The sequence below is a fragment of the Mycobacterium sp. NGS59 genome (assembly GCF_059812345.1).
This window is the reverse complement of the sequence record NZ_JCALCN010000015.1, coordinates 1-57671: the sequence shown is the minus strand read 5'-3', so window position 1 is coordinate 57671 and position 57671 is coordinate 1. Positions and strand designations below refer to the sequence as shown.

General features: G+C 67.1%; 46 protein-coding genes and 2 tRNA genes (1 of these 48 running past the window's edge). 29 read left to right on the top strand and 19 right to left on the bottom strand.

All coding sequences use genetic code 11. The features are described 5' to 3' along the window. Window positions 1–170: the 3' portion of an SACE_7040 family transcriptional regulator gene (locus tag AC5Y46_RS17065; protein WP_499992335.1), read on the top strand. The gene continues 472 nt to the left of window position 1, outside the view; 170 of the gene's 642 nt are visible here — the last part of the coding sequence; its start codon lies beyond the left edge, outside the window; it ends in the stop codon at window positions 168–170. A gap of 64 nt (window positions 171–234) precedes the next feature. After that, a complete protein-coding gene (locus AC5Y46_RS17060; protein WP_499992334.1) occupies window positions 235–1011 on the top strand; it encodes an MmpS family transport accessory protein in 777 nt (258 codons plus the stop codon). Here AC5Y46_RS17060 and AC5Y46_RS17055 read toward each other — a convergent pair. Beyond that, on the bottom strand, window positions 985–2262 hold the full coding sequence (locus tag AC5Y46_RS17055; RefSeq protein WP_499992367.1) for an MFS transporter: 1278 nt from the start codon (window positions 2260–2262) through the stop codon (window positions 985–987). The two genes, AC5Y46_RS17060 and AC5Y46_RS17055, sit on opposite strands and share 27 nt — an antisense overlap. Before the next feature lie 208 nt (window positions 2263–2470). Here AC5Y46_RS17055 and cmrA point away from each other — a divergent pair, with 208 nt between their 5' ends. Next, window positions 2471–3277 carry a mycolate reductase gene (gene cmrA, locus AC5Y46_RS17050; protein ID WP_499945627.1) on the top strand — a complete coding sequence of 269 codons (807 nt, stop codon included), beginning with the start codon at window positions 2471–2473 and terminating at the stop codon, window positions 3275–3277. A gap of 2 nt (window positions 3278–3279) precedes the next feature. Here the strand turns inward: cmrA and AC5Y46_RS17045 are convergent, their stop codons facing one another. Further along, window positions 3280–4827 carry a helicase HerA-like domain-containing protein gene (locus AC5Y46_RS17045; protein ID WP_499945628.1) on the bottom strand — a complete coding sequence of 516 codons (1548 nt, stop codon included), beginning with the start codon at window positions 4825–4827 and terminating at the stop codon, window positions 3280–3282. A gap of 101 nt (window positions 4828–4928) precedes the next feature. On the opposite strand from AC5Y46_RS17045, the gene orn reads away from it, so the two are divergent. Both orn and AC5Y46_RS17035 read left to right on the top strand, forming a co-directional pair. Beyond that, a complete protein-coding gene (gene orn, locus AC5Y46_RS17040) occupies window positions 4929–5576 on the top strand; it encodes an oligoribonuclease (RefSeq protein WP_499945673.1) in 648 nt (215 codons plus the stop codon). 32 nt (window positions 5577–5608) lie between these two features. Beyond that, window positions 5609–5684, top strand: a tRNA-His gene (locus AC5Y46_RS17035). 105 nt (window positions 5685–5789) lie between these two features. Here AC5Y46_RS17035 and AC5Y46_RS17030 read toward each other — a convergent pair. Beyond that, window positions 5790–6389: a TetR/AcrR family transcriptional regulator gene (locus AC5Y46_RS17030; protein ID WP_499945629.1), complete on the bottom strand. Its 600-nt coding sequence runs from the start codon at window positions 6387–6389 to the stop codon at window positions 5790–5792. Between the two features lie 305 nt (window positions 6390–6694). On the opposite strand from AC5Y46_RS17030, the gene AC5Y46_RS17025 reads away from it, so the two are divergent. Genes AC5Y46_RS17025 through AC5Y46_RS16980 form a run of 10 tightly spaced genes read left to right on the top strand, consistent with a single transcriptional unit; the run spans window position 6695 to window position 17165 of the window. Continuing rightward, a complete protein-coding gene (locus AC5Y46_RS17025) occupies window positions 6695–7552 on the top strand; it encodes an MlaE family ABC transporter permease (RefSeq protein WP_499945630.1) in 858 nt (285 codons plus the stop codon). Window position 7553: 1 nt separating this feature from the next. After that, window positions 7554–8417 carry an MlaE family ABC transporter permease gene (locus AC5Y46_RS17020; protein ID WP_499945632.1) on the top strand — a complete coding sequence of 288 codons (864 nt, stop codon included), beginning with the start codon at window positions 7554–7556 and terminating at the stop codon, window positions 8415–8417. After that, window positions 8410–9987: an MlaD family protein gene (locus AC5Y46_RS17015; RefSeq protein WP_499945633.1), complete on the top strand. Its 1578-nt coding sequence runs from the start codon at window positions 8410–8412 to the stop codon at window positions 9985–9987. Before AC5Y46_RS17020 ends, AC5Y46_RS17015 begins: the two co-directional genes overlap by 8 nt. Then, window positions 9984–11042 carry an MlaD family protein gene (locus tag AC5Y46_RS17010; RefSeq protein WP_499992332.1) on the top strand — a complete coding sequence of 353 codons (1059 nt, stop codon included), beginning with the start codon at window positions 9984–9986 and terminating at the stop codon, window positions 11040–11042. The genes AC5Y46_RS17015 and AC5Y46_RS17010 overlap by 4 nt, the downstream gene beginning before the upstream one ends. Further along, a complete protein-coding gene (locus AC5Y46_RS17005) occupies window positions 11035–12090 on the top strand; it encodes an MCE family protein (RefSeq protein WP_499992331.1) in 1056 nt (351 codons plus the stop codon). The genes AC5Y46_RS17010 and AC5Y46_RS17005 overlap by 8 nt, the downstream gene beginning before the upstream one ends. Further along, on the top strand, window positions 12087–13190 hold the full coding sequence (locus AC5Y46_RS17000; RefSeq protein WP_499992330.1) for an MCE family protein: 1104 nt from the start codon (window positions 12087–12089) through the stop codon (window positions 13188–13190). The genes AC5Y46_RS17005 and AC5Y46_RS17000 overlap by 4 nt, the downstream gene beginning before the upstream one ends. Beyond that, window positions 13187–14392: an MlaD family protein gene (locus tag AC5Y46_RS16995; protein WP_499945637.1), complete on the top strand. Its 1206-nt coding sequence runs from the start codon at window positions 13187–13189 to the stop codon at window positions 14390–14392. Before AC5Y46_RS17000 ends, AC5Y46_RS16995 begins: the two co-directional genes overlap by 4 nt. Next, the gene (locus AC5Y46_RS16990; protein ID WP_499945638.1) at window positions 14389–15639 is read left to right on the top strand and encodes an MlaD family protein; all 1251 of its coding nucleotides are present in this window, start codon (window positions 14389–14391) and stop codon (window positions 15637–15639) included. Before AC5Y46_RS16995 ends, AC5Y46_RS16990 begins: the two co-directional genes overlap by 4 nt. A gap of 30 nt (window positions 15640–15669) precedes the next feature. Then, window positions 15670–16380 (top strand): Rv1363c family protein, encoded by a 711-nt coding sequence (locus tag AC5Y46_RS16985; protein WP_499945639.1) that lies wholly within the window; start codon window positions 15670–15672, stop codon window positions 16378–16380. Between the two features lie 59 nt (window positions 16381–16439). Then, a complete protein-coding gene (locus AC5Y46_RS16980) occupies window positions 16440–17165 on the top strand; it encodes a mannan-binding family protein (protein ID WP_499945640.1) in 726 nt (241 codons plus the stop codon). A 17-nt stretch (window positions 17166–17182) separates the two neighbouring features. On the opposite strand, the gene AC5Y46_RS16975 is transcribed toward AC5Y46_RS16980, so the two are convergent. Further along, a complete protein-coding gene (locus tag AC5Y46_RS16975) occupies window positions 17183–18385 on the bottom strand; it encodes a L,D-transpeptidase (protein WP_499945641.1) in 1203 nt (400 codons plus the stop codon). A 195-nt stretch (window positions 18386–18580) separates the two neighbouring features. Here AC5Y46_RS16975 and AC5Y46_RS16970 point away from each other — a divergent pair. The 3 genes from AC5Y46_RS16970 (at window position 18581) to AC5Y46_RS16960 (ending at window position 20491) form a co-directional block, all read left to right on the top strand. Further along, window positions 18581–18653: transfer RNA gene (locus AC5Y46_RS16970), tRNA-Lys, on the top strand. A 429-nt stretch (window positions 18654–19082) separates the two neighbouring features. Continuing rightward, window positions 19083–19580 carry a DUF2243 domain-containing protein gene (locus tag AC5Y46_RS16965; protein WP_499945642.1) on the top strand — a complete coding sequence of 166 codons (498 nt, stop codon included), beginning with the start codon at window positions 19083–19085 and terminating at the stop codon, window positions 19578–19580. Further along, complete coding sequence (locus AC5Y46_RS16960) at window positions 19577–20491, top strand: cytochrome c oxidase assembly protein (protein ID WP_499945643.1); 915 nt, start codon at window positions 19577–19579, stop codon at window positions 20489–20491. The genes AC5Y46_RS16965 and AC5Y46_RS16960 overlap by 4 nt, the downstream gene beginning before the upstream one ends. 38 nt (window positions 20492–20529) lie before the next feature. On the opposite strand, the gene AC5Y46_RS16955 is transcribed toward AC5Y46_RS16960, so the two are convergent. Both AC5Y46_RS16955 and AC5Y46_RS16950 read right to left on the bottom strand, forming a co-directional pair. Then, window positions 20530–20739, bottom strand: coding sequence for an excalibur calcium-binding domain-containing protein (locus AC5Y46_RS16955; protein ID WP_499945644.1), 210 nt, complete (start codon window positions 20737–20739; stop codon window positions 20530–20532). A gap of 98 nt (window positions 20740–20837) precedes the next feature. After that, window positions 20838–21407, bottom strand: a complete 570-nt coding sequence (locus AC5Y46_RS16950) for a TetR/AcrR family transcriptional regulator (RefSeq protein ID WP_499945645.1) — start codon at window positions 21405–21407, stop codon at window positions 20838–20840. A gap of 49 nt (window positions 21408–21456) precedes the next feature. Between AC5Y46_RS16950 and AC5Y46_RS16945 the strand changes: the two genes are divergently transcribed. Continuing rightward, window positions 21457–22344 carry a lysophospholipid acyltransferase family protein gene (locus AC5Y46_RS16945; RefSeq protein WP_499945646.1) on the top strand — a complete coding sequence of 296 codons (888 nt, stop codon included), beginning with the start codon at window positions 21457–21459 and terminating at the stop codon, window positions 22342–22344. A gap of 5 nt (window positions 22345–22349) precedes the next feature. Here AC5Y46_RS16945 and AC5Y46_RS16940 read toward each other — a convergent pair whose 3' ends face one another. The 3 genes from AC5Y46_RS16940 to AC5Y46_RS16930 are packed head-to-tail and all read right to left on the bottom strand — an operon-like array spanning window position 22350 to window position 25020. Next, window positions 22350–23147: an ABC transporter permease gene (locus tag AC5Y46_RS16940; RefSeq protein WP_499945647.1), complete on the bottom strand. Its 798-nt coding sequence runs from the start codon at window positions 23145–23147 to the stop codon at window positions 22350–22352. After that, window positions 23144–24316 (bottom strand): ABC transporter substrate-binding protein, encoded by a 1173-nt coding sequence (locus AC5Y46_RS16935; protein WP_499945648.1) that lies wholly within the window; start codon window positions 24314–24316, stop codon window positions 23144–23146. Before AC5Y46_RS16935 ends, AC5Y46_RS16940 begins: the two co-directional genes overlap by 4 nt. Next, window positions 24313–25020, bottom strand: coding sequence for an ABC transporter ATP-binding protein (locus tag AC5Y46_RS16930; protein WP_499945649.1), 708 nt, complete (start codon window positions 25018–25020; stop codon window positions 24313–24315). Before AC5Y46_RS16930 ends, AC5Y46_RS16935 begins: the two co-directional genes overlap by 4 nt. A 381-nt stretch (window positions 25021–25401) precedes the next feature. Between AC5Y46_RS16930 and AC5Y46_RS16925 the strand changes: the two genes are divergently transcribed. Next, entirely contained in the window at window positions 25402–27141 is a 1740-nt protein-coding gene (locus AC5Y46_RS16925; RefSeq protein WP_499945650.1) for a DUF3556 domain-containing protein, read from the top strand. Then, window positions 27138–27926, top strand: coding sequence for an SDR family NAD(P)-dependent oxidoreductase (locus AC5Y46_RS16920; RefSeq protein ID WP_499945651.1), 789 nt, complete (start codon window positions 27138–27140; stop codon window positions 27924–27926). The genes AC5Y46_RS16925 and AC5Y46_RS16920 overlap by 4 nt, the downstream gene beginning before the upstream one ends. A 54-nt stretch (window positions 27927–27980) precedes the next feature. On the opposite strand, the gene AC5Y46_RS16915 is transcribed toward AC5Y46_RS16920, so the two are convergent. Continuing rightward, the gene (locus tag AC5Y46_RS16915; RefSeq protein ID WP_499945652.1) at window positions 27981–28208 is read right to left on the bottom strand and encodes a DUF3618 domain-containing protein; all 228 of its coding nucleotides are present in this window, start codon (window positions 28206–28208) and stop codon (window positions 27981–27983) included. A 96-nt stretch (window positions 28209–28304) separates the two neighbouring features. Between AC5Y46_RS16915 and bcp the strand changes: the two genes are divergently transcribed. Beyond that, on the top strand, window positions 28305–28778 hold the full coding sequence (gene bcp / locus AC5Y46_RS16910; protein ID WP_499945653.1) for a thioredoxin-dependent thiol peroxidase: 474 nt from the start codon (window positions 28305–28307) through the stop codon (window positions 28776–28778). Between the two features lie 13 nt (window positions 28779–28791). Then, window positions 28792–29178 carry a hypothetical protein gene (locus tag AC5Y46_RS16905; protein WP_499945654.1) on the top strand — a complete coding sequence of 129 codons (387 nt, stop codon included), beginning with the start codon at window positions 28792–28794 and terminating at the stop codon, window positions 29176–29178. Here AC5Y46_RS16905 and AC5Y46_RS16900 read toward each other — a convergent pair. Next, window positions 29148–30515: a dipeptidase gene (locus AC5Y46_RS16900; RefSeq protein WP_499945655.1), complete on the bottom strand. Its 1368-nt coding sequence runs from the start codon at window positions 30513–30515 to the stop codon at window positions 29148–29150. The two genes, AC5Y46_RS16905 and AC5Y46_RS16900, sit on opposite strands and share 31 nt — an antisense overlap. 63 nt (window positions 30516–30578) lie before the next feature. On the opposite strand from AC5Y46_RS16900, the gene AC5Y46_RS16895 reads away from it, so the two are divergent. Genes AC5Y46_RS16895 through AC5Y46_RS16880 form a run of 4 tightly spaced genes read left to right on the top strand, consistent with a single transcriptional unit; the run spans window position 30579 to window position 34639 of the window. Next, window positions 30579–30941, top strand: coding sequence for a hypothetical protein (locus AC5Y46_RS16895; protein ID WP_499992326.1), 363 nt, complete (start codon window positions 30579–30581; stop codon window positions 30939–30941). Between the two features lie 28 nt (window positions 30942–30969). After that, on the top strand, window positions 30970–32112 hold the full coding sequence (gene macS, locus AC5Y46_RS16890) for a MacS family sensor histidine kinase (protein ID WP_499992325.1): 1143 nt from the start codon (window positions 30970–30972) through the stop codon (window positions 32110–32112). Continuing rightward, on the top strand, window positions 32105–32761 hold the full coding sequence (locus tag AC5Y46_RS16885) for a response regulator (RefSeq protein WP_499945658.1): 657 nt from the start codon (window positions 32105–32107) through the stop codon (window positions 32759–32761). The genes macS and AC5Y46_RS16885 overlap by 8 nt, the downstream gene beginning before the upstream one ends. Window positions 32762–32821: 60 nt before the next feature. After that, the gene (locus tag AC5Y46_RS16880) at window positions 32822–34639 is read left to right on the top strand and encodes a DUF2339 domain-containing protein (protein ID WP_499945659.1); all 1818 of its coding nucleotides are present in this window, start codon (window positions 32822–32824) and stop codon (window positions 34637–34639) included. A gap of 74 nt (window positions 34640–34713) precedes the next feature. Here the strand turns inward: AC5Y46_RS16880 and qcrB are convergent, their stop codons facing one another. From qcrB to AC5Y46_RS16860, 4 genes are all read right to left on the bottom strand, one after another. Continuing rightward, the gene (gene qcrB / locus AC5Y46_RS16875) at window positions 34714–36279 is read right to left on the bottom strand and encodes a cytochrome bc1 complex cytochrome b subunit (RefSeq protein ID WP_499945660.1); all 1566 of its coding nucleotides are present in this window, start codon (window positions 36277–36279) and stop codon (window positions 34714–34716) included. Between the two features lie 145 nt (window positions 36280–36424). Next, entirely contained in the window at window positions 36425–36820 is a 396-nt protein-coding gene (gene acpS, locus AC5Y46_RS16870; protein WP_499945661.1) for a holo-ACP synthase AcpS, read from the bottom strand. Window positions 36821–36848: 28 nt separating this feature from the next. Beyond that, on the bottom strand, window positions 36849–46067 hold the full coding sequence (locus AC5Y46_RS16865) for a fatty acid synthase subunit beta domain-containing protein (RefSeq protein ID WP_499945662.1): 9219 nt from the start codon (window positions 46065–46067) through the stop codon (window positions 36849–36851). A 525-nt stretch (window positions 46068–46592) separates the two neighbouring features. Then, window positions 46593–47309 carry a DUF1906 domain-containing protein gene (locus AC5Y46_RS16860; protein ID WP_499945663.1) on the bottom strand — a complete coding sequence of 239 codons (717 nt, stop codon included), beginning with the start codon at window positions 47307–47309 and terminating at the stop codon, window positions 46593–46595. Window positions 47310–47720: 411 nt separating this feature from the next. On the opposite strand from AC5Y46_RS16860, the gene AC5Y46_RS16855 reads away from it, so the two are divergent. Beyond that, window positions 47721–48860 (top strand): aromatic ring-hydroxylating oxygenase subunit alpha, encoded by a 1140-nt coding sequence (locus AC5Y46_RS16855; RefSeq protein ID WP_499992323.1) that lies wholly within the window; start codon window positions 47721–47723, stop codon window positions 48858–48860. Here the strand turns inward: AC5Y46_RS16855 and AC5Y46_RS16850 are convergent. Beyond that, window positions 48849–50168 (bottom strand): lipocalin-like domain-containing protein, encoded by a 1320-nt coding sequence (locus AC5Y46_RS16850; protein ID WP_499992322.1) that lies wholly within the window; start codon window positions 50166–50168, stop codon window positions 48849–48851. The two genes, AC5Y46_RS16855 and AC5Y46_RS16850, sit on opposite strands and share 12 nt — an antisense overlap. An 84-nt stretch (window positions 50169–50252) precedes the next feature. Here AC5Y46_RS16850 and AC5Y46_RS16845 point away from each other — a divergent pair, with 84 nt between their 5' ends. Further along, window positions 50253–51719 (top strand): aldehyde dehydrogenase, encoded by a 1467-nt coding sequence (locus AC5Y46_RS16845; RefSeq protein ID WP_499992321.1) that lies wholly within the window; start codon window positions 50253–50255, stop codon window positions 51717–51719. A gap of 1 nt (window position 51720) precedes the next feature. On the opposite strand, the gene AC5Y46_RS16840 is transcribed toward AC5Y46_RS16845, so the two are convergent. The 3 genes from AC5Y46_RS16840 to AC5Y46_RS16830 are packed head-to-tail and all read right to left on the bottom strand — an operon-like array spanning window position 51721 to window position 57409. Then, a complete protein-coding gene (locus tag AC5Y46_RS16840; RefSeq protein WP_499992320.1) occupies window positions 51721–52176 on the bottom strand; it encodes a MaoC/PaaZ C-terminal domain-containing protein in 456 nt (151 codons plus the stop codon). After that, window positions 52169–52705 carry an FAS1-like dehydratase domain-containing protein gene (locus tag AC5Y46_RS16835; protein WP_499992318.1) on the bottom strand — a complete coding sequence of 179 codons (537 nt, stop codon included), beginning with the start codon at window positions 52703–52705 and terminating at the stop codon, window positions 52169–52171. Before AC5Y46_RS16835 ends, AC5Y46_RS16840 begins: the two co-directional genes overlap by 8 nt. An 18-nt stretch (window positions 52706–52723) precedes the next feature. Next, window positions 52724–57409 carry a PE family protein gene (locus AC5Y46_RS16830; RefSeq protein WP_499992366.1) on the bottom strand — a complete coding sequence of 1562 codons (4686 nt, stop codon included), beginning with the start codon at window positions 57407–57409 and terminating at the stop codon, window positions 52724–52726. Window positions 57410–57671 lie beyond the last annotated feature (262 nt).

Below are 57671 nucleotides of genomic sequence, written 5' to 3'. Positions count from 1 at the left end.
CCGAACTCGCCGAGGCCGATGCCCGGTTGATGGCGCACGCCGTTTTCGGGCTGTTGAACTCGACGCCGCACAGCATGAAGTCGGCCGATACCAAGGCGTCGCGGGTGCTTCGGTCCCGCGCCGTCATGCGGGCGATGACGCTCGCGGCGCTGACGGCAGGGGACCTGTAGTGCGCATTCGCTGAAGCGCGGTCAAAGCCCCCCTCGCCCTCCCCAGGTACCCTGCGAAGTGGACATGAACGAGCCACGCCGCACCCAGAATTTCGGTCCCCCTGAGCCGGGGTGGTATTCGGCGTCTCCGCAGGATGCCGCCGATTCGGTGATCGATTACCCGGCCTACGCCGACGAGATGCCGTACGCCTACGGCGGCAGAGGCTCGCCGTGGGCACCGGGCGGCTATCCACCGAACCCGACCCAACAGTTGCCGTCACAGTATTGGCAACAAGACCAGCCGCCGTCCGACGAGCCGCCGGGAAGCACCCCGCCGGGATCGCCGCGCTGGCTGTGGTTTGTGGCCGGCGCCGCGGTGCTGCTCGTCATCGGCCTGGTCATCGCGCTGGTCGTCACGAACAGTTCGGACACCCAGCAGACCGCCATCGAACCGCTGCCCCCGATGCCTGGGCCCAGCACCACCTTCGCGCCGCCGACCACCAGGACGGCGCCCCCGTCGACCACTCGCAGGCCGCCGCGGACCACCACGACCGAGCCAGGCACGACGGTCCCGCCCACGGCCACCGTGCCGGGCACGATGCAGTCCGTGGTCTACAGCGTCACCGGGGAGGGCCGGGCGATCAGCGTGATGTACATGGACACCGGCGATCTCATCCAGACCGAGTTCAACGTCACGCTGCCGTGGACCAAACAGGTGAGCCTGTCCACGTCGGCGACTCATCCGGCCAGCGTCACCATCGTCAACATCGGCCACAACGTCACCTGTTCGGTGACCGTGGCCGGAGTGCAGGTTCGTCAGCGCACCGGCCAGGGTTTAACCATCTGCGACGCCCCGCTCTGACTGCGGTCGCGGCACCCGCACGAAGAACATCGCCACCAGTCCGGCGAGCAGCACCACGACGATGCCGCCCAAACCGGCCCGATCCGCGGCGAACACGTCGACGAAGACGGAGAACAACCACGGGGCGATGAATGACATTGCTCGGCCAGTCATTGTGTAAAGACCAAAGGCGACACCCTCTTTGCCGTGTTGCGCCAACCGAAGCAACAGGGCACGCGCAGAGGATTGCGAAGGCCCGATGAACAGACACAGGGACAACCCGCACACCCAGAACGCGAGTGGGCCGGACACGGCCAGCATGGCCATCCCAGCGGTGAGGATGGCGATCAGAGAAGCGATGATGACCGGTTTCGATCCGATTCGGTGATCGACAAACCCTCCCACCGCCGCACCAATCGCGGCCACGACGCACGCGGCCACGCCGAAGATCAGCACGTCACCTTTAGGCACGCCGTAGACCTTGACGCCCAGCACCGGACCGAACGTGAATACCGCCGCCAGTCCGTCCCGCAACAGCGCGCTTGCCACCAGGAAGTAGACGAGGTTGCGGTCGCGGTGCCACTCGGAGGTGATGTCGGTCCACAGCTTGCGGTAACTACCCAGCAGGGTGGTGGACGGGTGGGGGTTCGCGCCCGCGTCCGGGAGGCGGTGGGCGACGAGAAGCAGCGGCAGGGCCAGGATCGCCAGCCAGGCGGCTGCCAGCAGCATCGCTGCCCGGACGTTGACTCCGTCGGCGGTGGGCAGGTGCAGCAAACCGCGACGGTCACCGTCGCCGGACACGAAGCCCAGATAGACCACGATCAGCAACACGACGGTGCCGATATACCCCGCCGCATAGCCCAAGCCCGAGATGCGGCCGGCCGTCTGCGGCGTCGAGAGCTGACGCAGCATGGCGTTGTAAGGGACGCTGGCCAGGTCACCGCATGCGGCGGTCGCCGTCAACAGCGCCAACCCGGCGAAAAAGTAGCCCGGCTCATCCCGGATCAACGCCATCGAGCAGGTCAACACCACCGCCATGCCGGTCAGCACGGCCAGGGCCAATCGCCGTCGACGCGGTGACTCGACCCACGCTCCGATCAGGGGCGCCAATGTCGCGATCAGCACGCCGGCGGCGGCTCCGGCGCGCGCCAGCCAACTCACCGGCGAGGCCCCCAACGGTGTGGTGCCTTCTGCCACGCTGGCCGTCAAGTACACCGAAAACACGAACGTCGGTGTGATAGCGCTCAGGCCGGTTTGACCGCAGTCCCACATGGCCCAAGCGACCACCCGCGAGCGCGGGACGGTGACTTGGCTGGTTTGCCGAGATTGAGTCTCTGCGGGCCCGCCCTCGAACTTCTTCTGCAAATTTTCAGTGTCGGTGACGGGCTGGTGACGTGCGGCCGAACCGCGCTCCGAGTCACCCATGACCGCACTCTATGCGTGTTGCATCCGGTCGTTGCGCGCTGGCTACGATCAACCCATGCCGATACCCGCTCCCAGTCCCGACGCGCGCGCCGTTGTCACCGGAGCGTCACAGAACATCGGCGAGGCGCTGGCCACCGAACTGGCCGCGCGCGGCCACAGTCTGATCGTCACCGCCCGACGAGAGGAACTGCTCACCGCGCTGGCCGCCCGTCTGGTGGACAAATACCGCGTCGCCGTCGAGGTGCGACCCGCCGACCTCGCCGACCCGGCCGACCGCGCGGCGCTGTGCGAGGAACTGGCCGCGCGGCCGATCTCGATCCTGTGCGCCAATGCCGGCACCGCCACCTTTGGTCCGGTCGCATCGCTGGACCCCGCCGGCGAGAAAGCACAGGTGCAGCTCAATGCCGTTGCGGTGCATGACCTTACATTGGCGGTGCTGCCGGGCATGATTGAACGACGGGCCGGCGGCATCTTGATTTCCGGCTCGGCAGCGGGGAATTCGCCTATTCCCTACAACGCCACCTACGCCGCCACCAAGGCTTTTGCCAATACGTTCAGCGAATCGCTGCGGGGTGAACTGCGTAATTCCGGGGTGCACGTGACACTGCTGGCCCCGGGCCCGGTGCGCACCGATCTGCCCGCGGAGGAGGAGGCGTCGCTGGTGGAGAAGTTGGTGCCGGACTTTCTGTGGATCTCCACCGAGCACACCGCTCAACTGTCGCTGGATGCGTTGGAGCGCAACAAGATGCGTGTGGTTCCCGGCTTGACGTCCAAGGCGATGTCGGTGGCGAGCGGATATGCTCCACGCGCGATCGTGGCGCCGATCGTCGGGGCGTTCTACAAGAAGCTCGGCGGCGGATAGGCCTACTTCCGGCGCCGCCGACCGGTGCCGAAGATGCCTTTGACGGCTTCGCGGATCGCCGTGTTGATCCCGCTCTTCACGGTGGGGTTCTTCAACACTTCCTCCCACATCGAGGGACCTTTGGGCTCGACCGGAGCCGGCATGGGTGGCAGCTCGTAATCCGTTGGTACCGGCGGATAGTCAGGCACGCGAGCTTGCTCAGCCGAGGGGCCCGGGGAAGGCGGCGGTGCCGCCTCGATCGTCTGACCGTACTTGCTTTGCAACGAACTCGACTTGGCCGCCTCGTGGACCGCGTCCGGACCGATCGCCGCCATCAGCGAGCGGGGCACCCGCATCCGCGTCCAGGCGACGGGAGTAGGCGCACCCTTTTCAGAAAGCACGGTGACGACGGCCTCGCCGATCCCCAATGACGTCAACGCCGACTCGAGGTCGTAGACATCGGTTTTCGGGTAGGTGCGCACGGTCTTGCTCAGCGCCTTCTGGTCGTCGGGGGTGAATGCGCGCAGCGCGTGCTGGACGCGGGCGCCCAACTGAGACAGCACGTCGTTGGGCAGGTCCGTCGGCAACTGGGTACAGAAGAACACCCCGACCCCCTTGGAGCGGATCAGCTTGACCGTCTGCTCGACCTGTTCCAGGAAAGCCTTCGACGCGTCGGCGAACAACAGGTGTGCCTCGTCGAAGAAGAAGACCAACTTGGGTTTGTCTACGTCGCCGATTTCGGGCAACTGCGCGAAAAGGTCGGCCAGCAGCCACATCAGGAAAGTCGAGAAGATGACCGGACGCAGCGACTGACCGCTGAACTCGAGCAGACTGATTACGCCCTGACCGTTTTCGACGCGCAACAGGTCGTCCGGATCGAGTTTGGGCTCGCCGAAGAAGGTGTCTCCGCCCTCGCCGGCGAGGTTGACCAGCGCGCGCAGGATGACGCCTGCCGTGGTGGACGACACTCCCCCAAGGGATTTCAGGTCGGCCTTGCCGCCCTCACTGGTCAGGTGGCTGATGACCTCGCGCAGTTGCTTCAGGGTGACGAGGGGCCAGTTGTTCTCCTTGGCCCAGTGGAAGATCAGTCCCAGCGTCGATTCTTGAGTCACGTTGAGCCCCAACACTTTCGACAGCAGGACGGGCCCGAAGCTGGCCACGGTTGCGCGCACCGGCACGCCGATCCCGCCGGTCCCGAGCGACAGAAACTCGACCGGGAAACCCGTCGGCTCCCAGGTGTCGCCGGTGTCCTTGGCGCGCGCCGCGGTCTTTTCGTTGCTCTCCCCCGGACGGGACAGACCCGACAGATCGCCCTTCACGTCGGCCATGAACACCGGGACCCCGGCCGCACTGAGCTGCTCGGCGATCAACTGCAGCGTCTTGGTCTTTCCGGTGCCGGTGGCCCCGGCCACCAGGCCGTGGCGGTTGATCGTGGCCAGCGGGATGCGGATCTGTGCGGCCGGGTCCGCCGTGCCGTCGACGACGACGGTGCCCAGCTCGAGTGCCTGACCTTGTACGGCGTAGCCAGCGGAAATGCGCTGCGCGGGTCCTGCCTCTGATTCGGTGCTCATCGGTGCCGCGCCCCTTTTCCCCGGTAGTTGCCCGTGCAGGATCACCCTACTTGCCGGGGGCCGACGAGGTCAGAGCCCCGATGCGCCTAATGTTGGGCGTTGTGCGCGACGAATTGGTGTGGATCGATTGCGAGATGACCGGGCTCGACCTCGGCTCGGACAAGCTGATCGAGATCGCCGCACTGGTCACCGACGCCGAACTGAACATCCTGGGCGACGGAATAGACGTGGTGATTCACGCCGAGGAGGCCGCGCTGTCGTCGATGATCGACGTCGTCGCGCAGATGCACGCGCGCTCGGGGCTGACAAACGAGGTCAAGGCGTCCACCGTCGACGTCGCCACTGCCGAAGCGATGGTGCTCGATTACATCGGTGAGCACGTCAAACAGCCCAAGACCGCGCCGCTGGCCGGTAACTCCATCGCCACCGACCGATCCTTCATCGCGCGTGACATGCCCGCTCTCGACGCGTTTCTGCACTACCGGATGATCGACGTCAGCTCCATCAAAGAACTCTGCCGGCGGTGGTACCCGCGGATCTATTTCGGGCAGCCGCCCAAAGGGCTGGCGCACCGCGCGCTGGCCGACATCCACGAGTCCATCCGGGAACTGCAGTACTACCGGCGAACCGCGTTCGTACCCCTCCCCGGGCCTTCTACCAGCGAGATCGCCGCGGCGGTCGCCGGACTCGACGGCCAACCGGACGCGTTGGAGACCATCGATTCGGCCGACGAGCATTCCAGCGGTTAACATCGACGTCGCCGCGTTAGTCCGCGGCCACGGTGGCTGTAGTTCAGTTGGTAGAGCACCAGGTTGTGATCCTGGATGTCGCGGGTTCGAGCCCCGTCAGCCACCCCAAGAGGTCAGAGGGCGTTTTCGCCCTCCGACCTCATGCACCAGACCGGTCGGACCTCCGGTGCCCGCCGACTTCTTAGATCTCTCCGACAGGCGTGAGGTCAACCGCTATTCGAAACCGGCCAACGTAATCCGCAACGCGTTCTCCATCTCGACGTGCATCGGCGACGTCGGCGTGTTGTCCGCGGTGAGCCACCGGTCGATGACGAATCGGACCGTCGCCAAACTCGTGTGGACCAGCAGCGCGGGCCGGATGTCGACCGACGCGTCAACGCCCATCCGGGCCGCGACGTGCTCGACGAACTTCTGTTGATCCTCGTCGCTCACCAGGGATGTCTTCCGGAGCAGATGGGGGGCGGTCGCGACGGCTCGCTGCCAGGTATCCAGGTTGAGATCGCTGGCGTTTTCGGCATGGGTGACAAACAGGTCGATCAACGCCTTCACCGCCGATTCATCGGCCGGCTTGGCGCTGTAGGACACAACGATCTCCCGGACCGCCTCCCGGACCGGGTCGACGAGAAGCCCTTCCTTGGTCGGCGCATGCCGGAAATAGGTGCTGATCGAGATTCCGGCGGCGGCCGCGATGTCCTCGGTCGTCACGACGTCGAACCCACGCTCGGCGAACAAGTCGTGCGCGGTGTGCCGAATTTGCGAGAGCAGCTCTGCGCGGCGTCGGTCCCGTAGCGAATCGGTGTTTGCTGTGGACATGCGATCACCTTCGCGATTCGGGCATTTCCAACACGATCGTGCGATCCAACGCTGGAGTCAAGTGACTGACACTACACTATTGAAAGTGCCTATCAACTAGGCTAGCGTGTTACCGCGAACCCGACTGAGCTGCAGAGTTGCGGGACCGCGGGCACCCCTACCACAGCAGGGCTCGCTTGACGCCGCTCGATCCCTTCTGCTCGGCACTCGCAACGCAACTGGTGGAAAGAGCGCAAATGAATGCGGATTTGTACCCGCGATGACAATGCTGTGGGTTTGCTCAGAGTCTTGCCGGGCACGTTGAGATGACTCTCCAACACGATCCCCCGGTGCGCGACGACGGCGTCGGCGCCATCAAAGAGTGGGGAGTCGGGTACGTCGACCGCCACCCGGTGGCGTCGCTGCGGACGGTCGGAGAACAGTTCGTCCTCGGTGTGCGGACAATCCAATACTTCTTCATCGATCTGTTCACCGGCCGCTTCCAGTGGCAGGAATTCGTCCGGCAGGGCGCATTCATGGCCGGCACCGCCGTGCTGCCGACCGTCCTGGTGTCGCTGCCGATCAGCGTCACCCTGTCCATTCAGTTCGCGCTGCTCGCGGGTCAAGTGGGCGCCACCTCGCTGGCCGGGGCGGCCAGCGGCCTCGCGGTCATCCGGCAGGGCGCTTCCCTGGTGGCCGCCGTGCTGATGGCGGCGGCCGTCGGCTCTGCCATCACCGCCGACCTGGGTTCTCGAACCATGCGCGAAGAGACCGACGCGATGGAGGTGATGGGGGTCTCGGTGATCCGGCGCCTGGTGGTACCGCGACTTGCCGCCGCGATCATGATCGGTGTCGCGCTGACCGGCGTGGTGTGCTTCGTCGGGTTCTTCGCCAGCTACATGTTCAACGTGTACTTCCAGGACGGCGCCCCGGGCAGCTTCGTGTCGACCTTCGCCTCCTTCGCCACCACCGGCGACATGATCCTCGCGCTGCTCAAAGCAGTCATCTTCGGCGCCATCGTCGCCATCGTGTCGAGCCAGAAAGGGCTGTCCACCAAGGGCGGACCAACCGGTGTGGCCAACTCGGTCAATGCCGCGGTGGTCGAATCGATCCTGCTGCTGATGATCGTCAACGTCGCAATCAGCCAGCTCTACATCATGTTGTCGCCCAGGACGGGGCTGTGACATGACCGCCTCTCCGTACCTGCCGCTGGCGCCGATCAGCACCCGGCTACTTCGCGCCTACCGCAGGACGACGAAACCGATCAGCCGGCTGGGCCACATGCTCGTCTTCTTCTTCCGCGCCCTGGCCGCCATCCCGCTCACCCTGCGCCACTACAACGGCGAGTTCCTGCGCTTGCTGTCCAACATCACCTGGGGCAACGGCTCGATCGTGGTGGGCGGCGGGACCGCCGGTGTCGCAGTCGTTTTGGGCGTCACGGTGGGTGCGCTGGTGGGCATCGAGGGGTACAACTTTCTCGACCTGCTCGGGCTGGGACCCGCAACCGGGTTCGTGTCGTCACTGGTCAACACCCGGGAGCTGGCACCGCTGATGGCCGCGATGGCGTTCGCGATGCAAGGCGGTTGCCGGTTCACCGCGCAGCTGGGATCGATGCGCATCGCCGAAGAGATCGACGCGATGGAATCGATTGCGATACGGCCCATTCCGTATCTGGTGACGACCCGGTTGATCGCCTCGGTGATCGCGATGGTCCCGCTTTACGCCGCGTGTCTGGCCATCGGCTATCTCACCACTCAGGTGGTGGTGCAGATCAGCAGCGGCGGCTCCACCGGGTCCTATCTGCACTACTTCTCGCTGATGCTGGCCGGCCAGGACATCTTGTACTCGCTGTTCAAGGCGATCATCTTCGTCTGGATTTCCGCGACCATCCAGTGTTACTACGGTTTCTACGCCAGCGGCGGCCCCGAGGGCGTCGGTGTCGCGGCGGGCCACGGTATGCGGGCCAGCATCACCGTGATGATCATGGTCAACATGCTCCTCACGATGGCGCTGTGGGGAGTCGACTCCGGCGCAAGGTTCGGTGGCTAGGTTGAAGAACCAGCCCAATTCCTTTGACGTCGACGGACGTGGCCCGACTGATCGGCAGCTGCTCGGCTGCGGGGTGGCCGTGGTTCTGGTGGCAGCCCTGCTCACCACGGGACTGTTGTTCAAGTCCACCGGCCGCCTCGATGACTACATCCGGGTGATCGCCGATCTGGTCAACGTGGGCGACGGTCTGCCGCAGAAGTCGGACGTCAAATATCACGGCGTGCTCGTCGGCATGGTCGACGACGTGGTGCCGGCCGCGCACGGTAAGCCGAACTTCGTCCAGATCAACCTGAAACCCGAATACGCCAAGTCGATTCCGGCCGCGGTGACCGCTCGCGTGGTTCCCAGCAACGTCTTTGCGGTGTCCTCCGTCCAATTGGTCGGAACCGGCCCGGGAGCCATTATCCGGCCGGGCGCGCACATTCCGGAAGACAAGAACCTGCCGACGGTGTTGTTCCAGACCACCGTCAGCAAGTTGCGCGACCTGCTGGCCGCGGCTGGGCGCGGCCGCGACGACAGATCTGTGGGCATCCTCGCGGCGCTGGGGGCCGCGACCGATAACCGCAGAGTCGCCCTGCTCAACAGCGGAACACAGTTGAATCGCGCTCTCGACCAACTCAATTCGATCGTCAGCACCGACGCCGGCCCCTCGACGGTGTCGGCGCTTCTGGACGCGGCGCGGGGACTTGGGGAAACCGCCCCCGACCTGCTCGACGCGCTGCACGAGGCTGTCGAACCGATGCGGACCTTCGCCGAAACACGCGCGCAATTGACCAATTTGCTCACCGGCGCCGACTCCACGATGGGCACCGTGCACCAGTCCTTCGACCATCACATGGACCAGCTCATCAGGATTTCTTCCGACCTGACGCCGGTGCTGGGCATCCTGGCGCTGAAGTCGGACAACTTCGTGCCCGCGGTGATCAAGCTGGACAACCTGGCCACAAAATTCCTGCAGGAAGTCTGGGACCCGGTGCTGGGCGTCGGCAACATGAGGGCCAGGCTGTCGTTCACCCAGACTTTCGCCTACACCCGTGCCGACTGTCCGCGCTACGGAGAACTGAAGGGACCCAGCTGTTTCACCGCGCCGTTGGTTCCCAACAAGCCTGATCTGCCCGAAGTGCTGCTCCCGCAGAACTACCATCCGCCCCAGAGTCTGGCGCCACCCCCCGGAACCGTCATCGGACCGGACGGCAACCTGGTGGCTGTGGGGCCGCCGTATATCAACCCGAATCCGAGCCTGGCCGACCCCAATCCCGCTCTGCCGCCTTTCATTTCCCCGTCACCACCGGTTCGCACCGATGCCAATCCGGACGATCCGGACCCGTCACCGCCGGCGCATGGCCCGGTTGCGCCGCCACCCCTGCTCGGGCCGCCGGCGCCGGGGTCGGTGACGCCGTCATCTTTCGGTGGCAACGTCGGGCCGGTCGGCAGTGACTACGAGCGAACGATGTTGGGCGTGATCACCGGTCGGCCCGCCACCGCCGCCACCGAACTGTTGTTGGGACCCGTTGCTCGCGGAACCACGGTGTCCGTGGTTCGTCAACCGCCGACCGGGGAGGCCAAGTGAAGTTTCGTGGCCCCCTGATCGGCCTCACCCTGTTCATGGTCGTCGCGCTGGCCCTCACCTGGATGGTGTATGTGAGCCTGCGCCGCGACGTCGGCGGCACGACGGCGCAGTATTCGGCGATGTTCACCGACGTGTACGGGCTTCGTGACGGTGACGACGTGCGGATGGCCGGGGTGCGGGTGGGCCGGGTCGAAAAGGTCGAGTTGAGCGGAAAACTCGCGAAGGTTTCCTTCGTGGTGCAAACCGATCAGCACCTGTTCGGCAACACCGTGGCCTCGGTGACGTACCAGAACATCGTCGGGCAGCGCTATCTCGGTCTGTCCCTGGGCACCGAGGGCAACAGCCGCGTACAACTCGCGCCGGGCAGCACCATCCCCCTCGAACGCACCGAACCGTCGTTCGACGTCACCGCGCTGCTCAACGGCTACGAGCCGTTCTTCAGTCTGCTGAACCCGCGCGACGCCGACAACCTCACCAAGGGCGTCCTGGAGTCGCTGCAGGGCGACACCTCCTCGATCGCCACCCTGATCAGTCAAACATCAACGCTCACCGAGACTTTCGCCGGGCGAGACCAGGCACTCGGTGACGTCATCACCAATCTCAACAAGGTGGTGGTCAACCTCGCCGCGCAGAATGCCAGCTTGGACGGTGTCCTCACCCAGACCCGCGACGTGGTGAACGCCCTCGACCGGCGACGCCCGGAGCTGGTGGCTTCGATGGGCTCCATGTCGCGCATGTTGCAGAACCTGTCCACGATCGCCGACGAGGACTACCCGGCGCTGCGCGAGTTCATCCACCGTCGGCCCGGTGCCACCCGACACATGCTCGACATCGAACCGCAACTGGCCTTCTTGGGTGACAACGTTCCGTTGTTGCTCAAAGGCCTGGTCCGCGTCGGCAACCAGGGCGCGTTCGGGAATGCCTACCTGTGCGACGTGAACGCGTTCGGTTTCTTCCCGGGCCTCAACGACGTCATGCCGATCATCGTCAACGCGGCAACGCCGGGAAACAAAGCCAAGCACACACCCAAGTGCCGGAACGTCGGCGATGAGTGACCCAACCGCGCGGCGGCGACTCGGTCCGCCCAGGAGGCGCCCACTGGAGACCTACAGCAAGACGTGGCTGGGGTCCATCGCTGTCGCGGTGGTCGCGGTGCTGATCGGCGCACTGCTACTGGTGCACGCGCTCGGCGCCGGCTACCGGCACTACACCGCGGAATTTCTGCAGGCGGCCTCGCTGCGGCCGGGAAACCCGATCACGGTGGCGGGCATACCGGTTGGCGAGGTCACCAGCATGAAGCTGGTCGGCGACCATGTCGAAGCGGGCTTGAAGATCAAAGACGATGTGGCGCTGGGCAAGGACTCGAAGGCTTCCATCCGGGTCACCACCATTCTGGGTTCGCGCTACCTTGCGCTGGAACCCAACGGCTCAGGTTCTCTGGCCCACAACACCTTCGATCTGGCGCACACCGACGTTCCCTACGATCTGCAGGCCGCACTGCACGACGCGACAACCACTTTCGAGCAGGTCGACTCGGATCGGTTCGCGCAGTCGTTGGCGGTGCTCGGCAAGCAACTCGAGGGACTGCCCCCGGTGGTACCACAGGCGATGGCCAACATCGATTCGCTCTCGACGATCATCGGCCAGCGGCGCGACCAACTCGGCCAACTACTCAGAAGCACCGAGCAGGTCACCAATACCTTGCGCCGGCAACAAGGCAGCCTCGGCACTGTGGTCAATCAAGCACAGGATCTGTTGGGGCAGTTCGTGGCCCGTCGCGCGGTCTTTCACGCCATGATGCGATCCCTGACCAATGTCGTCGACTTGATGAACCAGATAGTGGTCGGCGATCGGGCGGGGGTGGACACCCTGCTCAACGACACGCGTGACTTCACCGCGCTGGTCGCACAACATGACGACTTGCTGCGCAACATCTTGCAGGTCACCCCGATCTTCGTGCGCGAGGCTGCCAACCTCAGCGGTGATGCCAATGCCGTCAGCTTCAACGCGCCCAACGCCTTACTCATCGACTCGTGGATGTGCGCGATCAGCGGCCGCGCCCAGCAATTCGGGATGATCCCCTACTTCAAGGACTGCAAATGACCGGCCGGGTCATCGCTCTCGTTGCCGTCGTGACATCGGTGATCGCGGCCGTCGGCGTCGGATGGTGGTACCTCACCAAGCCGGAGCCGATCACGGTAACAGCTCAATTCGACAGCGCCACTGGACTATACGAGGGCAATGTGGTCGCCGTGCTGGGCATGCCGGTCGGTAAGGTCACCAAGATCGTCCCGAAGGGCGGCTACGTCGAAGTCCAGTTCACCGTCGACCGGAACGTCACTGTCCCGGCGGACGTCCAGGCGGTGACGGTGTCGACGTCCATCCTGACCGACCGGCAGATCGAGCTCACCCCGCCCTACCGCGGCGGTCCGGTGCTGGCCAACCACGACACCATCGGCTTGACCCGCACTAAGACGCCCGTCGAGTTCAGCCGCGTGCTCGCCGTCCTGAACAAGGTGACCAAGTCACTGGAAGGCGACGGCCACGGCGGCGGGCCGATCGCCGACGTGATCAACGGCGGCGCCGAAGTCGTCAACGGCAACGGCACCAAAATCAAAGGGGCACTCGAGGAGCTGTCCAAGGCTCTAAGGTTGAGCAGCGATGACGGCGCTCAGACCCGCGCCCAGATCACCACGATCGTCAAGAACCTGGCGTCGCTGTTCAACGCGGCCGCCACCAACGACGGCAAGCTGCGCGAATTCGCCTCGACCATCCATCAACTCAGCCAGATCCTGGCCGACGAGGACATCGGCGGGGGCAGCACCGGCCGGAAGCTCGACCAACTGATGCAGCGGGCCAACGACCTGCTGAACGCCCATCGCGCCACCCTCCGTCAAGCCCTGCTCAACGGCAACGTGCTGGCCAAAACGCTGGTCGACGAGCGGCGTGGCCTGGCCGAAACGCTGGATGTGGCTCCGTTGCTGGCCGACAACGCCTACAACATGATCGACCGCGAGAACGGGGCCGTGCGTGCGCATTTCCTGACCGACCGGATGATCTTCGACAGCCAGATGACCAAAGAGATTTGCAACCTGATGGGTCTGCGACAACTCGGCTGCAGCACCGGGACCATACAGGACTTCGGACCCGATTTCGGTCTGACCTATGTGCTCGACGGCCTGGCCGCGATGGGGCAGAAGTGACCGGCGCACGCGGGAAGACCGCCGCCGCGCTGGCCGCCGTGGCGATCGCCGCTTCCGGATGTGCCACCAACGGCCTTGCCAGCCTTCCGCTTCCGGCCCCGGGAATGGGGTCGGGCGGATACCTGCTCACCGCGGTGTTCTCCAATGCGCTGAACCTGCCGATGAACGCCAAGGTCAAACTCGCCGGCGCCGACGTGGGACAGGTCGAATCGATGGTCGCGCGCAACTACAGCGCGGTCACGACGCTGCGCATCCGTGAGGGTGTCCTGCTGCCGACGGGCAGCACCGCGGAGTTGCGCACCGCGACCCCACTCGGCGATGTATTCGTCTCCGTCCGGCCGCCGGCCGAGATCCGCCCGGCCACAGCGATGTTGAAGGACGGCGACACGATCGGCCTGGAGTCGACGGCGGCCGCGGCGACCGTCGAGTCGGTACTGAGTTCGGCGGCAATCCTGGTGAACGGCGGCGCGGTGCGCAACTTCACCAACATCATCAACGGATTCGGCAGAGCCACCGGCGATCAGGGACACGCGTTCGGGGACCTGATCCGCAAATCCAACCAGTTGCTCGGCACCATGGATTCACGCTCCGCGCAGATCTCCGACGCGTTGACCGAATTGTCCAGCCTCAGTGAGCAACTCGACGCCAAGAATCAGAAGCTGACCGAGCTGATGACGGCTGCCAACCCGGCGATGAACGCGTTGTCCGCCAACACCACGGAACTCTCCAACATGATGGTGCAACTCGGCGACACCAGCCGGCTGTTGTCCAGGTTCCCGTCTCTGGGGGGCACCGACACCAGCGGGCGCAGTGTGATCCGCGACCTGAACACGGTCGCCGGGGCCGCCAACGACGTTGCGGTAAGCCCCGACACCAGCCTGCTGGCGCTGAACCGGCTGCTGCCGGTATTGATCAAATCCACTGCCGGGAACTCGATTTCCGTTCACATCAGCCTCGACCAACTGGTCCTGGGGTCGATACCCGACATCGGATTCCCCGGCGATCGCGGACTGCACGGACCCAACAGGTTCACCTGGAATCAGTTCATCGGGACGCTGAAGTACACGTTGTGGCGGTTGCAGGAACGCGTTGTCGGGCGAGGACCCGACGCGCCCCAGCTGCCGGTGATACCGGACCCGAACATCCCGGCTGGAATCCTGCCCGCCCCGCCCGGTCCGCTCTCTCCGGGACCACCGCCGTGATCTCCTCGGCCTCGAGCACCGTGGTCCGCGCGGTACGGGCCGCACACCGCCGACAGGTTTGGTTGTCGGTGGCGGGTCTGGCGCTCATCCTGGTCGTCGCGACCACCTATCTGCTGATCGGCGCGCTGCGGGTGAAGCCTTTCGCGTCGTCCTACCGAATTACGTTGCAGCTGACCGAATCCGGTGGACTGCTGCCCAATCAGGACGTGTCGATGCGTGGGGTGCGGATCGGTCGGGTCGATTCCCTGCAACTCACCGACCGCGGCGTCAACGCCATCGCCAGCATCGACGGCACGGTGAAGGTGCCCGCGTCGGCCGTGGCGCACGTGTCGGCGCTGTCCCCCGCCGGAGAGCAATTCATCGACTTCCAAGCCGAATCCGACGCCGGCCCGTACCTGCACGACGGCAGCATGATCGGGCTCGACCACACGACCGTTCCGGTCAGCCTGGCGCAGTTGCTCGGCGACGCCGACGGCCTGCTGGCCCAGGCCGACCCGCACAAGATCGAACTGATCAAGCGCGAACTCAGCATGAGCAAGGAGGGCCCCGGCAAGCTGGCTGCCATCGTGGACGGCGGGACGTTCCTGCTGTCCACACTCGATTCGGTGCTGCCCGAAACGGTCAGCGTCCTCAAGAACAGCCGGGTGGTGCTGACGCTGGCAGCCGACAAGAACGCCGGATTGGCCGCAGCCACCGTCGACCTCAATCGGACGCTGGCAGGCGTGGCCAGAATGCAGGCGGGGTATCGGCGCCTGGTTGATCGGTCACCGCAGACGTTGGCGGCGATCGACAACTTGTTCACCGACAACTCCGAGACCATGGTGCAGTTGCTGGGTAGCCTGGCCACCGCCTCCCAACTGCTGTATCTGCGAGTGCCCGCACTCAATGCGCTGTTCCCCGACTACCGGGGGTCGGTGCTGGACGCGGTGGCGAGCGCCTTCCACGATCACGGCGTGTTCGCGACGGCCGAGCTGTACCCCCGTTACGCGTGCAATTACGGCACGCCGGCCTATCCGCCTTCTGCCGCAGACTATTACGAACCGTTCATGTACACCTACTGCCGGGACGACGATCCGGGCGTCGGGATCCGGGCCGCGAAGAACGCACCGCGTCCGGCCGGCGACGACACCGCCGGCCCGCCCCCGGGCGCGGATCTGGGCCGAAGGACCGACCCGACCCCGCGGGGCCGCTACACGATTCCCACCCCCTACGGTGGCCCGACCCTGCCGATCGAACCGCCGCACTAGGCCCGACACACACAACCCGAGGAGAACATCATGACCGCGACAACCGAGGAAGGCGTCGACCTCAAGAAACCTGTCGGCGCAACGGAAGAACTCGACGACGTCGAAGACACCCCCGACGCGGGTGAGGACCTCGCCGATCCGGACGCCCGGGACACCGACGAGACCGACGTCGAGGACGAGGACACCGACGCAGAAGACTCCGACGAAGACGACGGGCCGCTGCTGAAAGGGAAGGGCGAGAAGGCCAAACGCACCAAGCGACCATGGCGCGCCTACCTGCGTCGCAGCATCATGCCGCTGTTATTGGCTATCTCCCTTGCGGTTTCAGGCTTCCTGGGCTGGCAGCTCTGGCAACAACATCAGGTGCAGGTGGCCGCTCAGGAGGCCCGGGAAGCCGCGATCAAGTACGCCGGGGTACTGACCAGCATCGACTCCAACAACGTGGACGAAAACTTCCGGCAAGTGCTCGACGGCGCGACCGGTGAGTTCAAGGACATGTACACCCAGTCCAGCGTGCAGCTCCGACAGTTGCTGATCGACAACAAGGCCACTGCGCACGGTGTGGTGGTGGACTCCGCGATCGCCTCCCAATCGGCCGAGAGGGTTGTGGTGCTGGTCTTCATCGATCAAACCGTGGCCAACATGGCCGTGCCCGACCCGCGCATCGACCGGAGCCGGATCAAGATGACGATGGAAAAGGTGGACGGTCGCTGGCGGGCCGCCAAAGTCCAGTTGCTCTAACCGAATCGGAGCCACCTGTGTTCAGAAGGACAGTAGCGATATCGATACTGCTGGTGGCCATGTCCGCTGTCCCGCGCCCCGCGACCGCGGGGGCGTCGGCCGAGTCGTTCTGCGGCGAGCTCGGTGGCGGCTGGGACGGCCAGTACTGCCACACCGCGGTAACATCCGAACGAAACGCCGTGCGCGACATCAAAGTTGCGGTACCGGCCGAACTCGTCGACAACCCCACGACCGGCCCGGTGATCCGCGACTATTTACGCACCCTGGTCGCCAATTGGCGAAAAGCCAACACGCTGATGGCGGCGGACAGCTACGGCGAGGAGAACTACCAGGTCTTCCAACACAGCGACCTGCTCAGCGCGGTCTTCCACGAGGATTATCACGCCGACGGGCCCAAACCCAACAACGCCTACCGCACCTTCACCTTCGACATGGCGCGCGGCCAACGGGTGCAGTTGTCGGACCTGGCCGGCGGTTCACTGGGCGCGATTGCGGGTCCGGCCCAGCCGTTCATCGAAGCTGCGCTGAATCAGGCTGCGCCACCGCATGATCCGGGGACTTACCCGTTCACCGTCGACCGGTGGACGCCCGACAAGGTCTACTCCGGCGCCTACCGCGCGTGGGCGCTGACCCCCGACGAACTGATCCTGTACATGCCCGACTACCCGGTCGGGCACGACGAACCCGTGAATTACTCGCCGGGGATGCCGCAGTGGTTTATGGACGGCGGCACAGTCGAGGCGCACATCCCGCTGTCAGCACTGGGCGGCGTGCTGCACGTCTGAGTCGGGCCCGCGATCACCTAGCTGGCGTTGGCGTTGCCGGCCCGCCACTGCTCCCACGGAATGTTCCAGTCGCCGAGGCCGTCGGTACCGGGCAGGATGCTGCCGACGGTGTTGACGATCTCGACGATGTCGCCGCGCTTGCTGTGGTCGTAGAACCACACCGCGTTGCTCGGGCTCACGTTCAGACAACCGTGGCTGGTGTTCGAGTGACCCTGGGCGCCCACCGACCACGGCGCGGAGTGCACGAAGATTCCGCTGTAGGAAATCTGTGTGGCCCAGTCGACGTCGGTGCGATACCCGTTGGGCGAGTTGACCGGAACGCCGTACGTCGACGAATCCATGATGATGTGCTTGAACCGGGCGCCGACGGTGTAGATGCCGTTGTTCGTCGGCGTGCTGTCCTTGCCCATGGACGTAGGCATGGTCTTGACGACCTCACCATTGATCCGCACCGTGATGATCTTGGTGTTGTCGTCGACCGTGGCGATGAACTCGTCCCCGATGGTGAAGTGCATCTTGACGTTGTCCTCGCCGAACATGCCTTCGCCGAGGTCGACGCCGTAGGTGTTGACCGCCACGTCGACGGTGGTGCCGGGCTTCCAGTAATGCTCTGGACGCCAACGGACTTCGCGCCGGTTCAGCCAATAGAACGCACCCTCGACCGGCGGATTGGTGGTGATCTTGATGGCCTTTTCGGCGGCGGCACGGTCGGCGATGTTCTCGTCGAACCGGATGGCCACCGGCTGCCCGACGCCGACGGTCTCGCCGTCGCTCGGCACGACGTAGGGCATGGTCAGGTGCGCCGGTGAACTGGTCTGGAAGGTCATCTGCCGGTTCGCGGCGCCGCCGAGTCCCAGCGCCTTCGCGTTCAGTGTGTAGCGGCGGTTGTAACCGAGTTGTTCGGTGGACTGCCAGTGCAGCCCGTCGGGGCTGAGCTGACCGGCGATCTGCCGACCGCTGTCGTTGGACAGGGTCACCGACCCCAGCACGCCGTCGGCGACGCTCACCGTCACCGGCGCGTCCACGGTCACCCCGACGGCGCCGTCGGTGACCGAGGCGGTCAATTTCGGGACCAACAGGTCGGCAAACGGCGTGCCCTTGTTTTCGATGACCTTGGGGGCTGCCGGCGCCTTGCCGCCACTGCTACAGGCGACACCGAACACAGCAACTAGGACCATGGCCACAGCCAGCCACGATCGACGTCTGCGCAAAGGCGTCATCAAGTGACCTTCCCCATTTTGTTCACCTACAACGGTCACCGCTGACCAGGATTGTTTCTAGTATTGTAGTGCCTTCTCCCCACCCACCGAGTCAGTCCGGCCGATTGCGGCTTTCCGTGCTGCAGCTCACTGTGAGGGATTTCCCTCCGCGACGCAATGCCTGTTATTGTCGATAGCCGGTCTCTGGCCGTGCACGCGCCGTTAGCTCAGTTGGTAGAGCAGCTGACTCTTAATCAGCGGGTCCGGGGTTCGAAACCCTGACGGCGCACTTCAAGTCGTTTTGCCCTTCCCCTTCATCCGAGTGAAGGGGGAGGTGTATCCGACGGAGGCAGCAACGTGAGTTGCCGGATGCGCCTGGACCGGGCGCGAGCATCAGCGGCTCGTCCGCACGTGTCTCTTGCCTCCCGACAAAGGCGCTCGGAGGTGTCCTGATAAACCCCTTGCCGCAACTGGCGGTAAATCCGTTCGAGTTCGAGGTCGATGACTTGCCGGTCCGAGCTTTCACCGGGGACAACTGGCGGACTGGCGTCGTTGCGACTCATACGCACCGAATACCAGGGCCGGAGCACTTTAAACCGCCGAAAATTCGTTCGAAAGTTTCGGATTAACAGTTGCACATACAAAGTATTCGCCCTGCGGATTCGGTGCAGAGCCGGATCTCGGTGTATGCCGTAGGCAAACGGGTACCTCCCGCGGTATGGACAGCGCCACGCTGAGGCTGCCGGGCATCGTTCTCGGTGTCGGCTTGGGCGGGTTCGTCGACGGCATCCTGCTCCACCAACTGCTGCAGTGGCACCACATGCTCACCAGCGCTGACACCGCGCGCATCAACATCGCTTCCTATCCCGCCGACACCGTGCACGGCCTGAAGGTAAACACCTTGTGGGACGGCCTCTTTCACACCTTCACCTGGCTCGCAGTGCTCATCGGGCTGGCGCTGCTGTACTCACGGTTGACCCGAACCAGGCAGCGGGTGTGGACGGCTCGCCCCCTGTGGGGTTGGGTGCTGGTCGGCTGGGGGCTGTTCAACCTGGTCGAGGGGACGATAGACCATCAAATCCTGGCCATCCACCACGTCCGCAGCGGTGCCCATCAAGCGTTGTGGGACATCGGGTTTCTGGTGTTGGGTGCGCTGCTCGTGCTCGGCGGTTGGCTGCTCCAACGCAGCACTCCGACGGCCTCGGACACGACGTGACGCTCCTCGCCCACGGACCTGTCAGCCACGAAGGCGGCACCGCTCTAGCGGCTGGCATCGCCTTCGCGGTAGCCGTCGGCTATGTCGCGCTTGCACTGGCACGAAGCCGGGAGCCGCGCGGCCGGAACCCGTGGCGGACGTGCAGTTTTCTCCTCGGCACGGGCCTGCTGATTCTCGGCGTCGAGTCCGCGGCCACCACCGGATTCGGTCACCACATGCTCGGACACTTGCTGATCGGTATGTTCGCGCCGACGGCGCTGGTGCTGGCGGCACCCGTCACGCTCATCCTTCGATCGGTCACCCCGCGCTACGGCCGACTCCTCGTCCATGCGCTGCGCTCCGCACCCGCGCGGACCGTCTCCCACCCCGCTGTGGTGCTGACTGCAAACCTCGGCGGCCTCGTCCTGTTGTACTTCACTCCGCTGTTCACCGTGGCGAGCTCCAATACCCTTGTGCACCAGTTGGTTCACCTGCATTTCTTCCTCGGCGGGTATCTGTTCGCGTGGCTGATCGTCGGTCCCGATCCGGGGCCGGACCGCCCGTCGGTACGCAGTCGCATCGTCATCCTCGGGGTCGCGGTGGCAGGGCATTCGGTGATCTCCCAGCTGCTGTACGGCGGGTTCTTCGTTTCCGCGCCTATCCCGCCCGACGAGCTGCGCGACGCCGGGACGCTGATGTACTACTGGGGTGATATCGCCGAGATGCTGCTGGCGGTGGCGCTGCTGTCGTCGTGGCGAAGGGCCTCGGGGGTCCCCGGCGTCAAAGCCCAGCGGATGGGCTCTCCGGTCCGGTCACCATGGCGAACAGCCTGCTGCCCAACAGCCGAACCGCGCTCACGGCTGACGACACAATCACAGCTTTACGGTACGAGCCGTGCCGCAGATTACTCGAAGTCGACGTTGCGAAACTAACTACCGGCTATGCGAAGACAGCCGGCGCATGCCACGAACTAGGACTCGCAGGCGATACCGTCTCCGTCGCGGTCCAGCTTCGAACTGTACGCGGGGTCATCCTTCGTTATGTTGTACCGGCCGTCTTTGGCAGCGGCCTTGCAGTTGGCGTACGGCGGATCAGCCTGTGCGACAGGCGCAATGGTCACCCCGACGCTCAGTCCCGTAGCAATGGCGACCACTACGGCCGCGAGAATGCGTATCTTCATCTCGAAACACCCTCCCTGTGTCGGTTGGCGAGATTACGACACGCGGGGGCCGCCCGCGCCGAAATCGGCAAAAAACAGGGAATTTGCTGATGACCGCGTCAGACAGGCGCCACGATGCGCCGGGCCGCCTCGATCAAACCGGCACGCCGAGCGGCGACGACTTCGGGATCGTCGGACCGCGCGTCCGGGTGCGGCGACTGCGCCCACGCCAATCCCACGCCGAACAACAGCACGAGCAACTCCATCGGCTGCCAGGACGGGTCGACGTGGCCGGCCGCCTGCGCGGCCTCGATAGCGCGGATGTCGCGGGCGGGGACTGAATCCCATTCCTCGGCCGGGGGCGGGTTCAGAGCAAGTCCTTCCAACTGTGCCCAGGTGAGCATGCGCAGATGCTCGGGACGCCGCCGGGCGAGGTCGTAGATGTCCCCCACGAACTCCGGCACCGCGTCCGGGCGCAGGGCGACCGAGGCGAAGAACTCGGCCCCGTCAGCGGCGACCACGCTGCGAAACAGCGTCTCTTTGTCCTTGAAGTGGGCGTAGAGCCGTTCTTTGCTGGCCTCGGCGACGCGGGCGATGCGGTCGATGCGGGCGCCGGCCAGACCGTAGTTGGCGAACTCGGACCGCGCGGCGCTCAGGATCGAGTCGCGAAGCTCGTCGGTGGTCCGCACGGTCAGATCATACCCCATACGAACTAGTTCGTTTGTTATGCTGCCATGCATGGCCCCTCCTTTCCCTTCTCGGATCGACCAGCTCGCGAAGCAGCCGATCGACCTCGACGCCGTGATGACCCACCCGCCCCGCGTGCAGACGCTGCGCAACGCGCTCGACAAACTGCAAGACGGCATTGCCCCGTTGATCGACCTGTGGCGTCCTTTCGTGGACGGTTTGGACACCCTCCCCGCCGACGGCCGATTTCTGTTGGTAGGCAATCACACTCAGTTCATCGGCGGCGAAGTGCTGCTCATCCCGCACTTCGTGCGGCGGGCCGTCGGCACCCGGGTCCGCCCGCTGGCCGATCGACGCTTCGCTCAGCAGCCCGGTTTCGGCCACGACGTGATGACCGCCTACGGCGGGGTCATCGGTGCACCCGAGACGGCGCGGGAACTGATGCGCCACAACGAGACCGTCCTGGTCTTCCCGGGCGGCGGGCGCGAAATCGCAAAGTTCAAAGGCGAGGAATACCAGCTGAGCTGGCACGGTCGTTCCGGGTTCGCCCGGGTCGCCGTGGAGAACGACTATCCGATCGTCCCCGTCGGCTTGGTCGGGGGTGACGACGTCTACAAGAGCCTGATCACCCGCGACAGCACGCTCGGTCGACTCAGTAGCACCCTCAGCGCCCGGTTCGGCGGCGGAAGCGACATGGCCGTGCCGCTGATGCGAGGCATCGGGCCCACCTTCATTCCCCGCCCGCAGCGGATGTATCTGCGCTTCGGCGAACCGATCGTCACCACGAAACCCGAGGGCGAATCGCCGGAGAGCTGGGTGGCCACGGTCCGAGAGCAAACCAGGCACGCGTTGGAGAAAATCCTGGCCGACCTGCTGGCCATCCGCGCGGACGACCCGTTCCGCGAACTGAATCCGCTGGCGTGGTCGCGCGCGGCCTAGCCGTCCTAACCTGACCGCGATCCCGAAAGCAGCCGGCGCGCAACCAGATCCAGCACGTAACCGATCAATCCGATCACCACGATCACCGCGACCACCTGCCCGTACGCCAGCTGGTCGCGTGCGTTGAGGATCTGATAGCCCAAACCCGAACGCACCCCGAGCATCTCGGCGGGCACCAGCACCACCCAGGCGATGCCCAGTGCGACGCGCAGACCGGTCTGCAGGTGACCGCGGATCGCGGGCAGCACCACCACGGTGAGTTGTTCGACCCGGGTGGCCCCGAACGACTTTGCCACCTGTAGGTAACCGGGGTCGATGGCATGCACGCCGGCGGCGGTGTTGATCAGGATCGGCCACACCGACGCCGCGGCGATCAGAAAGATCACCGGTTCGTTGCCGATGCCGAAGAGTGCCACCGAGATCGGTGCCCACGACAGCGGCGAGATCATGCGCAGGAACTGCACCACCGGGCGGGTGGCCCGATCGGCGGTGTCATTCAACCCGATCAGCAACCCGGCGGGGATGCCGATGACCGCACCGACCAGCAGCCCAACCAGCAAGCGCCACAGGCTGACACCGGTGTCGGGCAGCAGGACTCCGCGGTGGTGCAGGTCGGCCAGCGACTTGACCACACGCAGCGGCGTCGTCTCCCGCAACAGTGACTGGGCCGGGGCCAGGACCCCGGTCGCCAACCACCACACCGCGACAGCCGTGCCGATGGCCAGCACCGGTGGCCACCAACGCTGAGCCAGCGCGCCGGCCGTGGAATCTTCGGGCTTAATGGTCGTGGTGTCCGAAGTCATCGCGGCTGTACCTGTTCCGTTCGGGTCAAATCAGTAGGGATACCGAAACTTTCGGGACCTCCGTGTGCGCTCAACGCGGAGCGTACGAAGGTGTCGTCCACCAGATCGGCGTGCACGGCCCCGGGATCCAGCCGCTCTAGAAACCGCCGGTCACCGTCCACGACGGTGTCGTGCATGGCCTCCACGAGGCGGCGAGTGAAGCTGGGAAACGGAAAAGGCTGATAGCCCAACCGCTGCGGCTGCCAGTCAGGATGAGCGATCCGATAATCCTGCGGGCGATAGCTGAGCGCGGTCTTGATCGCCGGGAGCGGCTGCGGCAGATACGCGCCCTTGGACAAGGCGGCGGCCGCCGCGGCTCGGTCGGCATTGATGTGTTGCTGCGCAACCACAATCGAGTCGACCAGCGACGCGGCTGCCTGCGGCCGGTGCTCGATCAGGTCCTCGTGGGCCAGCACCACGCAGCAGGCATGGTCACGCCACACGTCGCCGAGGAAGGTATGGATGCGACCGATCTTGCGCACCTGGGCCATAGCGTTGAACGGGTCGGCCACCACGTAGCCACTGATCGACCGGTTGGCCAAGGCCGGCACCATGTCCGACGGGCTCATCACGATCAGTTCAACGGTCCGCGCGCTGCGCGAGGCGCTGCGGCGCACCACCGGCACCAGGTCGTGGGCGCGCAGCAACTGCTGCAGGATGATGTTGTGGATTGACCACCAAAACGGTATCGCCACTTGCGTTCCCGCCAACTGGCCCAGGTCGGTGATGTCGGGCGCCACGGTGAGGGCCGAACCGTTGGTGTGGTTCCAGCTCAGTATCCGCACCGGACTGCGCAGCAGGAAGCGCAGCTGAATCGCGGTCGGCATCAGCATGTGCACCGCGTCGACCTGGCGAGTGACGAAGGCCTCGGCAAGCGATGCCCAGCTGCGGAACAGCACCGGCTTGGCCGCGCTCACCACACCCGGCTGATAGAGGCCGGCCGCGTGCGCGATCAGCAGCGGCGCCGCGTCGGTGATGGGCAGATATCCGATCCGTAGTTGCCCACTGGTGTTGGTGCGGTCGATGCTGGCGGCGTGCGCCAGATCAGCCACCCCTGCCACGCCTCCCACTGCGGCCAGGGCCGCCGCGCCGGTCAGCAGGGACCGCCGCGAGATCAGGCCGTCCGTCACCGCTCGACCAGGCGATAGTGGTCGAGGATCTCCTCGCGGAGCGGCTGGCTGCCGGGCTGCCATTCCCGCCGGATCCGCCCGTCGGGACCAAGCAGCACCACGCGGCTGGCCAGCAGCAGGGCCTCGTCGACGTCGTGGGTGACCAGGACGACGGTGACGCCGAGTTCAGCGGCGAGATTGCTCAGCCAGCGCTGCAGATCGGCGCGGATGGCGGGGTCGAGCGCGCTGAACGGTTCGTCCAGCAGCAGTAGCCGTGGCCGGGTAGCGACCGCGCGGATGATGGCGACGCGCTGCGCCTGCCCACCGGAAAGCTGGTCGGGGTAGCGGTCGGCGACCCGGTCCAGATCGAATCGGCGCAGCAGCTCTTGCGCGTAGTCCCGTTGGAACGTCGCTTTCTGCGCGGCGAACCGCCCGGCCAGCAGTACGTTCTCCCCGGCGGTCAGCCACGGTAGCAGCAGCGGCTGCTGGAACACCACGCCGCTGTGCGGTCGCGCCGAACCGCCGTCAGCCCATTGGACCGTTCCCGACGTGAGTTGCTCCAGGCCGGCGATCACCCGCAGCAGGGTGGATTTCCCACTGCCACTGCGTCCCAGGATGGCCAGGAAGTCGCCGTCGTCGATGGTCAGGTCGACGTCGGCCAGCGCGTGGCTGTCGGCGTCAAAGTGCTTGTGGCCACCGACTATTCGCACAGCGGCAGTTCCCACGTTCGTTCCTTTCGACGGTGGCGCCGTCCCGAGGGACACGGCACAGGCAGCACGCTGCCACTGGATCCTGCGACTTGTCCACGCGTTGCGGTGTGCGCGTAACCCGAAGCGACTCCCAGGCTCCGTCGCGGTTGTGCCGCCGCCGCACTCGGCGACACTTGTCGAACGGTGCGAACTGTGTTGACCTACAACATGTTTGGCTTGCTCCGGACCGCACGCTGACGCAATTGCCCGTACCGTCGGCCGCCTGGAGCCGCAAGATGGGATCGCGCTGATCGCAACGAAGCGTGAACCGACCCCGTCGAGTCCGACGCGGGTCTGTCGCGCCGCGCCGGCCGCAGGTACTTTTTCATCACACAGCATGCCGTCGAAGGAGCCGCAATGGGGTTCATCCAGCCGAACCTGCCCGTCGTCGACGTTCCGGAGTGGAGCCGGCGGACGCGATCGGAGCGGGTCGTGCCGATGATGCGGCACATCGCGGAGAACGGCTTCGGCACTCCGCTGGTGATGCACGTGATGTACGGAGTGAAGATCGTGCTGTACATCCTGGGCATCTGGGTGTTCGCCTGGACCACCGATGGCATCGGTGGCTTCACCGATCTCACCGCGTGGTGGACCGAGCCGATCGTGTTCCAGAAAGCCGTGCTGTTCACGATGCTCTTCGAAGTCGTCGGACTGGGTTGCTGTTTCGGCCCGCTGGCCGGGCGGTATTTCCCGCCGATCGGTTCGATCCTGTACTGGCTACGGCCCGGCACGATCCGGCTACCACCCTGGCCCGGCCGGGTTCCACTGACCAAGGGCCACAATCGAAGCCCGCTCGACGCGCTGCTTTACGGCGCGCTGATCACGTTGCTCCTCCTCGCACTGGTGTCCGACGGGGCCGGGCCTATTCCGGCGTTGGGCACGCAGATCGGCGTGCTGTCACCGTGGCAGACGGTCGCGATCCTGTCCGTGCTGGCTGCGCTCAGCGTGCGGGACAAAGTGATCTTCTTGGCCGCCCGCGCCGAGGTGTATGCACCACTGGCGCTGGCCTTTCTGTTCACCGGTGCCGACATCGTGGTCGCAGCCAAGCTGGTCTTCGTCGTGATCTGGATGGGTGCGGCGACGTCGAAGATCACCCGGCACTTTCCGTTCGTGATCTCGACGATGCTGGCCAACAACCCGTTCATCCCGTCTGGGATTCTCAAGACGTCGTTGTTCAAGCGCTACCCGGATGATCTGCGCCCGGGTGCGGTCTCGGGCTTCATCGCTCATTTCTCCACTGCCATCGAAGGACTGGTGCCGCTGGTGCTGTTCTTCTCGCACGGCGGGTGGCCGACGACCATCGCCGCGCTCGTGATGATCGTGTTCCACTTGAACATCCTGCTGGCGTTCCCGATGGGGGTGCCGTTGGAATGGAACGTCTTCATGATCGTCGGGGTGCTGTGGCTGTTCGTCGCGCACGCGCCGCTCGGGCTGTCCAGTGTCGGTAACCCGCTGCCGGTGGCCGCGTTGTTCGCCGTCATGGTCGCCACCGTCATCCTCGGAAACCTGTTCCCGCGCAAGATTTCTTTTCTGCCCGGGATGCGGTACTACGCCGGCAACTGGGACACCACGCTGTGGTGCGCGAAGCCGTCCGCCGACGAGAAGATCCGCCTCGGCGCCCGCGCGCTCGGGCCGATGCAGCACTTGCAGCTCGAGCGGCTGTACAAGAGCAAAGACGCCACCCTGGTCCCCCTGCACCTGGCATACGCGTTCCGTGGCATGAACACGCACGGGCGTGCGTTGTTCACGCTGGTGCACCGCGCGCTGGCCGGGTACGACGAGGACGACTACAACCTGTGCGAAGGCGAGACGCTGTGTGCGGTGGCGGTCGGCTGGAACTTCGGCGACGGGCACATGCACAACGAATGCCTCATCGAGGCGCTCCAGGAGCGTTGCGGATTCGAGCCCGGCGAGGTTCGGGTGGTGATCATCGACGCCCAGCCCATCCACATCCAGCGTCAGGAGTACCGCCTCGTTGACGCCGCGACGGGCGAATTCGAGCGCGGCTACATCGAGGTCGACGACATGGTCACCACCCAGCCGTGGGTCGATGATCTCCCGGTGCACGTCACCAGTGGCACGGGCCTGAAGGCATGACGACGGCTCTGGTCACCGGCGCCTCGACGGGTTTGGGCCGCGAATTCGCGGGTTTGTTCGCGGCTGACGGGATCGACGTGGTCGTGGTGTCCAGCGAGCGCAGCGCGGCACAACTGGCTGAATTGGCCGACGAACTGCGGTCCCGCCATGGTGTCCGCGTCGACGAGATATCGATGGACTTGTCCCGGGCGGGTGCCGGGGCAGAGCTCGTCGCGCGCGTCGACGAACTCGGTGTCGACGTCGAGTACCTGGTCAACAATGCCGGTGTCGGGATCTTGGGTCTGAAGATCCAGGAGTGCGATCCGGCGGCGATATCGAAGATGATTCGGCTGGACGTGGTGACGTTGACCGACCTGACCACGTTGTATGCCGCGCGGATGGTGAAAGCGGGGCGCGGAGCCATCCTCAACGTCAGCTCGATCGCCGCCTACGTCATTCCGCATGGGCTCGAGGCGGGCTATGCCGCCAGCAAGGCCTATGTGCGCAGCTTCTCCGAGGCGGTGGCTGCCGACCTGCACGGCACCGGCGTCACCTGCACGCACCTGGCGGCGGGTCCGACCCGCACCGAGTTCGGGCGCACCGCCGGTGTCGGGGACTGGTCGCGCCTGGATCGGTTCATCATGGACGCCGCGCCGACGGCCCGGGCCGGGTACGACGCGATGCGGGCCGGTCGGGTCATGGTGATGCCGGGAGTGGGCAACAAGATCATGCGCGCGGCCGCGCCGCTGTCGCCGTCACGTCGGCTGAAGGCGCGGATTTCGGGTTACTTCGTAGCGCGTCGGTGAAGTTCCGGCGTCGAGTGCGCGGCTGGCGTCCCACTTGGCGGGAGGCGCGCGGGGTCAGCGGTTCCTGATCTTGTGGATCACCACGATGACGGCGACGACACCTGCCCCGGTCAGCGACACCGTCACGATCGGCTTGTTCAGGAACTCAATCACCTTGGCCTTGACGTCGTCGGCCAGACGGCGGGGATTGGCACGCTCGGCAAGCGAGTCGACGGTCGCCGCGAGCTGCTCGCGGGCCACATCGATCTCCTGCTTGATGGTGTCGGGATCGCGGTCCGCCACGTGTCTGTCCTCCAAGTCAGGCTGGTGCACTGACGAACTACCCTAGAGCAGCTGAGGCAAACCCCGACGCACCGGTGAACCGAAAGGACTCCGCACGTGACTGAGACCGCCCGCCTGGCTCCCGGTGACAAAGCGCCCGCGTTCAGCCTGCCCGACGCTGACGGCAACAAGGTGTCCTTGGCGGACTTCAAGGGTCGTCGCGTCGTCGTGTACTTCTACCCGGCCGCGTCCACGCCCGGCTGCACCAAACAGGCCTGCGACTTCCGCGACAGTCTGTCTGAATTGGACGGGGCCGGGATCGACGTCGTCGGCATCTCCCCCGACAAACCGGAGAAGCTGGCGAAGTTCCGCGACGCCGAGAAGTTGACGTTCCCGTTGCTGTCCGACCCCGATCGCAAGGTGCTGACCGCCTACGGCGCGTTCGGTGAGAAGAAGATGTACGGCAAGACGGTCACCGGCGTGATCCGGTCCACCTTCGTCGTCGACGAGAAGGGCAAGATCGAGGTCGCGCAGTACAACGTGAAAGCGACCGGACACGTCGCGAAGCTACGGCGCGATCTGTCGGTTTAATACACTCGACCCCGTGGGGGAAATAGCCGGCTATCACAGCGTCGGACCGGAGCCGTGGCTCACGACGATCGGTGACATCTCAGTCTCCGAGCACTGGGTGTCGACGCCGAGTGGGCCGCACCCGATCCGCGGCTCGGTGTGGACAGTGACAGACATGTCGCGCTACGAGGAGAGCATCTCAACCGTTGGTGTCGTTCTCGCGGTGGTGTTCGTGTGGTTTTGCCTGCTGGGCTTGCTCTTTCTGCTGATGAAGGAACGCAGGCTCGGCGGATTCGTTCAGGTCACCGTGCAAGGCAACGGCTTCTACCACTCCACGTTGATTCCGGTGACGGGCCCGCACTCGGTGATGAACGCTCACCAGGCGGTGAACTACGCGCGATCGTTGGCCGCTGCCGCCTGAGTGTGCGCAAGATTCGCCAGCAACAGCGCCTCGGCGATCGCCGCACGCTCCAGCACCCCCAGGTGCAGGCTTTCGTTGATGCTGTGCGCCTGGGTGCCGGGATCCTCCACCCCGGTGACCAGGATCTTGGCCTGCGGGAACGCCTCGGCGAACTCGGCGATGAAGGGGATCGACCCGCCCATGCCCATGTCGACGGCGTCGACACCCCACGCTTGCCGGAATGCCGCTCGCGCGGCGTCGTAGACCGGACCGTCGGCGTCGATCGCGTAGGGCTGGCCGATCTCGCCGCGCACGACGTCGACCTGGGCACCCCACGGCGTGTGCGCGCGCAGGTGGGCTTCCACGGCGTCCAGGTGCTGCACCGCGTCGCCGCCGGGTGCCACCCGAATGCTGATCTTGGCGCGGGCCCGCGGAATCAGCGTATTCGACGCTGCCGCAACGGATGTGGTGTCGATGCCGATCACGGTGATCGCCGGCTTGGCCCACAGTCGTTGCGGCACCGAACCCGAACCGATCTCGCTCACCCCGTCCAGCAGACCGGAGTCCCTGCGTGCGCGTCCGGGCGGATAGTCCGGGTAATTCAACCCTTCGGTGTCCAGTTCATGCAGACCCTTTACCGCCACGTTGCCGTCGTCGTCGTGCAGGCTGGCCAGCAGTCGCACCAGTACGCTCAGCGCGTCGGGGATCACGCCGCCCCACAGCCCGGAGTGCAGCCCGTGATCCAACGTGGCGACCTCCACCACGCAGTCGGCCATGCCCCGCAGCGAAATCGTCAGCGCCGGCACCTCAGTGCTCCAGTTGTCCGAGTCGGCGATCACGATCACGTCGGCGGCCAGGGCGTCGCGGTGGGCGGCCAGCAACCTGCCCAGGGACGGAGATCCGGACTCCTCCTCGCCCTCCACGAAGACCGTCACACCCACCGGCGGCTGACCGCCGTGCGCCCGAAAGGCCGCCAAATGTGTTGCTATTCCGGCCTTGTCGTCGGCGGTGCCACGGCCGTACAGTCGCCCGTCCCGCTCGGTCGGCTCGAACGGCTGCGACAGCCATTGCCCGCGGTCGCCTTCGGGTTGCACGTCGTGATGGGCGTACAGCAGCACGGTCGGCGCCCCCGGCGGCGCCGGATGGTGCGCGATGACGGCTGGGGCGCCACCCTCGCTGACGATGCGCACATCGTCGAAACCGGCCTGCGACAACAGGTCTGCTGTTACCTGCGCGCTCCGGCGGACTTCGTCGCGGCGCGCCGGGTCGGCCCACACCGACTCGATCCGCACCAGATCCTCCAGGTCGCGCCGCACCGACGGCAGCACCTCACGCACCCGCTCCACCAGATCAGTCATGGTTCCGAGGCTAGCCACCGCCGTGAGTTGTGGGCCTTCTGATCACCGATAGACTCAGCTGCCATGGAGGCCGAAGGCATCGAGCCGCGTGTCGCCGCTCTGGAAGGCGAGGTGCGCGAGCTGAAACGCCGGGTCCAGGGATCCGAGCGGGACGCCGCGGCCGCTCGCATACTCGCCGGTGCCGCCGATCGCGACGTCAGCGAGTTTCGGGACGAAATCCGGGAGTTCCGGCATGCGGTGGCGGGCAGTTTCAACGCAATGCGGCAGGACTGCGTCGATCTCCGGCAGGAGTTCAACACGCTGCGCGACCACGTCGACCGCGGGTTCACCGAGATGCGCGGCAAGTTCGACGCCGCGGCCGCCGGCCAACAGCAGATCGTGGGACTACTTGACGTAATCGTCGCCGAGCGCCGACGCGAGCAGTGACTTACCCAGACTCACTCAGGTCAAGTCGGTGACCGCCCCCGGTCCCGACCCGACGGCTCCGCTCTGGCGGGCAGCTCAGCTGTTCCGGCTCCTGAGTTGCCTGTATGCGCTGGGCTTCCAGATCGCGGTCAACTCCGATCTGCGCCACCCGGGGTGGGGTTGGACCCTGTTCGCGGTGCTGATCGGCTGGAGTGTCGCCTGCGCGGTCGCCTACCTGCACGGGTTCGGCCGGCGCCCGGCGTGGGTGGTCGCCGAACTCGTCGTCGTCGTGCTGCTCATGCTGTCCACCGAGGTGGTAGCGACCGGGCAGTGGGCGCACGACAATCAGACGTGGCCGACGACGTTGTGGGCCAGCAACGCCACCATTTCCGCGGCGTTGCAGTTCGGTCCGAACGGGGGGATGTTGACCGGGGTTGCGGTGACCGCCACCAGTGAATTCGTCAAGGGCTATGTCAGCGTCAACCTGGGCCGCAACGCCACCGTCATTGTCGAGTTGGCGGTCGGTCTGGCCGTCGGACTGGCCGCCCGGACCGCGCGTCGCGCCCACGACGAATTACAGCGCGCGGCCCGCCTCTCGGCGGCGGTGGAAGAACGCGAACGGTTGTCCCGCCAAGTCCATGACGGTGTCATCCAGGTGCTCGCGCTGGTCGCCAAGCGCGGCCACGAAATCGGCGGCGCCGCATCCGAACTCGCAACACTGGCCGGCGAACAGGAACGCGCGCTGCGCAAATGGGTCACCTCGACCGACATGGAAAGCGACTCGGACACCGTAATCGACCTGCGCGGGCTGCTGCGCCGGCGGGAGTCCGACCGCGTGTCGGTGAGCCTCCCGGGAACTCCGGTACCGCTGGCGAACGTAGCGGCGCAGGAACTCGATGCCGCGGTGGGCAATGCCCTGGACAATGTGCGGCTGCATGCCGGTCCGCAGGCACGCGCCTTCGTTCTGCTCGAAGATCTGGGCGATTGGGTCGCAGTCAGCATCCGCGACGACGGGACAGGCATCCCGCCCGGCCGACTGGAGGAAGCGGTCGGCGAAGGACACGTCGGCATCGCGAAATCGATTGTAGGTCGGTTGAATTCGCTTGGCGGCAGTGCGGATCTGAGTACCGATGTCGGTGACGGCACCGAGTGGGAACTGAAGGTGCCGCGCGGAAAGGGACGGTATGGCTGAACAGAACGACCCTACGGTGATGGTGGTCGACGACCACCCCATCTGGCGCGACGCGGTCGCGCGCGACCTTGCCGACGACGGCTTCGATGTGGTCGCCACGGCCGAGGGTGTGGCCGCCGCGCGCCGTCGCGCAGCGGTGGTGAAGCCGGACGTGGTGGTGATGGATATGCGCCTGGCTGACGGCGACGGTGTACAGGCCACGATGGAGGTGCTCGAGGTGTCGCCGTCGACGCGGGTGCTGGTGCTGTCAGCCTCCGACGAACGCGACGACGTCCTGGAGGCCGTCAAAGCCGGCGCGACCGGTTACCTGGTCAAGAGCGCTTCCAAGGCCGAGCTGGCCGACGCCGTGCGCGCCACCGCGGCCGGACGGGCCGTGTTCACCCCGAGCCTGGCCGGCTTGGTATTGGGTGAGTATCGGCGCATCGCACAGAGCCCGGACTCCGGGCCCGCCACCCCCAGCCTCACCGACCGGGAGACCGAGGTGTTGCGCTATGTCGCAAAAGGGTTGTCGGCGAAGCAGATTGCCGAGAAGCTGACCTTGAGCCACCGCACCGTGGAGAACCATGTGCAGGCCACGTTCCGCAAGCTGCAGGTCGCCAACCGGGTGGAGCTGACGCGCTACGCCATCGAGCACGGTCTCGACCAGTGACAGGTTTTGGGTAGTCCTACTCATCCGAACACCCGAGGCGCCGCGGCAGGGTGGGTACCCATGACCCAATCGACTCAGGCTGTTATCAGCCGGCTTTCCCAGGAATTCGACGTCCTGTCGCGTCAGATGTCGCGAGTCTCCGGTGAGCTGGGCCAGCTCAATCGGCTGATCTCCGATCCCGCGGCCACACCCCCGCCGCCGCCGGCACCGGTATTCGTCCCGCCGCCAACGCCCGCCCAGGCCGTCCCCTACTGGCAGAACTACTGGCACGGTTGGGCACCAGCGGCAACCGCCCCGCGCCCCCCGCTACCACCGCGCCCATCCGCTCCCCCGCCCGCGCCCCCGCCGCCCGTCCCGTCGGACAACGCCGAATCCAATTGGATCGGCAAGCTGCTGGCCGTTGCCGGTGTGGCCGTCACGCTGATCGGCGTGGTCCTGCTGCTCGTCCTGGCGGCGCAGGCCGGCCTGCTGCGACCGGAAATCCGGGTCGCCGGCGGCTGCGCGTTGGCGACGGCACTCGTCGCTGTGGGCGCCCGGTTGCGTGGTCGTCCCGGCGGACGGGTCGGTGCGATCGCGTTGGCGGCCACCGGCATTGCCGCGGCCTACCTGGACGTGATCGCGGTCGTGACGATCTACAAATGGGTGCCCGCATCGATGGGGCTGGTGCTGGCCGCCGTCGTCGGCGGAGCGGGCCTGATCCTGGCCCGGCGGTGGAACTCCGAACATCTGGCGCTGCTCGTGCTGGTCCCGTTGATGGGCCTGGCGCCCGTGCTCACCCGCGGTGTCGACCTGCTTCTCGTCAGCTTCATGCTGGCACTGTCGGCCGCCGCGCTGCCGGTGCAGGTGGGCAAGGACTGGATCTGGATGCACGCTGCCCGGATGGCGGCGACGACGTTGCCGCTGTTGCTGGCGTTGGTAGCGGTCAGCAGGCACGACAACGCCTGGCTGGTCGGTGGCGCCTGCGGCGTCGCGGCCCTGCTCGCCATCGTCAGCGGCCTGGTCCTATTGCCCGGCACCACCCACGCGACGGCACTGGCGCTGGCGACCGCGGCGGGCACGCTGCCCGTACTGGCCAGCGCAGTCGGAGTCAATCACGTTCTGGCAGCTGTCCTTTCCGCGGCGCTGGCCGCCGGGATGCTCAGCGTCACCCTGCTCGGCAACCCGCCGCGTGTGGTCGGCCAGATTTGGTCGGCGTGGTCGGCGATCGCAGCGTTGATCGCTGTCACCGTCGCGTTCGACGGTTACGTGGCCGGCCCGTTGCTGCTTGCGCTGGCAGTCGCGGTCGGCATCGCCGGGCGCCGAGACGTCGTAGCACGCTGGGCTGCAGCGGGATTCGGCCTCATCGGTACCGGCCTGTTCTACAGTCACGCACCCCTGCGCGCGCTGGTGCGGGCCACCGCGATGCCGACTGCGGTGGCGGTGTCAACCCTGGCGGCCAGTCTGCTCGTCATCGCCGCGGCGGTCGTGTTGACCCGCGCCTTCCTAACTTCCGATGCCGCGGGTCTGCTCGTCGCGGGGGCGGGGTCGCTGATCGTCTATGCCGTCACCGCGTTCACGGTGACCGCCGGTGTGCTGATCGGCGGCACGGGCGGCGGCTTCCTCGCCGGACACATGGCGGCCACCATCTGCTGGATCGCCATGGCCGCAGCGCTTTTCGTCTACGCGCTGCGACGGGGACAGGACCACCGTCATGAGGCGGTCACCGCCGGACTGGCACTCACCGGGGCGGCCACCGCCAAGTTGTTCTTGTTCGACTTGGCCACGCTGGACGGCATATTCCGGGTGGCGGCGTTTATCGTCGTGGGCCTGGTGCTGCTGGGCATGGGTTCGGGTTACGCTCGCAGCCTCGCCTCGGCCCGCACTGAGATAGCCAGTTAACTGCCTTGCTCACCCAGATTGAGAATCTGCAGCCTGCGTGCGAGTGCAGCGCTGCAGATTTTCAATCTCGGGCGCTATCTAAGTGGCCGGGCTGAGCGTTCGCGCAGTGCGGTGAGCGTGCGGCGCTCCGCGACGTGCTCGGCCTCAGCGAGCGCCGCCGCCTCGTCCGCCGGATCGGCGCGCAGGAAGCTGCCACTACCGGGCCTGCCGCCAGCGCCCAGCTTGTTCATCTTCTTGGGCACCGGTGCCCGCTGATACTCGAGGGGCCTCGCGCCCAGTGGCTGATGCAGTTCGATGTAGGCGCCGTGCGGCAGCCGCTTGATGATGCCGGTCTCCACACCGTGTTCGAGCACCTCGCGGTCGCTGCGCTGCAACCCGACGCACCACCGGTAGGTGATGAAGTAGACCAACGGCGGCAGGATCACCATGCCGATCCGCCCGATCCAGGTGGTTGCGTTGAGCGAGATGTGGAACGTCAACGCGATGATGTCGTTCATCGCCGCCAGGGTCAGCACCAGGTAGAAGCTGATGGCCATCGCCCCAATCGCGGTGCGCACCGGCACATCTCGCGGCCGCTGCAGCAGATTATGGTGCGCAGTATCACCGGTGAAGCGCTTCTCGAGGAAGGGATAGCTGGTCAGCAGGACGAAGACCAACCCCATGATCAGCGCGACCCCGACGGTGGCCGGCACCGTGTAATGGCCGATGTAGATCTCCCAGGCCGGCCACAATCGCTGCAGGCCGTCCGGCCACATCATGTAGAAATCCGGCTGCGAACCGGCCGACACCTGAGAAGCCTTGTAGGGTCCCAGGTTCCAGATCGGATTGATCTGCAGCAGCCCGCCCATCAGGCCCAGCACGCCGACGATGCAGGTTAAGTAGGCGCCGGACTTGACCGCGAACGTCGGCATCACCCGCACGCCGACCACGTTGTGCTCGGTGCGCCGCGGTCCGGGGAACTGGGTGTGCTTCTGGAACCACACCAGCGCCACGTGCACCCCGATCAGCGCCAGGATGATCCCGGGCAGCAACAGCACGTGCAACGCGTACAACCGTGGGATCAGGATGGTGCCCGGGAAGTCACCGCCGAACAGTGCCCAGTGCAGCCACGTCCCAATCACCGGCAATCCCAACGTGATCGATGACAATGCAGCGCGCAGGCCGATGCCGGACAGCAGGTCGTCGGGCAGCGAATAGCCGAAGTATCCCTCGAACATGGCCAGGATCAGCAGCAGCGACCCGATCACCCAGTTGGCCTCGCGCGGTCGGCGGAACGCGCCGGTGAAGAACACCCGGGCCAGGTGCACCATGATCGACGCGGCGAAGAGCAGCGCGGCCCAGTGATGGACCTGACGCACGAACAGCCCGCCGCGCACTTCGAACGAGATGTTCAGCGTCGACTCGTAGGCTCGGGACATTTCCACGCCCCGCAGCGGCTGGTACACGCCGTCGTAGGTGACTTCGGTCATCGACGGGTCGAAGAACAGCGTCAGATAGATGCCCGTGATCAACAGGACGATGAAGCTGTACAAGGCGATTTCACCCAGCAGGAACGACCAGTGCGTGGGAAACACCTTGTTGAGCTGACGGCGCAGTGCGGCAGACGGGTGATACCGGGTGTCGATTTCTTCGAGGTCCACGGCGACCATCCCCTCATTACTACAATGTGTAGTACCACAAACTGTAGTACTTGAGGCCGCGGGAGTAAATAGGTGCGCGAGCAGACGCAGAATCGCACGAATTGCGCTCGCTCAGCGCGATTCTGTGTCTGCTCGCGAGAGGTAGCTAGGGACTGGTCTCCAGGATGGCGACGGCGGCCGCGGTGTCGGCCTCATGGGTGAGCGACACGTGGATCGTCACGTCGGCCAGATGCTTGGCGATCTCCCCGCTCAGCCGCACCCGCGGCCGACCCCACATGTCGGTGACCACCTCGATGTCACGGTGGATGTCCTCGGGCAACACCGGCCGCTGCGCGAACCGCGAACCCGACCACGCCTTGATCACGGCTTCCTTGGCCGCCCAGCGCGCGGCCAGGTGACGCGCCGCCGACGAGCTCTTGTCGGACGCGTCGCGGCGCTCACCCGGCGTGAAGGTCTCGGCGAACACCGTTCCCGGTTGGTCGACCTGCTCGGCGAAATCGGGAATGGACACAAGGTCGATCCCGATTCCGACGATGCCCATGGGTGGTGAGGTTAACTGATGTGCCGGCTTATTCCGCAGACACCTGGTAGGCCCCGCCCTCACCCAACCGGGCGGCCGCGCTCAGCAACATCGACGCCTCCTGCGGCTTCTCCGGGCCGCCGTGATCGAAGCGCCGGTCCGGCGGCCGCTGGTACATCGGCTCACCCCCGGCGATCGCCGAGGCCAGCCGGCGCCGACCGGCCAACAGGCGACTGTCCGCACGCTTCTGGTAATCCGCGCGCTCCGCGGGCTCCAACGAGGCGATGAACGCCTGCGGGTGCACCAGTGCCACCAGACCCGACACGTGGCCGAACCCGAGGCTGGTCAGCAGTCCTGCCTTGAGCGGGAATCTGTCCCCGAGGCGCAGCGTGTCGCGCAACCAGACGAAGTGCGCCGAGCCGGCCAGTTCGTCGTCGACGCAATCCAGGCTGCGGTTGGGTGGAATGACCCCGTCGCGCAGCATCTGGCACAGCCCCATCGTCTGGAACACCGCCGCGCCGCCCTTGGCGTGACCGGTCAGGCTCTTCTGCGACACCACGAACAACGGCGCACCTTCGGAGCGGCCCAACGAGTCGGCGAGCCGCTCGTGCAGTTCGGTCTCGTTGGGGTCATTGGCCAGCGTCGACGTGTCGTGCTTGGAAACCACCGCGATGTCATCGGCGGTCACGCCGAGCTTGGCCAGCGACCGCGCCAACTGCGAGTCCTTGCCACCGCGGCCCGCACCCAACGCGCCCAGGCCCGGGGCCGGGATCGAGGTGTGCACACCGTCCGCAAACGACTGCGCGTAGGCCACCACCGCGAGCACCGGCAGTCCCATCCGCTGGGCCAGGTCGCCGCGCGCGAGCAGGATGGTGCCGCCGCCCTGCGCCTCGACGAAGCCCAGCCGGCGCCGGTCGTTGGGCCGGGAGAACTTCGAGTCGTCGATGCCGCGGCCACGCATCATCGAGGTGTCGGCGGTGGCGGCCATGTCGCCGAAGCCGATGATGGCTTCCAGCGTCAGGTCGTCCACCCCGCCCGCGACCACGAGTTCGGCCTTGCCCAGCCGGATCTTGTCCACACCCTCCTCGACCGACACCGCTGCCGTCGCACACGCCGCGACCGGGTGGATCATCGAGCCGTAACTACCGACGTAGGACTGAATCACATGCGCGGCAACGACATTCGGCAGCACTTCCTGCAGGATGTCATTCGGCTTGTTACGGCCGAGCAGGTTGCCGTGATACATGGTCTGCATCGAAGTCATGCCACCCATGCCGGTGCCCTGGGTGCTGGCCACCAGGCTCGGGTGCACGTAGCGCATCACCTCGGCCGGGCTGAAGCCGGCGGACAGGAACGCGTCGACGGTGGTGACGATGTTCCACAGCGCCACCCGGTCGATCGACGTGGCCATGTCCGGGCTGATGCCCCAGACGGTCGGGTCGAATCCGGTGGGTATCTGCGCGCCGACGACGCGGGACAGCTTGGTCTTACGCGGCACCCGGATCTCGGTGCCGGCCCGGCGGGTGACCTGCCAGTCGCTGGAGTCGGGTGCCGGCTTGATCACCGTGTGCTCGGGGTCGAACTCGGCGAAGGACCGCGCCTCGGCTTCCGAGGACACGACGAAGCTGAAGTCCTTGTCCAGGAACACCGAGACCAGCAACGGCGACGCGTGGTCGGGGTCGATCGCGCCGTCGTCGACGAACTCGCGGATGCCGCAGCGCTCGACGACGGTGTCGTGGTAGCGCTCGACCAATTCGGACTCGTCGACCAGATCGCCGGATTGTGTGTCGTACCAACCCGGTTGGGGGTCGTCCTCCCAGCGGATCAGCCCGGTGGTCCAGGCCAGTTCCAGCACGCCGGCCGCGGACAGTTCGTTCTCGACCTCCATCTCGAAACGGGTGCGTGACGAGCCGTAGGGACCGAGTTCCGCACCGCCGACGATCACCACCAGGTCGGCGGGGTCGACGGCGAGGTCGTCCCACTGCGGGGGCGGCACCGGGGTGTAGCCGCGCGGCGGCGACGGCAGGGCCGCGATGGTGCCTTCGGCCGGAGCGTCATCAGTGGAGGTCGCCTCGGCGGACATCTCCTCACGCGCCTTGGCGGCCAGCTCTGCCATGTCCAGCTCGACTCCAGCCAGCCCACCGGTGAAGTCGGCCTTGATCGGCGCACTCGACGCGGCGACCTTGGATTCCACGTCGCACAGTCCGAGCAGCATCGCCGCCATCTCGTCGGTGGAATACGTTGTGACGCCAGCCTCTTCGACGGCGGTGACGATGGCGTCGTTGTGACCCATCAGTCCGGTACCGCGGGTCCAGCCGATCAGCGCGTGCGCCAGGCTGACCCGTTCGGCCCACGAGGTCTCGGCGTGCCAGCGAGTCACCACCGCATCCAGCGCCGACTTGGCTTCACCGTAAGCTCCGTCGCCACCGAACATTCCACGGTTGGGCGACCCGGGAAGCACCACGTGCAAACGTGAAGCGATGTCGCGTTCGGCGCCGATCTTCGACAGTCCGCTGATCAGCCGTTGCGCGGCCCACAGCAGCACCTTCATCTCCATCTCGGCGCGGGCACCGACCTCGGACAGATCCCCGACGACGCGCGGTGCGGCGAACGGGAACAACAACGTCGGGGTTTGTGCATCCTTGATGTGGATCGATTGCGGCCCAAGACTTTCGACCTGCTCCGTGCCGACCCACTCGACCAGGGCGTCGATGTCGGAGTAGGACGCCATGTTGGCCGGCACCACCCACAGCGCCGCACCGTAGCGGGCATGGTCGCGGTAGAGGTTGCGGTAGAACGCCAGTCGCTCGTCGTTCAACTTCGAGGTGGTGGCGACCACGGTGGCACCGCCGTCGAGTAACCGCGCGGCCACCGATGCAGCGATCGAACCCTTGGAAGCGCCTGTCACGACGGCGATTTCGCCGCTGTACGGCCCGGCGTCGGGGTTCTCGGCACCGGCGGCGATCCGTCCGTACAGCGAGGCGTGCACCTGCCGGCCCGCGGCCAGGGACTTACCCTGCCACCAGGTGGCCTGGGTCGCCACGACGTGTCCGGCACCTTCGAACCGCTCGGACAGACGCACCCAGTCGGCGTCGATGTCACCCTCGTCGGTGAGCCACAGCTTGACCAAATCCTCACGGGCACTGGCCCAGCGGTCGTCGAAGACGATCGCCTTCTTCGCGTCGAACACCGGTGCCACCAAACGTGGCCAATCCGCGCCCAATTCGGCGGTCACCAAGTCGATGAGCTCGGCGTCGGTGGCCGTCGGTGCTGTGCTCACCGGGTCGTCCAGGCCGAGCTGACCCAGCACCAATCGGGCGGCCGAAGCCAGCACGCCGTCACGGCCGGTGATCTGGTCGGCGAATTCGTTCAGCGCGGCCGAGTCGACCGTTGCACCGCCGCCACCGCCTGCCGAGGGCAGCGAAACCGACACGCCACGGCGCCCGGCGACGGCGGCCACCGCCGCATCGATGACCTTGTCCACCGCGGCCGCGTCGGCCAGCGCACCCTCGTGCAGGTGCCCCATCGCCCCGCCGCGCACGCTGGTCCCCTCGCGGGTACCGAGGGCGACCTCGACGGTGACGTGCTTGGCCCAACCCTCGCCCAATTCCCAGGTCTTGGTGACTCGTTCGGTGATCGCACCGGGCCGCTTGCCCGAGGGTCCGAACGCCGTACGCAGTTGGTCGTTGATCGCGTCGGAAAGCACTGGGCCGTATGGCTTGTAGGTGCGGGCCAGCTTGGTGACCTGCGCGCGCAGCCCGGCCAGGTCGGCCTCCGCGGCCCCGTCGATGGCGCCCAGGTTCAGCTCGGAGCCCAGGTCCACCAGCAGCTGGTTGCGCCGTGACGACGCACCGTCGGTGATCGATTCGATGGAGTCCAACGGCTCGATCTGGTCGATGCGCATCTTGGCCGAGATCGCGATCAGCGCGACGGTGGCGTCTGCGGCGTCGAAACCGATGTCCTCGGGGCGTGGGCCCCCGGACGGAGCGGCGGCGGGCGCCGGTGCCGGCGCGGCCTCGACGGGAGCGGCCGCCTCGGGCTCGGGAGCCGACTCGCTCACCGGCTCGTCGTCCGGCTCGGGGTCGGTGTCGGTGGCAAACAGCACCGCAGCGTCACGCTCGGCGTTGAGCACTTCGATTGTGCTGTGGGCGTATTCGGGCAGCTTCAAGGTGTTGGTGGCCAGTCCCGCCACCGTCGGCGCGGTCTTCACACCGATCTCGACGAAGCGCTCCACACCCAGGCCGCCGGCGGCTTCCTCGGTGAACAGCAGATCCTGCGTCTCGATCCAGCGCACCGGACTGGCGAACTGCCAGGCCAGCAACTCGATCAGGACGACGCGCGCCAGATCGCGCGGTCGCTCACGCCAGGCGTCGTAGTTCTCCAGGATCTCGTCGAGCGGTTCGGCGGGGACCAGATCCCGGATCTCCTGGATGAAGTCGCGGTCCAGTGTGAACGGCCGCGGCACCAGGTTGGGGATGTAACGCCCGATGATCACCTCGGGATCCTTGTCGCGCGGCATCAACCGCTCCAGTGACCGCCGGAATTCGTCCACACCGACGCGCAGCACCCGGGAGTGGAACGGCACGTCGACACCCGGAACCAGAATGAAAGAGCGCTTGCCGCCGGTGATTTCGCGTCGCCGCTCTACTTCAGCCTCCAGCTCCTTCAATCCGCGCACCGTGCCGGCGATCGCGTACTGCGAGCCGCGCAGGTTGAAGTTGACGATCTCAAGAAATTCGCCAGTACGAGCCGCGATGTCGGCGACGAACTGCGTGACTTCGTCGTCCGGCAGGTCGATCTGGGACGGCCGGATGGCGGCCAGCCGGTAGTTGGACCGGCCCAACTCGTCGCGGGGCACGATGTCGTGCATCTTCGAACCGCGGTGGAACACCGCCTCCAGCAACGCATCCAGTTCGAAAACGCCGCTGACACAGGCCAGCGCGGTGTACTCCCCGACCGAGTGGCCGCAGGTGATCGCACCGTCGACGAACGCACCTTGCTCACGCATCTCGGCGACCTGCGCGGCGGCCACCGTCGCCATCGCCACCTGGGTGAACTGCGTCAGGAACAGCACGCCGTCGGGGTGGTGGTAGTGCACGCCGCTGGCGATGATGCTGGTGGGGTTGTCCCGCACCACGTGCAGCACCGAGAAGCCCAACGTGTCGCGGGTGAACTTGTCCGCCTCGTCCCACACCTTGCGGGCCGTCTTGGAGCGCGCCCGTACGTCCATGCCCATGCCTTTGTGCTGGATGCCCTGGCCGGGGAACGCATAGACCGTCTTGGGCGAGGCCAGCCGGGCACTGGCCGACATGACCAGCTCCGAGCCGACCTTGGCGGTGACCTCCAGAACCTCTGCGCCCAAGTCGATTCCGACCCGCTCGACGCGGAAGTCCACCTCGTCACCGGGCAGCACCATGCCCAGGAACCGAGCGGTCCAGCCGACCAGCCGCGCCGGCGGGCGCGCCTGCCCGTCGGTCGCGGTCACCGCGTGCTGCGCGGCGGCCGACAGCCACATGCCGTGCACGATCGGCGAACCCAGCCCGGCGAGCAGCGCCGCGGGCTTGTCGGTGTGGATCGGGTTGTGGTCCCCGGACACCACGGCGAACGGGCGCATGTCGACCGGGGCGCCGACGGTGACGTCGCGGCGGCGCCGGCGCGGGGTGTCGGTGGCGTTCTCCGAGACCGCGCCACCGGCCCGGGCCGGGTCGGCGAGTTCGGCGGTACCGGTGCGGCCCAGGATCGCGAAGCGCTCCTCGAGCGCGGCGATGATCGCGCCGTCGCTCCCGGTCACGGTGACCGACACCGGCACCACACGGCCCATGTCGGTGTCGGTGGCCTCGGCAGCCGTTGCGACGACGGTCAATTCGGCGTCGACAGTGGGCAACTGGGCGGACAGCCGAACGGCGTGGTCCAAGTGCACCAGGCTGAGTAGGCCCTCCACCACCGGCACCCCGGTCTCGGTCAGCGCGGCACCGATCGCGGCGAAGACCGCCGGCCAGCAGTGACCGACGAGCGCGTCGGGCACGGTGGTCAGGCTGGGCGCCAACGGCTCACCGAAGGTGGCCGTGACGCCGGTGTGGTCGGCGACCCGTTCGGGGTCCCAGGCCACGGTGAGCGTGGCCGAACCGTCCTGCACTGCCGGCAGCGACGCGGGGCCGTCGACGCCGGCCGCGATGGCCAGCACACAACGCATGGCCGCGCTGGCGTCCTCGGTGGACACCACCGGGATGCCGCCGTCAACGGTGTTGGGCGGCAACGTGAACGGGATTTCGATCCAGGTGCCGGATACCGGCACACTGAGCACGACCCCGTCGCCCTCGGACTTCACCGCGAGCCTGGCTCCGGTGGATGTGTGTGTGGCGGTGCGGTTTTCGTGCACCTGCCAGTCGCCGGGCGCGGCGATCCGGTGCACCGGGTTGGTGGTGGTGCGGCCGGCCCACACCACGTCGGGTGCGTCGAGCACGGCGGCCAGCGGTCCGCGGACATCGGGGCGGCCCAGCCGTCGCGAGGTCACGTCGGTGGGCTCCATGCCGGTGGCCAGCACGTCGTCGATCGCGGCCTGCTCGAAACGGTCCAGCAGCTCACCGACGGGTTCGTCGACCCGGGTGATGCCCGACACCGCGGCGGGGCCGGGGATGATGCACACCTGGTCGGCGTCGTAGCGCGCGTCGTGCGCCTGCCACAGGGAGTCACTGCGCCACCAGCGCCGCACGTCCTTGTCGATGACCGGGACGAAGTTGACCGGCTTGCCCAGCGTCTTGCACAAGGTGACGAAGAACGGCACGTCGGCGGGATGCAGCTGGACCGTCTCGGCGTCCGGGTAGTGCGCAACCAGCGCGGTGATGGCCTGCTCGGGGTTCTCCAGCACCGCGGTGTCGGAGAAGAGCGTCTCGATCGGGCCGGATTCCTTGGCGTGCAACCGCGCTTCGGTGCGCTTGAGCATTTCCTCGAACCGGTCGCGCCAGGTGTCGGCCAGCCACGGGCTGCCGGGTGCGGCGGTGTCGGCGGTCGAATTGCCTTCTCCGATGGCAAGTTCCACGTAGCGGCGCAACCACTGCAGGTACGTCATGTCCGCGACGTCGCCGAAATACGGCTTGGCGGTCTTGGCCATCGCGGCGATGATCTCGTCGCGGCGTTCGGCGACCGCGTCCGCGTCACCGGCCACCTCGTCGAGCAGCTGCCCGCACCGGGATGCGCTGTTGTCGATCTCGTGGATGTCGGCGCCGAGCTGGCTGCGGCTGGAAGCCATGCCGCCCTGGGCTTTTCCGGCGCTGATCCACTGGTCGGTGCCCTGGATGTCGACGAGCATCTGCTTCACCGAGGGTGAGGTGGTGGACTCCAGCGTCGCCATCGCCGCGGTGCCGACCAGGATGCCGTCGATCGGCATCGACGGGAAGCCGTAGGCCTTCGCCCACCGACCGGACAGGTACTCCGCGGCCCGCTCCGGGGTGCCGATGCCGCCGCCGACGCAGACGGTGATGTTGGCGCGCGAACGCAGCTCCGAGTAGGTCGCCAGCAGCAGGTCGTCGAGGTCTTCCCACGAGTGGTGACCGCCGGCGCGGCCGCCCTCGACGTGCATGATCACCGGCTTGGTGGGCACCTCGGTGGCGATGCGGATCACCGAGCGGATCTGCTCGACGGTCCCGGGCTTGAACACCACGTGGCTGATGCCGATGTCGTTGAGTTCTCCGATCAGGTCGACGGCTTCCTCGAGTTCGGGGATACCGGCACTGACCACCACGCCGTCGATCGCCGCGCCGGACTGGCGGGCCTTCTGCACCAGTCGCTTGCCGCCCAACTGCAGCTTCCACAGGTAGGGATCTAGGAACAGCGCGTTGAACTGGTAGGTGCGGCCCGGCTCGAGCAACCCGGAGAGCTGCTGGACGCGGTCGGCGAAGATCTCCTCGGTGACCTGACCGCCCCCGGCCAACTCGGCCCAGTGCCCGGCGTTGGCCGCGGCGGCGACGATGTTGGCGTCGACGGTGGTCGGGGTCATGCCGGCCAGCAGGATCGGCGAGCGGCCGGTCAGCCGGGTGAACTTGGTCGACAGCTTGACGCGGCCGTCGGGAAGCCGCACCACGGTCGGCGCGTAGCTCGACCAGGCTCGGGCCACCTCCGGCGTGGCTCCGACAGTGAACAGGTTGCGCTGGCCGCCCCGGGTTGCCGCGGGCACGATGCCGATGCCCAGGCCGCGGATCACCGGGGCGGTCAGCCGGGTCAGGATGTCCCCCGGTCCCAGGTCGAGAATCCAGCGGGCTCCGGCGTCGTGCACCTGGGTGATCTCGTCGACCCAGTCCACCTTGCGGACCAGGATGGCTTCGGCCATCTCCCGGGCCAGCGCGACGTCCAGACCCACCTTCTCTGCCCAGCGACCGACGATCTCGATGCCGTCGGCCAGCCGCGGGGTGTGGAAACCGACCTCGACCTTGACCGGCTCGAAGACCGGCGCGAAGACGTCGCCGCCGCGCAGCTTGTTCTTGCGCTCGGCTTCTTCCTTCTCGGAGATCTGGTTGCAGTACAGCTCGAAGCGGGACAGCTGCTCGGGAGTTCCGGTGATGACGACGGAGCGGCGTCCGTTGCGGATGGACAGCACCGGCGGGAGCACGGTGCGTACGTCCTGGGCGAACTCGTCGAGCAGCCGTCCGATGCGTTCCGGGTCGGCGTTGGTGACCGAGACCATCGGCGGGCGGTCGCCGAGTACCGAGATTCCCCGTCGGCGGGCGACGAGCGTTCCGGCGGCACCGACGAGTTGGGCGATGGCGAACAGCTCGACATCACGGGCGCCGCCTGCCTTGAGCGCCTCGACGGCCAGCACACCTTGGGAATGTCCGGCAACGGCAACCGGCGGGGTTTCGACCAGGTCCATGCCTTGCCGGCCCAGCGCGCGAATGGCCGCGACCTGGGTGAGCAGCACGCCCGGCACGGACACAGCCGCCGACGTCAGGTGCTTCTCCGACGGGACGGCATCTTCGGCCGCCAGCGCGCGGACCCACTGCAGCGGTTCGAAGCCGATGGGACGTACCACGACCAGTTCTCTTGCGACCGGCTCGAGCAGCAGCTCGACCTCACCGGCCAGTGTCGCCAACTCGGATTCGATGCCGGCCCCGGAGACCAGCTCTTCCAGGGTCTCCAGCCAGGCACTGCCCTGACCCCCGAACGCGACGGCGTACGGCTCGCCGGCTGTCAGACGATCAACCAGAGCATGGGTGTTGTGTGGGCCGCTGCCGTCACGGTCAGCGGAAACCCTGTCGTGCTCGTGGATCGTCACCTTTTGTCTCCCTACATGCGTCTCTGCGTCTGGCTGCGTCGACCGGTTCCGGGACCCGTCCCCCGCCGAGTGCCTGGCAACTTCGGGCGATTCCGCGTCGAATCACAGCCGTAGTCGTCTGACCGGTGCTGCGTATGGGCGGCGGCACGTCGTCGAGCGGGGCCATGCGCTGCACGCGGTCCTAATAAGGGTGTCATGTGAATCTCTACGAATTCTTGGAGGTGATTGGTTACTGGCGAGTTCTACGCGCGGGTAACCGTGTCGTGGGTAACACCACGTTTGGCCACCGATGCTGACGTTGCCGACAAACGTCCTGCATGCAGGTGGTTACGGTTGAGTAGCTATAACGTCGCTGTTCAAGGCAGTATTGTTACCAAATCGTTATCTCAAAAATTTCGCCCTCGGCCGTCGCGTATTTCCGCGCCCGCCGGCCGGCTGCGCATCCGTCCGTCCGCGAGCTGAGCGAACGAGTGTTTGCTGGAATGCCTGCTAAAAACTCTCAGCAGTCTTAATAAGTGGTCCGGGTCACGCCCACTGGCCGAACTGGGGCTTGAGGATCTCGTTGATGTCGACGCCCACCCCGCCGACTGTGCGCTTGTCTATTTCGACCTGGTGCAGATGCGCCGCGGGGTGGGTGTAGCCCTGGGGGGATCCCCAGTTGTGCTGCCAGAAGAAGGTGCCCAGTCCGTCGTTGACCGCCCAGTCGATGGTTTTCGAGTTGGCGTACACCCCGGTGCGCTGATGTCCCACGACCGACTCCCAGGACCGCAGATACGGCACGATCTGGTTCTTGTACTGCTCGTATGACGGGTTGTCGTCGATCGAGGCGTAAATAGGAGCATTGGAGGGACCTCCGGCAGCCGCGTGCAACTCCATCCCACGTTTGGCGTGTTGCACGCCGGCGGCCGCACCGCCCAGCCAATCCGAGGTGCTGCCCTTGCCGAATTGATAGCAGGACACGATCTTGAGGCCGCTGCCGTGCAGGTCGCGCGCCTCGGCCAGCTGGATGGGCTTGCCGAGCATCCACGCGCCGCCGGGCCTGCGGTCCGAAACGTACCGGATTGCCCCGATCGCGCCGGCCGCCCTGATCTCGCTGGCGGGGATGACGCCTGCCGCGTAGTCCAGCAGCGTGCCGAGCGAGCCAGAAGCTGTAGGCGCGGCCACCGACGCCGCTGCGCCCAGGGCCAGCAGGCCGGGAGCCGTGGCCGCGATCCTGAGCACGTCGCGACGAGAGACCGGCATAGGCCAGAGGGTACGACACAAACATCACAAGACACGGCGGCCACACCAGTCACTGCGCATTTGATTGACTCTGCGCACAGGGCGCCAAAGTGCGAGTAACCCGCACCCTCAGCGCAGACTCAACGCCCGCGCCGACACAGCACGCCTGGCTGCCGGGCACCTCCAGTTGACTCTGCGCAGAGGGCGCCAAAGTGCGAGTAACCCCCACCCTCAGCGCAGACTCAACGCCCGAAGGCGACACAGCACGCCTGGCCTGCCGGGCACCTTCAAGTTGACTCTGCGCACAGGGCGCCAAAGTGCGAGTAACCCCCACCCTCAGCGCAGACTCAACGCCGCGAAGGCGTGCTGCGACGCGCCTGTCACTATAAAGTTAGTAAAGTTAGCTTCGGGCATGCGCGAACAGGGGCTCCGATGGATCACGACCAGCTGATCGACCTCGCCCGCCGTGCGCTGAAACTGGCGCGCGACAAGACAACCGATCTCGCGCCGACCACACACCGCGTCGCCGCGGCCGAGTACACCTCCCGCGAGCGGCATGACCGTGACCGGGCAATGGTGCTCAACAGCCCGCAACTGGTCGGCTATGTCTCCGAACTGCCACGGCCGGGCGCCTACTGCACGAAGACCGTGCTGGGCCGGTCGATCCTGCTGACCCGCACGGGAGACGGTTCGGTCAAGGCCTTCGACAACGTCTGCCTGCACCGGCAGTCCCAGGTCGCCTCCGGATGCGGGGTCGCCAAGCGGTTCACCTGTCCCTACCACGCCTGGACGTACGACAACACCGGCCGTCTGGTCGCGGTGCCGGGCCGCGAGGGTTTCCCCGACACCACGCCGAAGTCCGACGGGCTGACCGAGCTACCGGCCACCGAATTCGCCGGATTTCTCTGGGTGGCACTGGTTCCCGGCGCGACGCTGGATGTGACGGCGCACCTGGGACCGCTGGCCGACGAACTCGACTCGTGGGGCATCGGACGCTGGTCTCCCCTGGGCGAGAAGGTGCTCGACACCCCAATCAACTGGAAACTGGCGGTGGACACCTTCGCGGAGAATTATCACTTCGCCACCGTGCACGAGAACACCTTCGCGACGATCGCCCGCAGCAACTGCACGGTGTTCGACGCCTACGGGCCGCATCACCGACTGATCTTCCCGCTCAACACGATTCTGGACCTGGAGAACGTCCCCGAGGACAAGTGGGTTCCGTTCAACAACCTGGTCGTCATCTACGCGATCTTCCCCAACATCGTCATCTCGGTGACGATGGCCAACGGCGAGTTGTTCCGGGTGTATCCCGGCGACCGGCCCGGCCGGTCGATCACCGTGCATCAGAACTCCACTCCCCTGGACATCTCCGACGAATCCGTGGCAGCCGGCGCGCACGCTGTCTTCGAGTATGCGCACGCCACCGTCCGCGACGAGGACTACAAGTTGGTGGAGGCGTTGCAGACGAACCTCGAATCCGGTGCGCGAGAACACCTTCTGTTCGGCCGCAACGAGCCGGGGTTGCAGCACCGGCACATCGCTTGGGAACAGGCGCTGTCAGCCCGTTGACAATGCGGTGATCAGATCGTCGAGAATCGTTGCCAGCGTGTCTTTTTGAGCGCTGCGCAGTTTGTCCGCCGATGCCACGGCCTCATCGCGTCGGCCGGCGGCCACCAGCACAGAGATCTCATCCACCGCGGCCCGCAGTCTCGGATCGTCCACTGCGGTTTCCAGTACCTGCAGCAGTTCCCAATCCCGGTACAGCGCCAGCGAACGTTCGTTGAAGGCGAAGGCGGTCACTTGCTCACCGGCCAAGGTTCCATGGTATCGGTACGGGCCCTCCATGTACTCGATCGGCAGGCCGTGCGCCGGCGCGGGCACCAACGGCTCGCCGACGATGTCCAATTGCAGTGCGGCGCAGGTGATCCTGTGGCGGTCGGGCAGGTACCGGGCCTTGGCGGGCGGGCGAATCAGCGACCGGATCGACTCCGGCCATCGGACGTAGCTGTCGACGACGACGTCGAAGTCTTCGATGCACTGCGGCGGAGTCCCGTCGGGATAGCTGGTCGTGATCCCGGTAAACGGCTGCAGCGCATTGCCTTCGGTGCGCAGGAACTGCCGCCAGATGCTCATGTCGACCCCGTTGTCGAAGTTGATGGTGCGCCATTCGTGGGATCTGGTGCGCGGCGGCTCGCCGGTGCCTCCGCCGGCGTATTTGGGGAACCACTGCCGGTCGACGTGCCCGCTGGTGCCCTCGACTCGTTCGTCGCGTTCGCCCCAGCGCAGCGTCCCCGTCATCGCCATACCGGTTTGGAAGTAGGAGTAGGTGTCGTCCTGGCCGAAGCAGGCGATCTTGCCGTTGTGGACCGAGGCGCCCAGCGGGGTCGGCGACCGAGTCGGGGTGACGTGTAGGTCCAGCCGCATGGGCTGCCCGTGCTGGTCGGTGCCCAGCAGGCTGACGTCGTAGGTGTAGGGCCGCAACTTCCCGTCGGCATCGCGTGATGCCGTCCAGGTGGCGGTGCCCGAGCCGGTGTCATACTCCAGCCCCAGATACCCGACCGCGCTGGACAGTTTGGGCTCGGCGCCCGGTTCCATGCTGGCCGGCGGCATGTCGTAATCGGTGAAGGTGCCGTACTCCCCGGTGTCCAGGTCGAACAGTGCCAGCGTGTAGAAGTCGGCGACGATCGATCCGCCGGGGCGGTTCCTGTTGAAAATGGTCAGGAACGCAAACGACCGACCGGTCTCGGCACTCAGTTCACCGGCGATGAACCAGGTGTCGGACTCCTGGCCGGGATGCTGACCCTCGGCGGCGGGGAAATCGAGTTGCTCGTCACCAGCGACGAGCCGGAACGGATAGCTGCGCCAATCAGTCGTCACGTTCCACGCCTCATCCCCGCTTTTTTGGCAATGTTAACATCAATAGCGAAAATGACCGTCTGCTTGCCCTGAGGTGGTGCCCCGATGACGGCGAACCCCCGCTCGTACGACGAGTTGTTCATCGGTGGCCACTGGCGCAAACCGGCTGCATCCGAACGTCTTTCGGTGATATCCCCGCATACCGAGGAACCGATCGCTCAGGTCCCCGCCGCCGGACCCGACGATGTGGAGGCTGCTGTCGCGGCCGCACGACGGGCATTCGACCACGGCCCGTGGCCGCGACTGTCTCCGCAGGAGCGGATGCGCAAGGTCGAGGAACTGGCCGGCGTCTACGGCCGTCACATCGACGAAATGGCCGATCTGATCACCGCGCAAATGGGCTCACCGCGCAGCTTCAGCAGGCTGGGCCAGGCGGCGGGGGCCGCCTCGATGATCCATCTGGCGCTGGCGACCGCACGCGATTTCCCGTGGGAGGAGCGACGCCGCGGCGTGCTCGGCGAGGCGCATCTGCGGCGCGCCCCGGTGGGCGTGGTCGGCGCGATCGTCCCGTGGAACGTGCCGCAATGCCTGATCATGCCCAAGCTGATCCCCGCGCTGCTCGCGGGCTGCACGGTGATCATCAAGCCGGCACCCGAAACCCCTTTGGACGCCTTGTGGTTGGCCGAGATGATCGAACAGATCGATCTGCCCGAGGGCGTGGTGTCGGTCATCACCGGCGGCCCGGAGATCGGCGAGGCGTTGGTGCGGCATCCCGGCGTGGACAAGATCGCCTTCACCGGTTCCAGCGCCACCGGTCGCCGCATCGCCGCGCTGTGTGGTGAGCAGCTGAAGCGGGTGAGCCTGGAGCTCGGCGGCAAGTCGGCGGCGATCGTGCTGGACGACGCCGACATCGGCAAGACCGTCGCCGGACTGAAGACCGCCGGCCTGATGAACAACGGCCAGGCCTGCGTCGCGCAGACCCGCATCCTGGTCAGCGAACGCCGCCACGACGAACTCGTCGAGGCGCTGGCCGACATGATGACGACGATGACCGTCGGGGATCCCGCCGACGAGAAGACCGATATCGGACCCCTTGTCGCACAACGACAACAACAACGGGTGCAGGACTTCATCCGGTCCGGGCAACAACAGGGCGCGCGACTGGTGGTCGGCGGCGACAACAACCCCGAACCGCGTGGCTGGTACGTGCGGCCCACGCTGTTCACCGACGCGTCCAACGACATGCGCATCGCCCGCGAAGAGATCTTCGGCCCGGTCCTGACGGTGCTCACCTACACCGACGAGGACGACGCAGTCCGGATCGCCAACGACAGTGACTACGGATTGGCCGGTTCGGTGTGGACGGCCGACACCACGCACGGTCTCGAGATCGCGGGGCGGGTGCGTACCGGCACCTACGGCATCAACATGTACATGCTCGACATCAGCACCCCGTTCGGGGGTTTCAAACATTCGGGGCTCGGGCGCGAGTTCGGCCCCGAGGGGCTGCACGAATATGTGGAGTTGCAGTCGATCGCGTGCAACGGAAAGCTACCTCCGCTACCCAGCTGAGCTATGCCGCCAGCACCTCGAGAGTGACCTCGGCGGGACAGCAGAGCTCTCCGCGTTGGTTATAGACGTCGACCTTCAGGTCGATCAGAAATTGTGAATCATCACCAGAAGTGTTGCAGCGCTTGGCGATAACGTTTCCGCGGCCGATCATCGTGTCGCCGGCATAGATCGAGCCCAACAGCGACATCTTGCGTCGCAGGACTCGACTATAGGGACCCGCCCAGTCCGTGCCTACCCGGTCGACGAAGCCGGCGATATGCATCGTGTTGACGAAGATCGTCGGATGACCTTGAAGCTCCGCATATTCCGGATCGAAGTGCGCGGGGAAATAGTCCCAGGTCGCGCCCGCGTTCATCACCACGCGTTCGTAGCTGATCTCGTCCACGACATCAGGCAGTTCGACGGGGACGATCAACCCATGCCAGTCGAACCGGCGCTCGTGCGGTCCATCAGTCATCCGTCACCTCCCGCGGGTTGAAGCGGAACAGAGTATTGCGGTTCAGCGCGACCACGGCCCCGTCGTCGCGTCGGAAAGTGTCCAGCGTCTGAACGAAATGTCCGACACCGAGTTTGGTGGTTCTCTCCGCCGACACCGACACCACCTCCTCTACGATCGAGAGTCGATCGCCTTCGACCACCGGGATCAGGAACTCGGCTTCGTTGGACGCGTTGACAAAGGTCTTGCCCGGCAAGGGAACCCGGATCGCCAGTCCAGCCGCCGGCCGCTCACCGTCAGCGGACCACGGCTGCGGAATCAGCCAGCCCATCAACAACGCGGGCGGACCGACCAGCCCGCCCCACGTCCGGGTCGCGAAGTCCGGGTCCCAGTACGCCGGATTGCTGTCGCGCACGAGCGCGGCGAAGTGCTGGATCCGCGCCCCGCTGACCGCAGTTCCCGCCATCCTGGCCTCGGTGCGAAAACCCACCATCTTCAGCGCGTCCTCGTAGGTCCCGAACGCGTACCTGTAATTGATGTCCTCAGCCATCGACCGTCAGAGTATCTCCTACGTGCCGTCGTTGCCGGGGGCGCCGGGGGGGCCGGGGGGGTTTCCAGAGCCACCGACGGAACCGGAGCCGCCGGCGCCACCGGCGCCTTTCTGACCGTCCGCCCCGTTGCTCCCGTTGCCACCTGCGCCGGTGCCGGCCAGGCCGCCCTCGCCGTACCACGCTCCATCGGCGCCATCCGTGCCGCTACCGCCAGCACCGCCGAAGCCTGACAGGCTGTCACCGCCATCACCGCCACCGCCCCCGCGTCCGCCGGTGCCGCCGTTACCACCAGTGCCGCCGTCAGCGCCATGGCTACGGGGATCTCCCGCGATACCGTTGCCACCATCGCCGCCGAAGCCGCCGTAGCCACCACTGCCGGCAATGCCGCCCGACCCGCCCTCACCGCCAGTGCCGGTCCCATTGGCCGCGCCGCCGGACCCGCCGCGACCGCCGGTGCCACCGGTGCCGCCGACTCCGCCGTTGCCACCGCGCGCGCCGTCTTCGGCGTACTGCGAGGGAGAGTTGCCGCCGTGGCCACCGTTGCCACCCTTGCCGGCGTCGCCGGCATTGCCGCCACGACCGCCGTCCCCTCCGTCGCCTGACCCCAGTGCCTGGCCGCCGGTGCCGCCGATGCCGCCGGCACCACCCTTGCCGCCGACCCCACCGTCACCGCCGACGCCGGTATGGGGGTCGGCGCCAATGGTGAGGCCGAAGCTGGTGCCGCCGTTGCCGCCGTCGCCGCCATCGCCTCCGGTGCCGCCGTCGCCGCCGCTGCCGCCATTACCCAAGATGGCACCGCCAGCACCGCCGGCACCGCCATTGCCGCCGGCAAAGCCGTTGGAGCCGTCCCCGCCGCGGCCGCCGGGGTCTCCATCACTACCGGTGGTGCCTAGTGAGCCGGACCTGCCGGCCGTGCCGTTACCGCCTGCACCGCCATCGCCACCGTTGCCGACCACCCCGCCGTTACCACCCGCACCGCCGTTGCCGGCGCCGCCACCACCACCGTCACTACCAGCACCACCGTTGCCGCCGTTACCGGACGGGCCGGCCGCCGGCGCACCATCGCCGCCGTTACCGCCGGCACCGCCGCCACCCCCGGCACCATCGGCACCCGTGGCCGCTTGAATGGGATTGTTGGCTTCGCCACCCACGCCGCCGACGCCGCCGATAGCACCTGCAGTGCCGTCGGCGCCGGTGCCGCCGTTACCGGCGAGGCCGGAGGCGGAGTCGCCGCCGTTCCCGCCCCGGCCGCCGAGACCTCCGGCACCACCAGTACCGCCGACACCGCCGGCCCCGTTAGCTGAAAGGTCGGAATGCCCACCGTTACCGCCCTTGCCGCCTACACCGGCTCCGCCCGCGCTGCCACCGTTGCCGCCAGCACCGCCGGTGCCTGATCCGAGGGCCGCGCCGCCGGCTCCGCCGAGGCCGCCGGTACCGCCCGCCCCGCCGGTGCCGCCGGCGCCCGCTGTACCACCGGGGCCGAAAACGGAGGTCCCGCCGTCGCCGCCGAGCCCGCCGACCCCGCCTGCGCCAGCCGACCCGCCGAGACCGCCAGCCCCGCCGTTGCGTGTCCCTTGGGCCGCGCCGCCAGCGCCGCCAATACCGCCGACTCCGCCGTTGCCGCCGGTCCCGCCGCCACCCCCGGTGCCACCGGTATCGGTGGAGTTATTTTCGCCGGTGCCGCCGCCACCGCCGGCACCACCGTCACCGCCGCTGCCGCCGTTGCCGCCGTTGCCGCTGTTGCCAGAGATCGCTCCGCCCAAGCCGCCGGCACCGCCGTTGCCGCCGTTGCCGCCCGTGGTGCCGGCACCTCCGGCGGTGCCCGCACCGTTGACGCCGTGTGCGCCAGTGGCGCCGGTACCGCCACCGCCGCCGTTACCGCCGTTGCCGCCGTTGCCGACCGACCCAGCGTTTCCACCGGCTCCACCATTGCCGCCGTTACCGCCGTTGCCACCGCTGCCACCGCCGGAGCCACCGTGACCGCCGTTACCGGAGATCGCGCCGCCCGCGCCACCGTTGCCGCCGCCGCCGCCGGTGCCACCAGCTGAGTAGCCGCCGACTCCGCCTGCACCGCCGTTGCCGACCGACGCGACGTCACCTCCTAGCCCGCCGTATCCACCACCGGCGACGCCACTCCCGCCGGCACCACCGTCACCACCGTTTCCGGAGATCACACCGCCGCCGCCGCCATTGCCGCCGCCGCCGCCGACGCCGCCGGTGGCGCCGCTGTTACCGCCGTTACCGCCGCGGCCACCGTTACCGACCGACCCGCCGTCACCGCCGGTCCCGCCGTCACCGCCGTCACCGGCACCGAGTCCGACACCGCCGCCGCCGCCGTTACCACCGTTACCGGACGGGCCGGCCGTTGCGGCACCGTTGCCGCCGTCGCCGCCCGCCCCTCCAGCGCCCCCGGCAGCGGACGTACCCACGGCGCCTTTGGCACCGTCGCTACCCGACACCACACCACCCGTGCCGCCAGACCCGCCTTGGCCGCCAGACCCGCTGGCGCCGGCGTGGCCGCCATCAGCACCGTCCCCGGCGGCCCCGCCAGCGGAGTCACCGCCGCGGCCACCGGCACCACCGCTGCCTCCCATTCCGGAATCGCCGCCGGCACCGCCGTTGCCGCCGTCGCCGGTGCCACTTTGGTCGCTCCCACCGGTCCCACCGAAACCGCCGTCACCGCCGGCCGACCCCGTACCGCCGGCACCGCCGACCCCGCCGACACCGGACCCGTTGGCCGCCCCGCCGGCACCGCCAGCCCCGCCGGCCCCGGCGTTACCGCCACCACCACCGGCAGCGCCGGACCCGCCCGAGGAGCCCTCGGCGAATACGCCGTTGTTGCCGCCGTTCCCGCCGTCGCCGCCAAGTCCGCCCTGGCCGGCGGCACCGCCGGCACCGCCGGCACCGCCGTTGCCCGACCCCAGCGCGGTGCCGCCAGCGCCCCCAGCACCAGCGTTGCCGCCGTCGCCGCCGGCACCGCCAACCCCGCCCGGGTTACCGGAGCTGAAAAGGCCACCCGAATCGCCGGAGCCACCATTGCCACCGGTTCCGCCACTACCGCCGTTACCGCCGGCCCCGCCGTTGCCTCCGTTACCTGAGATCGCGCCACCCAGGCCACCGGCCCCGCCGTTGCCGGCGCTGCCGCCTATGGTGCCGGCACCGCCCGCGGTGCCGGTCCCGACGCCGCCGGAGGTGCCGGCAGTACCGGAAGCGCCGTTGCCTCCGACACCGCCCTGCCCGCCGTTGCCCACCGACCCGCCGTTACCGCCGGCCCCGCCATTGCCGCCTTGCCCACCGAGGACGCCCTGGACGCCGTTCGCGCCGTGGCCGCCTTGGCCGCCGTTGCCACCGCTGGTCGCCGCCGCACCCGCACTGCCGGTGGCGCCGTCGCTGCCACCCGTACCGCCGCTGCCAACCAATCCGCCGTCACCGCCGGCACCGACAGCACCGGGATTACCGCCATCACCACCACGCCCCCCGTCGGGAACACCACTAGCGCCGGAACCACCCGAGCCACCGTCGCCGGCTTTACCCGCCGCGCCGCCGGTACCGCCGTTGCCGCCGGTGCCGTTGATACCCGCGCTGCCCGAACCACCCGCAGCGACGCCGCCGGCATTACCCCCGGCGCCGCCGACACCACCGACCCCGCCGTCGCCACCAGCACCGCCGTTCTGTCCTGCTGCGCCCGCAGTGTCGGCCGCCGCACCATCCACACCGTCCCCACCAGCCCCGCCGCCGCCACCGGTCCCGCCGAGCCCGCCGGTCCCGCCGTCACCGCGCAACGACCCACCTAAGCCGCCAGTACCACCGGCACCACCGGCACCACCGGCACCACCATTGGCACCCGGATCGCCGGAATTGACCCCGCCTGCACCGACCGCGCCTGTCGCGCCGTTGCCACCGGCGCCACCGGTGCCACCGGTGCCCAGGTTGCCGCCGTTGCCGCCCGACCCGCCTTGCCCACCCGTGCCGGGCAGATCACCCGGCGCCGGGACGGTCGCACTGCCACCCTTACCGCCGGCGCCACCATTGCCCGAGGTCCCGGTCGGCAACTGACCAGCCGCGCCCTTGGCACCAGTGGCGCCACCGCCGCTGTCGCCACCGGCACCGCCCTGGCCCACCGCGCCCGCGTCGCCACCATTGCCGCCGGCACCACCCGCACCTCCAGTGGCCGCGTCGATCCCGGCACCGCCGGTACCGCCGTCGCCGCCGGCGCCGGCAGTGCCGCCCGCACCGCCGGTGCCGCCGACCCCGTGGGCCCCGTCGCTGTATCCGGCAGCCTGATGCCCGCCGCCGACGCCGCCGGCACCACCCAGCCCGCCGGTACCACCGGCACCGCCGTCACCACCGTCAAACCCGATTCCGCCGGCCGTGACCGCGTCCGCCCCATCGACACCGGCCCCGCCGGTGCCACCGACCCCGCCGGTCCCGCCCCTGCCGCCGTTCCCGCCGTCACCGCTCAGTGCGCCACCCAGACCGCCGGTCCCGCCGGCACCACCCCTACCGCCCACCCCGCCGACCCCGCCCGGGTCGTCAGGGTTGACCCCATCCACCCCGGCCGCGCCAGTCGCACCATCACCGCCCGCACCACCGGCGCCGCCATTGCCGCGGTTGCCGCCGGCACCGCCCGCGCCACCGTCGCCGCCACTAGCGCCGGCCGCGGCGGCATGAGAACCCGCCCCGCCGGCGCCACCGTTACCCATCACCCCGGTCGGGGTGGCCCCGGCCACGCCATCATTGCCCACACTGCTACCACTGCCGCCCGTGCCGCCCGCGCCGCCGAATCCGGTGTTGCCACCAGCCCCACCAGCCCCACCCTGACCCGTGAGCGAGCCGCCAGAGGCCCCGTCACCGCCGTCACCAGGGGTCGCGCCGTTACCGCCGTTGCCGGCGTTACCGCCGGCACCCGAGACCGCTGCGGTGCCATCAGCGGCCTGTCCGCCGACCCCACCGGCACCACCATTA

Coding starts and splice junctions, on each gene's coding strand:
- AC5Y46_RS16940 (WP_499945647.1), bottom strand. CDS start 23,147: ATGACTTCGGACACCACGACCATTAAGCCCGAAGATTCCACGGCCGGC.
- AC5Y46_RS17030 (WP_499945629.1), bottom strand. CDS start 6,389: ATGTCCACAGCAAACACCGATTCGCTACGGGACCGACGCCGCGCAGAG.
- AC5Y46_RS16880 (WP_499945659.1), top strand. CDS start 32,822: ATGACCCAATCGACTCAGGCTGTTATCAGCCGGCTTTCCCAGGAATTC.
- acpS (WP_499945661.1), bottom strand. CDS start 36,820: ATGGGCATCGTCGGAATCGGGATCGACCTTGTGTCCATTCCCGATTTC.
- AC5Y46_RS16900 (WP_499945655.1), bottom strand. CDS start 30,515: ATGACTGATCTGGTGGAGCGGGTGCGTGAGGTGCTGCCGTCGGTGCGG.
- AC5Y46_RS17000 (WP_499992330.1), top strand. CDS start 12,087: ATGACCGGCCGGGTCATCGCTCTCGTTGCCGTCGTGACATCGGTGATC.
- AC5Y46_RS16835 (WP_499992318.1), bottom strand. CDS start 52,705: ATGGCTGAGGACATCAATTACAGGTACGCGTTCGGGACCTACGAGGAC.
- cmrA (WP_499945627.1), top strand. CDS start 2,471: ATGCCGATACCCGCTCCCAGTCCCGACGCGCGCGCCGTTGTCACCGGA.
- AC5Y46_RS17020 (WP_499945632.1), top strand. CDS start 7,554: ATGACCGCCTCTCCGTACCTGCCGCTGGCGCCGATCAGCACCCGGCTA.
- AC5Y46_RS16975 (WP_499945641.1), bottom strand. CDS start 18,385: ATGACGCCTTTGCGCAGACGTCGATCGTGGCTGGCTGTGGCCATGGTC.
- AC5Y46_RS16855 (WP_499992323.1), top strand. CDS start 47,721: ATGGATCACGACCAGCTGATCGACCTCGCCCGCCGTGCGCTGAAACTG.
- AC5Y46_RS16830 (WP_499992366.1), bottom strand. CDS start 57,409: ATGGGTAACGGTGGCGCCGGCGGGGCGGGTTCTCATGCCGCCGCGGCC.
- AC5Y46_RS17005 (WP_499992331.1), top strand. CDS start 11,035: ATGAGTGACCCAACCGCGCGGCGGCGACTCGGTCCGCCCAGGAGGCGC.
- AC5Y46_RS16860 (WP_499945663.1), bottom strand. CDS start 47,309: ATGCCGGTCTCTCGTCGCGACGTGCTCAGGATCGCGGCCACGGCTCCC.
- AC5Y46_RS17055 (WP_499992367.1), bottom strand. CDS start 2,262: ATGTGGGACTGCGGTCAAACCGGCCTGAGCGCTATCACACCGACGTTC.
- AC5Y46_RS16925 (WP_499945650.1), top strand. CDS start 25,402: ATGGGGTTCATCCAGCCGAACCTGCCCGTCGTCGACGTTCCGGAGTGG.
- AC5Y46_RS17045 (WP_499945628.1), bottom strand. CDS start 4,827: ATGAGCACCGAATCAGAGGCAGGACCCGCGCAGCGCATTTCCGCTGGC.
- AC5Y46_RS16920 (WP_499945651.1), top strand. CDS start 27,138: ATGACGACGGCTCTGGTCACCGGCGCCTCGACGGGTTTGGGCCGCGAA.
- AC5Y46_RS16885 (WP_499945658.1), top strand. CDS start 32,105: ATGGCTGAACAGAACGACCCTACGGTGATGGTGGTCGACGACCACCCC.
- AC5Y46_RS16955 (WP_499945644.1), bottom strand. CDS start 20,739: ATGAAGATACGCATTCTCGCGGCCGTAGTGGTCGCCATTGCTACGGGA.
- AC5Y46_RS16895 (WP_499992326.1), top strand. CDS start 30,579: ATGGAGGCCGAAGGCATCGAGCCGCGTGTCGCCGCTCTGGAAGGCGAG.
- AC5Y46_RS16980 (WP_499945640.1), top strand. CDS start 16,440: ATGTCCGCTGTCCCGCGCCCCGCGACCGCGGGGGCGTCGGCCGAGTCG.
- AC5Y46_RS16965 (WP_499945642.1), top strand. CDS start 19,083: ATGGACAGCGCCACGCTGAGGCTGCCGGGCATCGTTCTCGGTGTCGGC.
- AC5Y46_RS17025 (WP_499945630.1), top strand. CDS start 6,695: ATGACTCTCCAACACGATCCCCCGGTGCGCGACGACGGCGTCGGCGCC.
- AC5Y46_RS17060 (WP_499992334.1), top strand. CDS start 235: ATGAACGAGCCACGCCGCACCCAGAATTTCGGTCCCCCTGAGCCGGGG.
- AC5Y46_RS16840 (WP_499992320.1), bottom strand. CDS start 52,176: ATGACTGATGGACCGCACGAGCGCCGGTTCGACTGGCATGGGTTGATC.
- AC5Y46_RS16945 (WP_499945646.1), top strand. CDS start 21,457: ATGGCCCCTCCTTTCCCTTCTCGGATCGACCAGCTCGCGAAGCAGCCG.
- AC5Y46_RS16845 (WP_499992321.1), top strand. CDS start 50,253: ATGACGGCGAACCCCCGCTCGTACGACGAGTTGTTCATCGGTGGCCAC.
- AC5Y46_RS16985 (WP_499945639.1), top strand. CDS start 15,670: ATGACCGCGACAACCGAGGAAGGCGTCGACCTCAAGAAACCTGTCGGC.